Annotated in this window: 55 protein-coding genes (1 of these 55 only partly in view); 39 read left to right on the top strand and 16 right to left on the bottom strand. The window is 66.6% G+C overall.

Going from position 1 to position 55,898, the window contains the following annotated elements; translation table 11 throughout:
- Nucleotides 1–171: 171 nt before the first annotated feature.
- The 4 genes from G0D83_RS30375 to G0D83_RS30360 all read left to right on the top strand — a co-directional run bounded on the left by G0D83_RS30375 (nt 172) and on the right by G0D83_RS30360 (nt 4,508).
- Complete coding sequence (locus G0D83_RS30375; RefSeq protein WP_164198395.1) at nt 172–1,569, top strand: M20/M25/M40 family metallo-hydrolase; 1,398 nt, start codon at nt 172–174, stop codon at nt 1,567–1,569.
- Between the two features lie 315 nt (nt 1,570–1,884).
- Nucleotides 1,885–2,424 (top strand): hypothetical protein, encoded by a 540-nt coding sequence (locus G0D83_RS30370; protein ID WP_164198393.1) that lies wholly within the window; start codon nt 1,885–1,887, stop codon nt 2,422–2,424.
- A gap of 499 nt (nt 2,425–2,923) precedes the next feature.
- Nucleotides 2,924–3,208, top strand: a complete 285-nt coding sequence (locus G0D83_RS32420) for a hypothetical protein (protein WP_235940424.1) — start codon at nt 2,924–2,926, stop codon at nt 3,206–3,208.
- A 109-nt stretch (nt 3,209–3,317) separates the two neighbouring features.
- The gene (locus tag G0D83_RS30360) at nt 3,318–4,508 is read left to right on the top strand and encodes a cytochrome b/b6 domain-containing protein (RefSeq protein ID WP_164198390.1); all 1,191 of its coding nucleotides are present in this window, start codon (nt 3,318–3,320) and stop codon (nt 4,506–4,508) included.
- A 99-nt stretch (nt 4,509–4,607) separates the two neighbouring features.
- On the opposite strand, the gene G0D83_RS30355 is transcribed toward G0D83_RS30360, so the two are convergent.
- On the bottom strand, nt 4,608–5,687 hold the full coding sequence (locus G0D83_RS30355) for a PLP-dependent cysteine synthase family protein (protein ID WP_164198387.1): 1,080 nt from the start codon (nt 5,685–5,687) through the stop codon (nt 4,608–4,610).
- Nucleotides 5,688–5,900: 213 nt separating this feature from the next.
- Between G0D83_RS30355 and pyrC the strand changes: the two genes are divergently transcribed.
- The 3 genes from pyrC to G0D83_RS30340 all read left to right on the top strand — a co-directional run bounded on the left by pyrC (nt 5,901) and on the right by G0D83_RS30340 (nt 9,546).
- Nucleotides 5,901–6,938: a dihydroorotase gene (gene pyrC, locus G0D83_RS30350; RefSeq protein WP_108969359.1), complete on the top strand. Its 1,038-nt coding sequence runs from the start codon at nt 5,901–5,903 to the stop codon at nt 6,936–6,938.
- Nucleotides 6,939–7,077: 139 nt separating this feature from the next.
- Entirely contained in the window at nt 7,078–7,755 is a 678-nt protein-coding gene (locus tag G0D83_RS30345; RefSeq protein ID WP_164198384.1) for an orotate phosphoribosyltransferase, read from the top strand.
- A gap of 303 nt (nt 7,756–8,058) precedes the next feature.
- Nucleotides 8,059–9,546: a replicative DNA helicase gene (locus G0D83_RS30340; protein WP_092428583.1), complete on the top strand. Its 1,488-nt coding sequence runs from the start codon at nt 8,059–8,061 to the stop codon at nt 9,544–9,546.
- 200 nt (nt 9,547–9,746) lie between these two features.
- On the opposite strand, the gene G0D83_RS30335 is transcribed toward G0D83_RS30340, so the two are convergent.
- On the bottom strand, nt 9,747–10,385 hold the full coding sequence (locus tag G0D83_RS30335) for a hypothetical protein (protein ID WP_164198382.1): 639 nt from the start codon (nt 10,383–10,385) through the stop codon (nt 9,747–9,749).
- Nucleotides 10,386–10,501: 116 nt separating this feature from the next.
- On the opposite strand from G0D83_RS30335, the gene alr reads away from it, so the two are divergent.
- The 11 genes from alr to G0D83_RS30280 all read left to right on the top strand — a co-directional run bounded on the left by alr (nt 10,502) and on the right by G0D83_RS30280 (nt 19,946).
- The gene (gene alr, locus G0D83_RS30330; RefSeq protein ID WP_164198379.1) at nt 10,502–11,539 is read left to right on the top strand and encodes an alanine racemase; all 1,038 of its coding nucleotides are present in this window, start codon (nt 10,502–10,504) and stop codon (nt 11,537–11,539) included.
- Nucleotides 11,536–12,342 (top strand): ABC transporter permease, encoded by an 807-nt coding sequence (locus G0D83_RS30325; protein ID WP_164198377.1) that lies wholly within the window; start codon nt 11,536–11,538, stop codon nt 12,340–12,342. The genes alr and G0D83_RS30325 overlap by 4 nt, the downstream gene beginning before the upstream one ends.
- Complete coding sequence (locus G0D83_RS30320; RefSeq protein ID WP_164198375.1) at nt 12,339–13,085, top strand: ABC transporter ATP-binding protein; 747 nt, start codon at nt 12,339–12,341, stop codon at nt 13,083–13,085. Before G0D83_RS30325 ends, G0D83_RS30320 begins: the two co-directional genes overlap by 4 nt.
- Nucleotides 13,082–13,483 carry a hypothetical protein gene (locus G0D83_RS30315; protein WP_164198373.1) on the top strand — a complete coding sequence of 134 codons (402 nt, stop codon included), beginning with the start codon at nt 13,082–13,084 and terminating at the stop codon, nt 13,481–13,483. The genes G0D83_RS30320 and G0D83_RS30315 overlap by 4 nt, the downstream gene beginning before the upstream one ends.
- 91 nt (nt 13,484–13,574) lie before the next feature.
- Complete coding sequence (locus tag G0D83_RS30310) at nt 13,575–14,012, top strand: paraquat-inducible protein A (protein WP_164198371.1); 438 nt, start codon at nt 13,575–13,577, stop codon at nt 14,010–14,012.
- Between the two features lie 156 nt (nt 14,013–14,168).
- Nucleotides 14,169–14,966, top strand: coding sequence for a DNA repair protein (locus tag G0D83_RS30305; RefSeq protein WP_108969371.1), 798 nt, complete (start codon nt 14,169–14,171; stop codon nt 14,964–14,966).
- Between the two features lie 131 nt (nt 14,967–15,097).
- Entirely contained in the window at nt 15,098–16,465 is a 1,368-nt protein-coding gene (gene radA, locus G0D83_RS30300) for a DNA repair protein RadA (RefSeq protein ID WP_164198369.1), read from the top strand.
- Between the two features lie 44 nt (nt 16,466–16,509).
- The gene (locus G0D83_RS30295; protein ID WP_164198367.1) at nt 16,510–17,082 is read left to right on the top strand and encodes a CvpA family protein; all 573 of its coding nucleotides are present in this window, start codon (nt 16,510–16,512) and stop codon (nt 17,080–17,082) included.
- A 238-nt stretch (nt 17,083–17,320) separates the two neighbouring features.
- The gene (gene purF / locus G0D83_RS30290) at nt 17,321–18,796 is read left to right on the top strand and encodes an amidophosphoribosyltransferase (RefSeq protein ID WP_164198510.1); all 1,476 of its coding nucleotides are present in this window, start codon (nt 17,321–17,323) and stop codon (nt 18,794–18,796) included.
- Nucleotides 18,797–18,961: 165 nt separating this feature from the next.
- Entirely contained in the window at nt 18,962–19,210 is a 249-nt protein-coding gene (locus tag G0D83_RS30285; protein ID WP_164198366.1) for a pilus assembly protein PilP, read from the top strand.
- 88 nt (nt 19,211–19,298) lie between these two features.
- Nucleotides 19,299–19,946, top strand: coding sequence for an SDR family oxidoreductase (locus G0D83_RS30280; RefSeq protein WP_164198365.1), 648 nt, complete (start codon nt 19,299–19,301; stop codon nt 19,944–19,946).
- 21 nt (nt 19,947–19,967) lie between these two features.
- On the opposite strand, the gene G0D83_RS30275 is transcribed toward G0D83_RS30280, so the two are convergent.
- Nucleotides 19,968–20,663: a substrate-binding domain-containing protein gene (locus G0D83_RS30275; RefSeq protein WP_164198364.1), complete on the bottom strand. Its 696-nt coding sequence runs from the start codon at nt 20,661–20,663 to the stop codon at nt 19,968–19,970.
- Nucleotides 20,664–20,893: 230 nt separating this feature from the next.
- Between G0D83_RS30275 and surE the strand changes: the two genes are divergently transcribed.
- From surE to G0D83_RS30260, 3 genes are all read left to right on the top strand, one after another.
- Nucleotides 20,894–21,679, top strand: a complete 786-nt coding sequence (surE, locus tag G0D83_RS30270; RefSeq protein WP_164198363.1) for a 5'/3'-nucleotidase SurE — start codon at nt 20,894–20,896, stop codon at nt 21,677–21,679.
- On the top strand, nt 21,676–22,320 hold the full coding sequence (locus tag G0D83_RS30265; RefSeq protein ID WP_108969382.1) for a protein-L-isoaspartate(D-aspartate) O-methyltransferase: 645 nt from the start codon (nt 21,676–21,678) through the stop codon (nt 22,318–22,320). Before surE ends, G0D83_RS30265 begins: the two co-directional genes overlap by 4 nt.
- 63 nt (nt 22,321–22,383) lie before the next feature.
- Nucleotides 22,384–23,592, top strand: coding sequence for a peptidoglycan DD-metalloendopeptidase family protein (locus tag G0D83_RS30260; RefSeq protein ID WP_164198362.1), 1,209 nt, complete (start codon nt 22,384–22,386; stop codon nt 23,590–23,592).
- 76 nt (nt 23,593–23,668) lie between these two features.
- Here G0D83_RS30260 and G0D83_RS30255 read toward each other — a convergent pair whose 3' ends face one another.
- Nucleotides 23,669–24,415, bottom strand: a complete 747-nt coding sequence (locus G0D83_RS30255; RefSeq protein ID WP_164198361.1) for a hydratase — start codon at nt 24,413–24,415, stop codon at nt 23,669–23,671.
- 553 nt (nt 24,416–24,968) lie between these two features.
- On the opposite strand from G0D83_RS30255, the gene cyoA reads away from it, so the two are divergent.
- From cyoA to G0D83_RS30230, 5 genes are read left to right on the top strand one after another with little or no spacing between them, the layout of a single operon-like run.
- Nucleotides 24,969–26,051: a ubiquinol oxidase subunit II gene (gene cyoA / locus G0D83_RS30250; protein ID WP_235958219.1), complete on the top strand. Its 1,083-nt coding sequence runs from the start codon at nt 24,969–24,971 to the stop codon at nt 26,049–26,051.
- Nucleotides 26,041–28,038, top strand: coding sequence for a cytochrome o ubiquinol oxidase subunit I (cyoB, locus tag G0D83_RS30245; protein ID WP_164198509.1), 1,998 nt, complete (start codon nt 26,041–26,043; stop codon nt 28,036–28,038). Before cyoA ends, cyoB begins: the two co-directional genes overlap by 11 nt.
- On the top strand, nt 28,035–28,664 hold the full coding sequence (gene cyoC, locus G0D83_RS30240) for a cytochrome o ubiquinol oxidase subunit III (protein WP_370457356.1): 630 nt from the start codon (nt 28,035–28,037) through the stop codon (nt 28,662–28,664). The genes cyoB and cyoC overlap by 4 nt, the downstream gene beginning before the upstream one ends.
- On the top strand, nt 28,664–29,119 hold the full coding sequence (cyoD, locus tag G0D83_RS30235; RefSeq protein WP_164198359.1) for a cytochrome o ubiquinol oxidase subunit IV: 456 nt from the start codon (nt 28,664–28,666) through the stop codon (nt 29,117–29,119). The genes cyoC and cyoD overlap by 1 nt, the downstream gene beginning before the upstream one ends.
- Nucleotides 29,116–29,868, top strand: coding sequence for an SURF1 family protein (locus G0D83_RS30230; RefSeq protein WP_164198357.1), 753 nt, complete (start codon nt 29,116–29,118; stop codon nt 29,866–29,868). Before cyoD ends, G0D83_RS30230 begins: the two co-directional genes overlap by 4 nt.
- A gap of 3 nt (nt 29,869–29,871) precedes the next feature.
- On the opposite strand, the gene G0D83_RS30225 is transcribed toward G0D83_RS30230, so the two are convergent.
- The gene (locus G0D83_RS30225; protein WP_164198355.1) at nt 29,872–31,014 is read right to left on the bottom strand and encodes an MFS transporter; all 1,143 of its coding nucleotides are present in this window, start codon (nt 31,012–31,014) and stop codon (nt 29,872–29,874) included.
- A 186-nt stretch (nt 31,015–31,200) separates the two neighbouring features.
- Between G0D83_RS30225 and G0D83_RS30220 the strand changes: the two genes are divergently transcribed.
- On the top strand, nt 31,201–31,821 hold the full coding sequence (locus G0D83_RS30220; RefSeq protein WP_108969397.1) for a 50S ribosomal protein L25/general stress protein Ctc: 621 nt from the start codon (nt 31,201–31,203) through the stop codon (nt 31,819–31,821).
- 76 nt (nt 31,822–31,897) lie between these two features.
- Here the strand turns inward: G0D83_RS30220 and G0D83_RS30215 are convergent, their stop codons facing one another.
- Nucleotides 31,898–32,209 (bottom strand): antibiotic biosynthesis monooxygenase, encoded by a 312-nt coding sequence (locus G0D83_RS30215; protein WP_164198353.1) that lies wholly within the window; start codon nt 32,207–32,209, stop codon nt 31,898–31,900.
- A gap of 76 nt (nt 32,210–32,285) precedes the next feature.
- Between G0D83_RS30215 and pth the strand changes: the two genes are divergently transcribed.
- On the top strand, nt 32,286–32,972 hold the full coding sequence (gene pth, locus G0D83_RS30210; protein ID WP_164198351.1) for an aminoacyl-tRNA hydrolase: 687 nt from the start codon (nt 32,286–32,288) through the stop codon (nt 32,970–32,972).
- A 92-nt stretch (nt 32,973–33,064) separates the two neighbouring features.
- Nucleotides 33,065–33,436, top strand: a complete 372-nt coding sequence (locus G0D83_RS30205) for a DUF2237 family protein (RefSeq protein ID WP_164198349.1) — start codon at nt 33,065–33,067, stop codon at nt 33,434–33,436.
- A gap of 239 nt (nt 33,437–33,675) precedes the next feature.
- On the opposite strand, the gene speB is transcribed toward G0D83_RS30205, so the two are convergent.
- Nucleotides 33,676–34,623 carry an agmatinase gene (speB, locus tag G0D83_RS30200; protein WP_164198347.1) on the bottom strand — a complete coding sequence of 316 codons (948 nt, stop codon included), beginning with the start codon at nt 34,621–34,623 and terminating at the stop codon, nt 33,676–33,678.
- 317 nt (nt 34,624–34,940) lie between these two features.
- Here speB and G0D83_RS30195 point away from each other — a divergent pair, with 317 nt between their 5' ends.
- Both G0D83_RS30195 and G0D83_RS30190 read left to right on the top strand, forming a co-directional pair.
- Complete coding sequence (locus G0D83_RS30195; RefSeq protein WP_164198345.1) at nt 34,941–35,165, top strand: hypothetical protein; 225 nt, start codon at nt 34,941–34,943, stop codon at nt 35,163–35,165.
- A gap of 93 nt (nt 35,166–35,258) precedes the next feature.
- Nucleotides 35,259–36,200 (top strand): LysR family transcriptional regulator, encoded by a 942-nt coding sequence (locus G0D83_RS30190; protein WP_164198343.1) that lies wholly within the window; start codon nt 35,259–35,261, stop codon nt 36,198–36,200.
- Between the two features lie 3 nt (nt 36,201–36,203).
- Here G0D83_RS30190 and G0D83_RS30185 read toward each other — a convergent pair whose 3' ends face one another.
- Both G0D83_RS30185 and hutF read right to left on the bottom strand, forming a co-directional pair.
- Nucleotides 36,204–36,758, bottom strand: coding sequence for a HutD family protein (locus G0D83_RS30185; protein ID WP_164198341.1), 555 nt, complete (start codon nt 36,756–36,758; stop codon nt 36,204–36,206).
- A complete protein-coding gene (gene hutF, locus G0D83_RS30180) occupies nt 36,755–38,119 on the bottom strand; it encodes a formimidoylglutamate deiminase (protein ID WP_164198339.1) in 1,365 nt (454 codons plus the stop codon). The genes G0D83_RS30185 and hutF overlap by 4 nt, the downstream gene beginning before the upstream one ends.
- A gap of 353 nt (nt 38,120–38,472) precedes the next feature.
- On the opposite strand from hutF, the gene brnQ reads away from it, so the two are divergent.
- On the top strand, nt 38,473–39,840 hold the full coding sequence (gene brnQ / locus G0D83_RS30175) for a branched-chain amino acid transport system II carrier protein (RefSeq protein ID WP_164198337.1): 1,368 nt from the start codon (nt 38,473–38,475) through the stop codon (nt 39,838–39,840).
- Nucleotides 39,841–40,055: 215 nt separating this feature from the next.
- Complete coding sequence (locus tag G0D83_RS30170) at nt 40,056–42,017, top strand: HWE histidine kinase domain-containing protein (RefSeq protein WP_164198335.1); 1,962 nt, start codon at nt 40,056–40,058, stop codon at nt 42,015–42,017.
- A gap of 36 nt (nt 42,018–42,053) precedes the next feature.
- Here the strand turns inward: G0D83_RS30170 and mfd are convergent, their stop codons facing one another.
- Together mfd and G0D83_RS30160 are read right to left on the bottom strand one after the other, a co-directional pair.
- A complete protein-coding gene (mfd, locus tag G0D83_RS30165; protein WP_164198333.1) occupies nt 42,054–45,548 on the bottom strand; it encodes a transcription-repair coupling factor in 3,495 nt (1,164 codons plus the stop codon).
- 31 nt (nt 45,549–45,579) lie between these two features.
- On the bottom strand, nt 45,580–46,104 hold the full coding sequence (locus tag G0D83_RS30160; RefSeq protein WP_370457355.1) for a component of SufBCD complex: 525 nt from the start codon (nt 46,102–46,104) through the stop codon (nt 45,580–45,582).
- Between the two features lie 181 nt (nt 46,105–46,285).
- Between G0D83_RS30160 and hemB the strand changes: the two genes are divergently transcribed.
- Nucleotides 46,286–47,296, top strand: a complete 1,011-nt coding sequence (gene hemB, locus G0D83_RS30155) for a porphobilinogen synthase (protein ID WP_108969417.1) — start codon at nt 46,286–46,288, stop codon at nt 47,294–47,296.
- Nucleotides 47,297–47,437: 141 nt separating this feature from the next.
- On the top strand, nt 47,438–48,001 hold the full coding sequence (locus tag G0D83_RS30150; RefSeq protein WP_108969418.1) for a YSC84-related protein: 564 nt from the start codon (nt 47,438–47,440) through the stop codon (nt 47,999–48,001).
- Between the two features lie 132 nt (nt 48,002–48,133).
- Here G0D83_RS30150 and G0D83_RS30145 read toward each other — a convergent pair whose 3' ends face one another.
- Nucleotides 48,134–48,403 carry an usg protein gene (locus G0D83_RS30145; RefSeq protein ID WP_164198331.1) on the bottom strand — a complete coding sequence of 90 codons (270 nt, stop codon included), beginning with the start codon at nt 48,401–48,403 and terminating at the stop codon, nt 48,134–48,136.
- 191 nt (nt 48,404–48,594) lie between these two features.
- On the opposite strand from G0D83_RS30145, the gene gyrA reads away from it, so the two are divergent.
- Both gyrA and G0D83_RS30135 read left to right on the top strand, forming a co-directional pair.
- A complete protein-coding gene (gene gyrA, locus G0D83_RS30140; RefSeq protein WP_164198329.1) occupies nt 48,595–51,375 on the top strand; it encodes a DNA gyrase subunit A in 2,781 nt (926 codons plus the stop codon).
- A 162-nt stretch (nt 51,376–51,537) separates the two neighbouring features.
- Nucleotides 51,538–52,230, top strand: a complete 693-nt coding sequence (locus tag G0D83_RS30135; protein WP_164198327.1) for a M48 family metalloprotease — start codon at nt 51,538–51,540, stop codon at nt 52,228–52,230.
- Between the two features lie 6 nt (nt 52,231–52,236).
- Here the strand turns inward: G0D83_RS30135 and G0D83_RS30130 are convergent, their stop codons facing one another.
- The 4 genes from G0D83_RS30130 to G0D83_RS30115 form a co-directional block, all read right to left on the bottom strand.
- Nucleotides 52,237–52,806 carry a DoxX family membrane protein gene (locus tag G0D83_RS30130; protein WP_164198325.1) on the bottom strand — a complete coding sequence of 190 codons (570 nt, stop codon included), beginning with the start codon at nt 52,804–52,806 and terminating at the stop codon, nt 52,237–52,239.
- A complete protein-coding gene (locus G0D83_RS30125) occupies nt 52,803–53,537 on the bottom strand; it encodes a DUF2063 domain-containing protein (RefSeq protein WP_164198323.1) in 735 nt (244 codons plus the stop codon). The genes G0D83_RS30130 and G0D83_RS30125 overlap by 4 nt, the downstream gene beginning before the upstream one ends.
- Nucleotides 53,534–54,376, bottom strand: a complete 843-nt coding sequence (locus G0D83_RS30120) for a DUF692 family multinuclear iron-containing protein (protein WP_164198321.1) — start codon at nt 54,374–54,376, stop codon at nt 53,534–53,536. The genes G0D83_RS30125 and G0D83_RS30120 overlap by 4 nt, the downstream gene beginning before the upstream one ends.
- 80 nt (nt 54,377–54,456) lie before the next feature.
- Nucleotides 54,457–54,762: a DUF2282 domain-containing protein gene (locus G0D83_RS30115; RefSeq protein WP_108969430.1), complete on the bottom strand. Its 306-nt coding sequence runs from the start codon at nt 54,760–54,762 to the stop codon at nt 54,457–54,459.
- Between the two features lie 201 nt (nt 54,763–54,963).
- On the opposite strand from G0D83_RS30115, the gene G0D83_RS30110 reads away from it, so the two are divergent.
- Nucleotides 54,964–55,518 (top strand): sigma factor, encoded by a 555-nt coding sequence (locus tag G0D83_RS30110; RefSeq protein WP_164198319.1) that lies wholly within the window; start codon nt 54,964–54,966, stop codon nt 55,516–55,518.
- Nucleotides 55,500–55,898: the 5' portion of an NrsF family protein gene (locus tag G0D83_RS30105; RefSeq protein WP_164198317.1), read on the top strand. It continues 204 nt past the right edge of the window; the window shows 399 of its 603 coding nt (coding positions 1–399); it begins with the start codon at nt 55,500–55,502; its stop codon lies off the right edge, out of view. Before G0D83_RS30110 ends, G0D83_RS30105 begins: the two co-directional genes overlap by 19 nt.

Below are 55,898 nucleotides of genomic sequence, written 5' to 3'. Positions count from 1 at the left end.
CGCCAGGCAAGGCACGCAACTGGCCTCCGGCGCAGACATTTCGCGCCCCAACCCCTGATTTTCAGGGGCGCTGAGGCGGCTTGCTGCCGGGCTGTCCTCCGAGCTCTTGCGGTCTGGACAGCGGCGGGCCCGGTGATACGCTCCGCGCAACTCGCAAGAAGGAACACCCAAATGGCTCAAGAAAACGTGTCCCTCGACACCGTCCTCACAAAGATCGATGCCGATCTTCCAGTCGCGCTCGACCGACTGCTCGAGCTTCTGCGAATCCCTTCGATCTCGACCGATCCCGCCTACAAGGAGGCCTGCGACAAGGCCGCGGACTGGCTCGTGGCGGATCTCGCCAGCATCGGCGTCGAGGCCAGCAAGCGCCCCACTCCGGGCCATCCGATGGTCGTCGGGCACGTCGACGGGCCGGGCCCGCACGTGCTGTTCTACGGGCACTATGATGTGCAGCCAGTAGACCCGCTCAACCTGTGGAACCGCGACCCGTTCGATCCGGCGATCGAGGACACGGCCAAGGGCAAGGTGATCCGCGGCCGCGGCTCCTCGGACGACAAGGGTCAGCTGATGACCTTCATCGAGGCCTGCCGCGCCTGGAAGGCCGTGCATGGCACCCTGCCCTGCAAGATCACCTTCTTCTTCGAGGGCGAAGAGGAAAGCGGCTCGCCGTCCCTCATCCCCTTCATGAAAGAGAACGCCGAGGAGCTGAAACAGGCCGAGATCGCGCTGATCTGCGACACCGGCCTCTTCCAGTCGAAGACCCCGGCGATCATCACCCGACTGCGCGGGCTCCTGGGCGAGGAGCTGACCATCAAGGCGGCTGACAAGGATTTGCATTCCGGCATGTACGGCGGCGTCGCGATGAACCCGATCCGCGTACTCACCAAGATCCTCGGCGGGCTCTTCGACGAGAACGGCGTTATTCAGGTGCCCGAGATCTACGAAGGCGTGCCCGAGCTGCCCCCGGAAATCCTCGAGCAGTGGAAGGCATTGAACTTCGACGACGCGGCCTTCCTTGGCAGCGTCGGCCTGTCGCAGCCTGCAGGCGAGAAGGACCACCTTCCGATCGAGATGATCTGGTCGCGCCCCACCGCCGAGATCAACGGCATCTGGGGCGGCTACACCGGCGCGGGCTTCAAGACCGTGCTGCCCGCCGAGGCCTCTGCCAAGATCAGCTTCCGCCTTGTCGGCACGCAGGACCCGGCGGCCATCCGAAAGAACTTCCGCGCCTGGGTCGAGGCGCAGGTGCCCTCGGACTGCTCGGTCGAATGGAAGGACCACAGCTGTTCGCCGGCCTCCGAGATGCAGACCACCCACCCCGGCTTCGAGGCGGCCCGCAAGGCGCTCGGCGACGAATGGGACGATCCGGCGGCCTATGCAGGTTGCGGCGGCTCGATCCCCATTGCCGGCTACTTCCAGAACATCCTCGGCATGGATGCCATGCTGGTGGGCTGGGGCAAAGATGACGACCAGCTGCATTCGCCGAACGAGAAGTACGACCTCGAATCCTTCCACAAGGGGATTCGCAGCTGGGCGCGAATCCTCGACGCCATGGCCAGCGCTGCCTGATTCCTGAGCCGTTCTCTGGCGGGGCGGCTATTTTTCGCCCCGCCAACCATCTGCGTTTACGATAAATTCATAAATGCCTGTCAAATGGACGACATTTCTCAAACCCCTTTTTTTTAGGGCTTCGCGGCCCACCAATCCGAACGGATAGGTGGGCGGCCCGAACGGATGCCAGACTTCGCCAAGAAGATATCCGGTCCAAGCCACATTCGCCGCCACATTTCGCCACAATCCATTCCTAGCGTCGATTCCAACGAGAGCTTGCACAGCCCTCTGCTGGCAGAAGGCCGGCGGCATCTGGCAGAAGGAGCTAGGATCATGAGAGCCTACGCAGTCCGGAAAATGACGCACGCAGATTTCGAAGCCCGCATCCGGCGCATCGATCCTGAGTTCGCCCGGTATGGCGCAAGCGACGCAAGCAAGGTCGCACGCACCTCCAAGCGCCCGATCGTCTCGGGCATCGTCGGCTTCCTCTGGGCTGGCGTGGTCATCGCGGTGGCCCGCAACCAGCAAACCATAGAGGCAAGCCTGCTCCAAGGCAGCCTCCCGCGCGAATACCACGTCTATGTCTTCGGCGCCCTCGCCGCGCTGCTCGCGGTCTCCGGCGTCATGGTGATGATGCACCTGCTGCGCATGGTCAGCCGCCGCGGCTCGGCCCGCAGCAATTCGGCCGGCATCCTTGTCGGCATCGGCGCCGCCACGGTGATGAGCATGATCCCTTCGCAGACCTATGTGGCTGGCCTCGGCCTGCTCGACGAGAATTCGCGCAACGTGATCGCCTCGGCCGGCACCTCGGTGCGCGCCACTGCCGGCCTCGACATCCGCGCCACCACTTTCGTCTCCTCACTCGGCAACTGAGCCTAGGGGCTTGCCCCGGGCCACAGGATGAGGGACCCAGCCGGATCACGGCCCACCGCATGAGGCCTTGGCTCAGAAGAGCCCGTGGACTCTTTCCGGCAAGACGTATTGCCGATCCGGCTCGGACCGCTCGAACTGCCAATATCCGGTTTCACCGCGCGGCGACCAGCTGCGGTGCATCCTCCGACGCGGCCGCGTGAAATCGAACGCCCCGCCCCCGGCATCATCCGCTACCAAGTGTTCGGCGAGCGCGGCTCGGGCACCAATTTCGTCAAGCGGCTGATCGGGCGCAACATGCCGCTCTTGCCGACCGAGGAGCTCGGCTGGAAACACGGCTTTCCGCAGATGACCGCGGTGCCGCCGGACACGCTGGTCGTCTGCGTCACCCGCAACGCCGTTGACTGGGCGCGGTCCATGCATGCCAAGCCTTGGCATTGCCTGCCCGAGATGCAGCGGCGGGCCTTTTCCCGATCTCTTTACCCGGCGGAGCGTGCAGCTCATGGGGCTCACCAGCTTCTTCCACCGCGGCTGCGCCCTGCTTTTCTGCCCGCTCGAGGCGGTGCAGGCGCGCCCGAAGGACTTCCTCGCCGACCTCCGCGCCGGTTTCAACCTGCCCGAATCTGGCCCCTATCGCCCGGTGCATAAGCGCCTCGGCAGCCGGTTCGAACCCGCGGTGAACGCGCCGCGCCCCGAGCCGCCCGGGCAACTCTCCGCTGAGGACATGGGTTTCCTGCGCAGCCGTCTCGAGTCCGGCCTCGAAGCGTCGCTCGGGTACGATTACTGAGCCTCGGCGGGCTGCCGCGCGCACGGGGTCTGTGCATCCGCGCAAATTGCGCTGCGGCGCGGCATCGCCGATCTTCGGCAAAACCTTATCCCGAGCCCGGAGACCTCCGATGTCCCTCGCCAACACCAAGACCGCCTATGGTGCCGTCACCCGCAGCTTGCACTGGCTGACCGCGCTCGGCATTTTGATCATGATCCCGCTCGGTTGGATCGCCCATCTTTCGCCCTGGGCCACCGAGGCCGAGCTCGCCACCAAGGCGCAGCTCTTCTCGGTGCACAAGACCATCGGCGTGACGCTTTTCTTCCTCGCCTTGGTCCGCATTCTCTGGGCGCTGAGCCAGCCGAAACCCGCGCCGCTGCACCCAGAGCGCAGGGCCGAGAACTTTGCCGCCGAAACGGTGCATTGGCTGCTCTACTCGACGCTGGTGATCGTGCCGCTCTCGGGCTGGATCGAGCACGCTGCCACCGAGGGCTTCGCGCCGATCCTCTGGCCCTTCGGGCAGGACCTGCCCTTCGTGCCGAATTCCGACCGACTGGCAGAGACCGCTGCCTCGGTGCACTTCCTGTCGCAATGGTTGCTGGTCGCCGCGCTGGCGCTGCACGTCGCCGGGGCCCTGAAACACGTCATCATCGACCGCGACGGCACGCTGGCGCGCATGCTGAAGGGCGCCTCCGCCGGCATGCCCTCTGCCGGGCACCGCGTCGTCCGCCCGCTGCTTCTGGCCGTCGCCGCCTGGGCCGCCCTCCTCGGTGGCGGGGCTGCCGCGGGTCTCTTCGCCAGCGAGGACGCCCCGGAGACCCCGAAGCTCGAGGCCGCACAATCCGACTGGCAGGTGACCGAGGGCACACTCGGCATCAGCCTCGTGCAGATGGGCAAAGAGATCGAGGGCAGCTTCGCCGACTGGACCGCCGAGATCGCCTTCGAGCCGCGCGAGACCCCCGGCAAGGCCGGCGACGTCACCGTGCAGATCGCCATCCCGACGCTGACCCTCGGCTCGGTGAGCAAGCAGGCCCTGGGCGCGGATTTCTTTGCCGCCGAGGACTACCCCACCGCCACTTTCCAGGCCGAGATCCTGCGCGGCGAAACCGGCTACGAAGCACAGGGCGCGCTCACGCTGAAGGGCGCCGAGGTGCCGGTCACCCTGCCCTTCGAGCTGACCCTCGAGGGCGAGACGGCCACCATGCAGGGCAGCACCACGCTCGACCGTCGCAACTACGCCATTGGCGAGAGCATGGCCGATCCGGAGCAGCTCAGCTTCGACGTGCAGGTGAACGTGGCGCTGACCGCCACGCGGCACTGACGGGCGGCGCGTCCGCGGGCCGCTACTGCAAGTAGCGGTCGGAGGCGCGGATTTGAAAAGAGGAGAAGGGCGCGGGTGTCTCGCGCCTTTCTGTCCAACTCAAGCCATCTGGCTTGACGGGGTGGAGAGGGACAGCGCCTTTTCCTCCTCGTCCATGTCCTCGACGATGCCCTCGAAGAGCGGCGTGGACATGTAGCGCTCGCCGGTGTCTGGCAGCATGGCGAGGATCACAGTACCGGGCTCGGCCTTCTCGGCCAGTTGCATGGCGATGGCGAAGGTCGAGCCGCCGGAGACACCCGTGAAAATGCCCTCCTTCATCGCCAGCTTCTTTGCCCATGCGATGCCGTCGGTCCCCGCGACCGGGATCAGCTCGTCGTAGCAGCCCGCGTCGAGCCCCTCCTGCAGCACGGCAGGTATGAAGTCGGGCGTCCAGCCCTGGATCGGATGCGGCTCGAAGGCGCTGTGGCTTTCCGAGGGTGCCCCGTCGGCGGTCCGGCCCTGCGCGATGCCGCTGCCGACGAGCTGCGCGTTTGCGGGCTCCGACAGCACGATCCTGGTCTCGGGCCGCTCCTTGCGCAGCACGCGCGCAACGCCGGTGACCGTGCCGCCGGTGCCATAGCCGGTGACAAAATAGTCGAGCCGCGTGCCGGCGAAGTCATTGACGATCTCGCGCCCGGTGGTCGCCTCATGCACCGCCGCATTGGCCTCGGTCTCGAACTGGCGGGCGAGGAACCAGCCGTTCGCCTCCGCCAGTTCCGCCGCCTTTCGGTACATGCCGAAGCCCTTCTCGGCGCGCGGCGTCAGAACCACCTTGGCGCCCAGCATCCGCATCAGCTTGCGCCGTTCGATCGAGAAGCTGTCGGCCATGGTCACCACCAGCGGGTAGCCCTTGGCGGCGCAGACCATGGCAAGCCCGATGCCGGTGTTGCCGGAGGTCGCCTCGACCACGGTCTGGCCAGGCTTCAGCGTGCCGTTTTTCTCGGCGGTCTCGATGATGCTCATTGCCAGCCGGTCCTTGACCGAGGCGGCAGGGTTGAAGAACTCGGCCTTCACGTAGATCTCGACCCCCTCGGGCGCGAGGTGGCTGATCCGCACGGCGGGCGTGTTGCCCACGGTGTCGACGATACTGTCGTAGAGCCGGCCGCGGCCGATGGTTTCTGCGGGTGTCGATGCGTCCATGGTCTCTCCCTCCCTGTGGCGTTCCCCTCGGGTCATCTTACCCCAAAGCGCCCAGAGTCGGATTGCAAAGGTTTCAGCGGCGACGCGGTTGGTTTCCGCAAAGTCTCGGCGGCATGCCCCACGGGCGCGGCAGGAGCCTGGACACCGGCTTTCGCACCCAGCCTTGCGCATGCCATCTGGCCCGGCGCGCGCGCGCGTGCTAACGCGCGGGGCATGACCCAGATCACGCTCCGCCGCCCCGACGACTGGCACCTGCACCTCCGCGATGGCGAGATGCTGGCCGGCATCGCCCCCGAATCCGCCCGCCACTTCGGCCGGGCGATCATCATGCCCAACCTCGTGCCCCCCGTGGTGACCGGCGATCAGGCCGCCGCCTACAGGGGCCGCATCCTCAAGGCCCTGCCCGAGGGCAGCCGCTTCACCCCGCTGATGACCCTCTACCTGACCGAGACAACCGATCCCGCGGATGTCGCCGCGGCCTATGACGCGGGGATCATCACCGCGCTGAAGCTCTACCCGGCGGGTGCGACGACCAACTCCGCCTCGGGCGTGCGCGACTTCGACAAGGTGCGCCCGGTGCTCGAGCTGATGGCCGAGAAGGGCATCCCGCTCTGCGTACACGGCGAAGTGGTGGACAGCGACGTCGACATCTTCGACCGCGAGGCCGTGTTCATTGATCGCGTGCTCGACCCGATCCGCCGCGCCACCCCGGGCCTGCGCGTGGTCATGGAGCACATCACCACCAAGCAGGGCGTCGACTATGCCCGGTCCGGCGGCGACGATCTCGGTGCGACGATCACCACGCACCACCTGGTGATCAACCGCAACCACATCCTCGTCGGCGGCATCAAGCCGCACTATTACTGCCTGCCCGTTGCCAAGCGGGAGGAGCACCGGCTGGCGCTGCGCGAGGCCGCGACCTCGGGCGATGCCAGCTTCTTCCTCGGCACCGACAGCGCGCCACACGCAGATCCGGCCAAGGAAAGCGCCTGCGGCTGTGCCGGCTGCTTCACTGCGACCAACACGCTGTCGATCCTTGCCGAGGTCTTCGAGCAGGACGGCGCACTGGACCGGCTCGAGGCCTTCGCGTCGCGCAACGGGCCGGCCTTCTACCGCCTGCCCGTGAGCGAGGAGACGGTGACACTGACCAAGGGTGAGCCCGTCGCCTATCCCGCCAAGATCGACACCGGCGCCGGACCGGTGACCGTCTTTGACCCCGGCATGCCGCTGCACTGGCGGGTCGAGGCCTGAGCTTTCCGCAGGGGGCGCTCTGCCCCCTGCCCCCATCCGTTTCGGGAAAGGCCGAAAGAGCGCGGTGCCGTGCCATGCGCCCTTCCCGAACCCGCGCTTTCGCGCTAAGGCGGGCGCGGTTTTTCAAAGGAGCTGCCCCATGATCCCCTCGTCCTATCCCTCGCAAGAAGAAATGGCCCGGCTGACGGCCCGGATGCTCTGGGAAATCGGCGCGGTGCATTTCATGGGCGACGAGCCCTTCAAGCTCGCCTCCGGCCTGCCCTCGCCGGTCTACATCGACTGCCGCACGCCGATCTCGCATCCGCGCATCCGCTCGACGCTGATGGATTTCCTGACCGTCACTGTCATGCGCAATGCCGGCTTCGAGGCCTTCGACAACATCGCCGGCGGCGAGACCGCGGGCATCCCCTTTGCGGCACTGGTGGCCGAGCGCATGGCGCTGCCGATGACCTATGTGCGCAAGAAGCCCAAGGGCTACGGCCGCAATGCCCGCATCGAGGGCAAGATGACCGAGGGCCAGCGGGTGCTTCTGGTCGAGGATCTGACCACCGACGGCGGCTCCAAGCTTAGCTTCGTCGACGCCATCCGCGAGACCGGCGCCACCTGCGCGCATACCGCGGTGATCTTCTACTATGGCATCTTCCCCGAGACGACGAAGACCCTCGGCGATCATGGCGTAGAGCTGTACTATCTGTGCACGTGGCACGACGTTCTGGCCGAGGCCAAGGCGCGCGGCGGCTTCGAGCCGGCGACGTTGGCAGCGGTCGAGGCCTTCCTCGAAGACCCGCGCAAATGGCAGGCGGAAAACGGCGCATAAGCAGATTTCGCCCGGGCGGGGCCTTGGCGCTCCGCTCGCGCGCTTCCACCAAATGTTGCGAAAATTCCCGGCTCTGCTACGATATCTTCAAGAGCAGCACGGGGCGCCGGACGCATTTCCGGTTATCCCGAAATAGTCCACAGAGATTTCCAGATTGGTCCGCCTCCCGCGGCGCGTTAAGACGCTCGCACCTGCGGGACTCGGGGGAGCCGGTGGGGAGATCACAGGGACAGAAAACAACGTCGGGCCCATGGCAAACGGCCGCAACGACGGGGCCGTAGGGTCAGGGCCAAGGGGACAGGCATGAACGATCAGAGCGTATTCAACGCGACCGGTGTCGAGGTCGAGCAGGCCGACACGATGCCGCATTCGATCGAGGCCGAGCAGCAGCTGCTTGGTGCGATCCTGACCAACAACGACGTCTACGACAGGGTCGCGGCCATTCTCGGGCCGCAGCATTTCTACGACCCCGTCCACCGCCGTATCTTCGAGATCGCTGCCGCGCGCATCGCCAAGAACAACCTTGCGTCGCCGGTGACGCTGAAGGCGTTCATGGAGGATGACGAGGGCCTCAAGGAGCTGGGCGGGCCAGCCTATCTCGCCCGCCTTGCGGGCGCCGCGGTCTCGAGCTTCGCCGTGCGCGACTACGCGCAGATGATCTACGATCTGGCCGTGCGCCGCGACCTCATCCGGCTCGGCCGCGACATCTCGGACCGGGCCACCAAGGTCGACGTGAAATCCGAGCCGCGCGAGCAGATCGTGCAGGCCGAGCAGGCGCTCTACAAGCTGGCCGAGCAGGGCCAGACCGAGGGCGGCTTCCAGTCCTTCCTGCGCGCCGTGACCGATGCGGTGAACGTGGCCAACGCCGCCTACCAGCGCGAAGGCGGCCTGGCCGGGGTCTCCACCGGGCTCATCGACATGGACAAGAAGCTGGGCGGGCTGCACCCCTCGGACCTTCTGATCCTCGCCGGGCGCCCGTCGATGGGGAAAACCTCGCTCGCCACCAACATCGCCTTCAATATCGCCAAGGCCTACAAGAAGGGCACCCGCCACGATGGCACCGAGGGTGCGATCGAAGGCGGCGTCGTGGGCTTCTACTCGCTCGAAATGAGTGCCGAGCAGCTGGCCGCACGTATCCTGTCGGAAGCCGCCGAGGTGCCTTCGGAGCAGATCCGCCGCGGTGACATGACCGAGGCCGAGTTCCGTCGCTTCGTCGACGCCGCCAAGAGCCTCGAGGCCTGCCCGCTCTTCATCGATGACACACCGGCCATCCCGATCGCCCAGCTCGCCGCCCGGGCGAGACGCCTGAAGCGGACGCATGGGCTCGATGTGCTGATGGTCGACTACCTGCAGCTGGTGCGCGGCACCGCCGAAAACCGGGTGAACGAGATCGCCGAGATCTCCATGGGCCTTAAGGCCATCGCCAAGGAGCTCAACATCCCGGTGATCGCCCTGTCGCAGCTCTCGCGCCAGGTGGAAAGCCGCGAGGACAAGCGCCCGCAGCTTTCGGACCTGCGGGAATCGGGCTCGATCGAACAGGACGCCGACGTGGTGATGTTCGTGTTCCGCGAGGAATATTACGTGGAGCGCGAGAAGCCCTCGGACGACCGGCTCGACGAGATGGCCGCCTGGCAGGAACGCATGGAGCGCCTGCACGGCAAGGCCGAAGTGATCATCGGCAAGCAGCGTCACGGCCCGATCGGCACCGTGGAGCTCAGTTTCGAGGGCCGCTTCACCCGCTTCGGCAACCTGGTGCGCCCCTGGCAGAACGGCGAAGGCGACAACTTCTGAGCCGTGAACAAACGCACCGAGGGCGCGCGGCACGGGAGATCCTTGATTTTCGCCGCTGCCCCCCCTAGATTTCTTAGGCAACGAAGAAGGAAAGTCTCATGACCGGACCGGATCCCATCATTATCTGACCTTCACTCGGCGGCGCGCGCAACCATCATCAGCGCGGCGCTGCCGTTTTCGCGTCTCTGCTGGAAAATCGCCTAGCTCGGCTGCCTTCCGCGCTTTAGCGCGTCTATCTTGCCTTCAAGCGCGATCCTCTGCGCCGAAAGCTCCGCCAGAGACCGGCTGTCGTCAAAGCGGAACCTTTCGAGACCGAGCGACCGATGGTCATGCGCGAGGCTGCCGAGCAGCTCCTGGCCGCAGGCCGCCGCATCGCTGGCGCTCTCGATGATGAGCGCGATCACCTTGACCCGCGATTCCGGCGACAGCGTCAGGTAGCTGGCCTGTTGAACCCCCTCGATCTGCACCCGGATCTTCTCGAGCAGCCCATAGAAATTCACCGTCTGGTGGAGCGCACCATCCGCGATGTTATGCACCTCGCTGATCCGGGTGCGATAGATCTCCGTGTGCCGCGCGTCGGTGATATGGGGGATCAGCGCCCGATCCTCTCGGAAGCGCTTCAGCAGGTCCGCTTCCGAGGGTGAGCGTTTCAGAAAGCGTTCCATGTCCCGGGTGTTGAAGTCGATCTCGGCAAACAGCGCCCGCACGAGGCTGTCCTGCTGCTTCTTGCGCCGCCGCTCTTCGCGCTCGTCGTCGATGAGCCGCTTCACGAACCAGACGAGGAAGCCGAGGGTCGGCGCGAGAAAGGCCAGGAAAAACCTGATATCCACATCGTCCATACTGGAAAACCCCGCCCTGCCCGCCGATTGTCGAAGCCGCAGGATGAAGAACTTCGCCTCCGAGATCCAACGCTTTCCCTCTTGACGCCCCGCCCGGGCCCGGCAATCAACGCGCCATGGCACAGGCACAGCTTACCGTCGATCTCGACGCGATCCGCGCCAACTGGCGCGCCCTCGACGCCCTCTCCGACTGCGAGACCGGCGCCGTCGTCAAGGCAAACTCCTACGGTCTCGGCGCCGATCGCGTCGCGCCGATGCTGGCGCGCGAGGGCGCGCGCCGCTTCTTCACCGCCACGGTGGAAGAAGGCGCGGCGGTGCGCAAGGCGCTGGGGGACGGCGCCGAGATCAACGTCTTCGGCGGCCACATGGCCGGGGACGCCGCGTTGATCAAGTCAGCCGGGCTGACGCCGATGTTGAACTCCATCGACCAGATGTTGCGCCACGTCGAGGCGCTGCCCGGCCATCCCTTCGGCATCCAGCTCGACAGCGGCATGAACCGGCTCGGCATGGAGGCCGAAGAATGGTCCGCCCTGCGCGAGCTGGCGATGAAGCAAAAGCCGCGGCTGATCATGTCGCACCTTGCCTGCGCCGACGAGCCGAACCATGGGATGAACGCCCACCAGCTGCGCAATTTCCGCGAGATGACCGACGGGCTCGACGCGCCGCGCTCGCTTGCGGCCACGGGCGGCATCCTGCTGGGCAAAAACTACCATTTCGATGTTACCCGCCCCGGCATCGGTCTTTACGGCGCGATGCCCTTCCGCGACGCCCGGCGCGTGGTCTCTCTGCATCTTCCGGTGATCCAGACCCGCGAGGTCAAGACCGGCGAGTCGGTGGGCTACGGCAACAACTTCGTTGCCCGCTCGCCGATGAAGGTCGCGACGGTCTCGGCGGGCTACGCCGACGGGCTGCAGCGCGCGCTCGCCCCCAAGACCTATCTCTGGGCCGGCGAGACCCGCTGCAAGCTGCTTGGCCGCATCTCGATGGACCTCATCACCGTCGACGTCACCGCGGTCGACAACGTTCCCGATGCGCTCGAGTTGCTCGGCCCGCACCAGAGCGTCGACCAGCTGGCCAACCACATCGATACGATCGGCTACGAGATCCTCACCTCGCTCGGGGGCCGCTACGCGCGGAGCTACGCAGGCGAATGAGCCTGACGCGAACCCTCGTCGCGGCGCCCGCAGCGGCGCTGGGAACGCTCGGCGCCGCGGTGATCCGTGCGCTGGGGGCGGCCGGGCGGCTGACGCTCTTCGCCCTCGCCGCGCTGAGCCACATCGTCCGCGCGCCGCTTTACCCGCGTGAATTCGGCATGGCGCTGCTGCACGTTGGCTGGCTGTCGCTGCCTGTGGTGGGCATGACGGCGATTTTCACGGGCGGCGCGCTGGCTCTGCAGATCTACTCCGGCGGCGCGCGGTTCAATGCCGAGGCGGTGGTGCCGCAGATCGTCGCCATCGGCATGGTGCGCGAGTTGGGGCCGGTGCTGGTCGGGTTGATGATCGCCGCGCGGGTCACGTCCTCGATCGCCGCCGAGATCGCCACGATGAAGGTCACCGAGCAGATCGACGCACTGGTCACCCTCTCGACCGACCCGATGAAATACCTCGTCGCGCCGCGCCTGCTGGCCGCGCTCATCACCGTGCCGCTGCTGGTGGCGGTGGGCGACGTGATCGGCATCGCCGGCGGCTACGCCGTGGCCACCAGCGCGCTCGGCTTCAACCCGGTGAGCTATCTTGCAAACACGCTGAACTTCCTCGAGCCGCTCGACGTGCTTTCCTCGCTCGCCAAGGGCTGCGCCTTCGGCGGCATCGCCGCACTCATGGGCTGCTATTACGGCATGCACTCGGGCCGCGGAGCGCAGGGCGTTGGCCGCGCCACCAAGTCCTCGGTCGAGGCAGCCGCAATCCTCATCCTTGCCGCCAACTTCCTGCTCACGGGGGTGTTCTTTTCGGCATGATCACTCTTAGCGAGGTGCACAAGAGTTTTGACGGCGCCCCCGTGCTGCGCGGTGCCAGCCTGCATGTGCCCAAGGGCAGCTCGATGGTGATCATCGGCGGCTCGGGCACGGGCAAGTCGGTGCTGCTGAAGTGCATCCTCGGGCTCGTCACCCCCGACAGCGGCAGCATCACCATCGACGGGCACGACGCGACGCGCGGCGAGCGCGAGGCGCTGCTCTCGCGCTTCGGCATGCTGTTTCAGGGAGCGGCCCTCTTTGACTCGCTCCCGGTCTGGCAGAACGTCGCCTTCCGCCTGCTGCGCGGCCCACTCAAGCGTCCCCGCGGCGAGGCCCGCGAGATCGCCATCGAGAAGCTGCGCCGCGTTGGCCTCGGCCCCGAGGTTGCTGACCGCCTGCCCGCCGAGCTTTCGGGCGGCATGCAAAAGCGCGTGGGGCTTGCGCGCGCCATCGCCGCCGAGCCCGAGATCATCTTTTTCGACGAGCCGACCACCGGGCTCGACCCGATCATGGCCGGGGTGATCAACGCACTGATCCGCGAGATCGTCACCGAGATGGGCGCCACCGCGCTGACCATCACCCACGACATGAGCTCGGTCCGCGCCATCGCCGATCGCGTCGCGATGCTGCATGCGGGCAAGATTCGCTGGGAAGGTCCAGTCGGAGAAATGGACGCCACAGCAGACCCTTACGTCCAACAGTTCATCCATGGGCACGCGACTGGCCCGATCGAGGCGCTGAGATGAGTTTCTTCGAGCCGAGCCCGCTGCTCGTGGCGTTCATCCTCTTCAAGAGCTTCGTCTACCTTGAGGTATTGGCTCTGCTGGCGCTTGTCCGAGGTCTTTTCGCCCGCGGCCCATCGCGTCATGCCGCGCTGCTGTCGCTGGGCCTTGCGGGCGTCGGCATCTACGCGAGCTTCGCGCCGACGCTGGCCGCCAGTCAGGGGCTACCCGCCCTGCCGCTGCTGCCCACGATCTCCCGTCTGCTCACCTGGCAGCAAGGCCTGCCGGCCCTGCTGCTCGCCTCCGTCCCATTGGCGCTCAGCGCGGGGCTGCCCGGCAGACGCTTCCGCGCGATCGACATCCTGCATATGTTGCTCAGCGCGGCGCTCGTCGGCTTGGGGCTGGCGGCACGCTTCGTCTGAACTCGGCCCTTTTACTCTTTCCAAACACGCCGGGGTGAAGGCGCCGCCTGGTGACGAGGGGCGACGCCCCTTCCCCGGCACGAGGCTGCCCATGCTGAAATACGTCAACCTCGCGCTCTTGCTGCTCTACCCGCTCGCTTGGGGGGCACCGTTGATGCATGCGGGGCTGCTGCCGCTCTTCGGCCTGTCGGACATCAGCGTCCTTTCGGGGATCGCCACGCTCTGGCACAGCGACATCTTCCTTGCGCTGGTGGTGGCTCTCTTTGCGCTGGTGGCGCCGCTGGCGAAGATCGGGGGGCTGGCGCTAGTCCAGTTCGGGCGGATGCCCCGCCGCGCGCTACCGCTGGTCAACACCCTGGGCAAACTCGCGATGGCCGACATCTTTCTTGTTGCGGTTTACGTCACCCTGATCAAGGGCATGGGCGTCGGCCGGATAGAGATCGGCTGGGGGCTCTACCTCTTCACCTTTTGCGTCCTGGCGTCGCTGGCCATAGGTTTGCTCGAAAGCCAAAAAGAGGCGACTAAATAACTCGGGTTTCCCGCAAAAATTGCAATTCTGCCACTGCGATTGTTCACACGAACTGAGCGCCGGTCATTAAAGTTAACATTTCCCTCTCCTTTCGGTACACTCGCCCTATTCTATTTCTTTACTGTTCTTTCTTTGGCTTTTTCTTGGGAGTCCCCCATGGTGTCCCAACTTCGTGACGCAGGTCTGGCCCTGCACTATATCCTCCAGAAGCTGGCATTCATTGTCGTGGCCACCGTCGGGGTGGCGCTGTTGATCTGGACCGCCGCTGCGGCTGCCGGGCTTGCGCCCTGGCTCGAACTTGACCTCAGCCTTGGTGGGCAACCGATTGAGAATGCCGGTCTTTGGGTGCAATGCACCTTGGCCGGACTTGCCCTGATACTTGTGTCTTTCCTGCCGAACGCCGTGCATGTGATGGCGTTGGAACGGTCGCACCGGTCGTTCCACATCGGAATGCGCGATATTGCCCGCGCCTATACGATGTCGCACCGCGCCGACCGCGAGGGGGTTTTCAAGCTGCAATCCGAGTTCGATTCGGTGCGTGAGAGGCTCGCCTACCTGCGTGACCATCCCGACCTCGCCGAACTCGAGCCCTCGGTGCTCGAGGTGGCGGCGCAGATGAGCCACGTGTCCCGCGATCTCGCCCGCACCTATTCCGATCGCAACGTGCAGCGAGCGCAGGATTTCCTGGTCGCCCGACAGCAAGAGGTCGAGGATTTCAACATTCGCATCGAAAAGGCCAAGGCGGCCGCGGTGGAGATCCGGCGCTGGCACGAACGGCTCGAGCTCGACGAGGCGATCGCGCAGGCGCAGCTTGCCCGGCTGGTGGATGAACTCGAGGATATCCTGCCCGAGATCCTGCCCGAGACCACGGTCACCCTGGACGCACCCGCCCCCGAGTTCACCGAGGCGCCGCGTCAGGAACGCGTCGTGCCTCTGCCGCGCGCGGCCGAATGAGCGCCGTGGGCTGATCGCGGCGGAGGGGGCACTGCCTCCTCTGCGGCTTTGCCGCCGTCCCCCTCGGGATATTTGCGCGTGGCAGAACTGGCCAGCTTGCACAGCGCTCCGCGAGCAGGCAGAACCCGCGCATGGCCAAAGCTTCCGCGAATTTCGTCTGTCAGTCTTGCGGCAACGCCACCTCGAAATGGTCGGGGCGCTGCGATGCCTGCGGGGAATGGAACTCCATCACCGAAGAGGTGCCGCTCTCGCAGGGGCCTGGCGGCAAGACGCTTGGCGCCACGCGCGGGCGCAAAGTGGCGCTGTCGGATCTCGCCACGACCGAAGCCGCGCCGCCGCGCACCGCCTCGAAGATCGAGGAACTCGATCGCGTGCTTGGCGGCGGGCTGGTGCCCGGGTCGGCCATCCTGGTGGGCGGCGATCCCGGCATCGGCAAGTCGACTCTGCTGCTGCAGGCGGCTGCGGCCTTTGCCCGCGCCGGGCAAAAGGTGATCTACGCCTCGGGCGAGGAGGCACGCGCGCAGGTGCGCATGCGCGCCCAGCGTCTGGGGCTCGGCGAGGCCGCGGTGCAGCTCGCCGCCGAGACCAACCTGCGCGACATCCTCACCACGCTCGAGGCCGAGAAGCCGGGGCTGGTGATCGTCGACTCGATCCAGACCATGTGGGTCGACAACGTCGCAAGCGCCCCGGGGTCGGTGGCGCAAGTGCGCGCCGCGGCGCATGAGCTGACCACCTTTGCCAAGCGCCACGGCACCTCGGTGATCATGGTCGGCCATGTCACCAAGGACGGGCAGATCGCCGGGCCGCGGGTGGTCGAGCACATGGTCGACACGGTGCTCTATTTCGAGGGCGAGCGCGGCCACCAGTTCCGCATCCTGCGCTCGGTCAAGAACCGTTTCGGCCCGGCCGACGAGATCGGCGTTTTCGAGATGACCGGCGGCGGGCTTGCCGAGGTGCTCAACCCCTCGGCGCTGTTCCTGTCGGAGCGGGGCACCCCCGCGCCCGGGTCGGTGGTCTTTTCCGGAATCGAGGGCACCCGCCCGGTGCTGGTCGAGTTCCAGGCGCTCGTCGCCCCCACGCCGCAGTCGCAACCGCGGCGCTCGGTCGTTGGCTGGGACGGCGGACGCCTTGCGATGATCCTCGCCGTACTCGAGGCGCGATGCGGCATCCCCTTTGCGGGACTCGATGTCTACCTCAACGTCGCGGGCGGCATGAAAATCAACGAACCCGCGGCGGATCTGGCCGTGGCGGCTGCGCTGCTTTCCGCCCGCGAGGATATTGCCGTACCCCCGGAAACAGTTGTTTTCGGCGAAATCAGCCTCTCCGGCGCCCTCAGACCGGTCGGCCAGACCGAAAACAGGTTGAAAGAGGCGCAAAAACTTGGTTTTTCCAACGCGATCCTGCCAAGGGGCGGAAAGGCCACGGGCAAAAGCGGCATGTCGCTCAGCCAGATGCCCGACCTGGTCACTCTGGTGGGAGAGATGTTCGGCGCCGGCTAAGGCCCGGCATCGATCAATCGGATCAGACGAGGGGCGCGAAGCGCATGGACGGATTCACTATCATCGACGGGGTCGTCGCGCTCGTCATCGTGCTGTCGGCACTGCTCGCCTATTCGCGCGGGCTGGTGCGCGAATCGCTGGCCATCCTGGGCTGGATCGTCGCGGCGATCCTTGCCTTTATCTTCGCGCCGCAGGTGCAGCCGCTGGTCAAGGAAATCCCGGTGCTCGGCGACTTCCTCGCCGACAGCTGCGAGCTGTCGATCATCGCCGCCTTCGCCGCGGTCTTTGCGCTGGCGCTGGTCGTCGTCTCGCTCTTCACCCCGGTCTTTTCCAGCCTGGTGCAGCGCTCGGCGCTCGGTGGGCTCGACCAGGGGCTCGGCTTCCTCTTCGGCGTGGCGCGCGGCGTGCTGCTCGTGGCGATCGCCTTCTTCGTCTACGAGACGGTGATCACCGCGCAGGATATCCCCATGGTCAACGATTCGCGCTCGGCGGCGGTCTTCGCCCAGTTCACCAGCAAAATCGAGGCGCAGAATCCAGAGGCCGCGCTCGGCTGGATCACCGCGCAATACGAGCAGCTGGTGGGCGTCTGCGAAGCGCCGGGCGCCAGCGACGCCTGAGCCGCAGGACCATCGACCGGACATCGAGCCGCGCTTTCGGGCGCGGCTCTTTAGTTGCCAGCCTGCCGCAGGCACCCGCACAAAGATCACGAAATCCCGCAGACGTGTTAGCGCATGCCTTGCCACGCCGCGCCGCGGCGTCCATATGCGAAGCTTCCGTGACACGCGCCCCTCATGCCAGTATGAGGGGGCTGTCCCCAGCCCTATGGATTCGGAGCCGCCCTTGTCCGATCGCCAGATGCCCCCCGCCCATCCCTTTGATTTCGACTCCGTCGATGCCGACAAGCTGCACGAAGAGTGCGGCGTGTTCGGGGTCAACGGGGTGACCGACGCGGCGAATTTCGTCGCCCTCGGCCTGCACGCGCTGCAGCACCGGGGACAGGAAGCCGGCGGGATCGTCTCCTACCACCCCGAGTACGGGTTCAACTCGGCCCGCCGCTTCGGCTACGTGCGCGACAACTTCACCCGCGCCTCGCTCATGGAAACCCTGCCCGGCGAGCTTGCCATCGGCCATGTGCGCTACTCGACCGCCGGCTCGAAAGGCGCGGCGATCCGCGACGTGCAGCCGTTCTTTGGCGAGTTCTCGATGGGCGGTGCCGCCATCGCACACAACGGCAACATCACCAATGCCGACGCGCTGCGCCGCGAGTTGATCGAGCGCGGATCGATCTTCCAGAGCTCCTCGGACAGCGAGTGCATCATCCACCTGATGGCCCGCTCGCTGCAGCGGGACATCCCGGCCCGCATGGAAGATGCGCTGCGCCGGGTCGAGGGTGCCTTCTCGGTGGTCGCCATGACCCGCACCAAGCTGATCGGCGTGCGCGACCCGCTGGGCGTGCGCCCGCTGGTGCTCGGCAAGCTGGCCGACGACGGCTACGTGCTGAGCTCGGAAACCTGCGCGCTCGACATCATCGGCGCAGAGTTCGTGCGCGAGATCGAGCCCGGCGAGATGGTCGTCATCTCGGGGGGCAAGGTCGAGAGCCGCCGTCCGTTCCGCGCCCAGGCCTCGAAGTTCTGCATCTTCGAGCACGTCTACTTCTCGCGTCCCGACTCGATCATCGGCGGCCGCTCGGTCTACGAGACCCGCCGGCAGATCGGCGTCGAGCTGGCCCGAGAGGCGCCGGTCGAGGCCGACCTCGTCTGCCCGGTGCCCGACAGCGGCACCCCCGCGGCGATCGGTTATGCCCATGAAAGCGGCATTCCCTATGGCATGGGGATCATCCGCAACCAATACATGGGCCGGACCTTCATCGAGCCGACCGAGCAGATCCGCAACATGGGCGTGCGCCTCAAGCTCAACGTCAACCGCGCGCTGATCCGTGGCAAGCGGGTTATCTTGGTGGACGACTCGGTGGTACGCGGCACCACCTCGCGCAAGATCAAGGAGATGATCCTTGATGCCGGCGCCGCCGAGGTGCACTTCCGCATCGCCTCGCCGCCCACCGCCTGGCCGTGCTTCTACGGAGTCGACACGCCGCAGCGCGAAAAGCTGCTGGCCGCGACGATGTCCGAGGACGAGATGCGCGAGCACCTCGGTGTCGACAGCCTCAAGTTCATCTCCCTCGACGGTCTTTACCGCGCCGTCGGGGCGAGCGAAGAGGGCCGCAACAACAAGTGCCCGCAGTATTGCGACGCCTGCTTCTCGGGCGAGTACCCGGTCGAGCCGGCGGACATGATCGAGAAGGGCTTCAAGCTCAAGACTGCGGCAGAGTAACGCATCGGCTGCGCGCCTCCTCGCCGAGGCGCGCGCCGCTTTCCGCCGCTTCCAATGTTCCGTTGCGGCGCGCACGGGGACGTGACCACGCGTCCCCCTTTTTATGCCCACGCCCCTTCTTTATCTGGCTGCAATCCGCCGCAACCAGACCAAGGAGAGCAGGCCATGGCAAATTCCACCCCCCCGAAGGTTGCCGCCAGCGCCACCACGCAGGCGCCTTTGCCGCGCGGCATCGCCTTGCTGGGCGTGCGCGGCTCGAACCGCGATCCCCGCGCTCTGGTGCGGCTTCCCGATGGCCGGGTGATGACCGTCGGCGTCGGCACGCAGATCGGCCGCCAGAAGATCGTTGCCATCGACGAGGACCGCGTTGCCCTGTCCAAGGGTGGCTCCGCCGAGTGGATCAAGCTGCCCTGACACCCGCAGGACACGGCGGGCGGCAGGCGCGGCCTGCGGCATTTCGGGCGAATTGACATTCGTCCGTGTCCGGGCGAGAGGGCGTGCCATGAGTGAAAAGATCGCCCTTGTCACCGGAGCCTCGCGCGGGCTGGGCTTTGCCCTCGCCGAAGCGCTCGCACCGGAATACCACATCGTTGCCGTCGGCCGCACCGTCGGCGGGCTCGAGGATCTCGACGACCGCATCAAGGCCAAGGGCGGGGCGGCGACGCTCGCCCCCATGGACATCACCAAGCCCGAGGCCATGGCGCAGCTGTGCCGCTCGGTCTGGGACCGCTGGGGCGGAATTGCGCTCTGGCTGCACACCGCTGTACATGCGGCGCCGCTGGCCCCGGCCAACCACCTGGACCAGAAGGACTGGGCGAAGTCGATCGCGACCAACCTGACCGCGACAGGCGTGCTGATCCCCTACATCACCCCGCTGCTCGGCGCTGAGGGCCGTGCCGTCTTCTTCGAGGATGACCACTCGGGTCAGAAGTTCTACGGCCATTACGGCACCACCAAGGGCGCGCAGATTGCGCTCGCGCGGAGCTGGCAGGCAGAGACAGGCAAGACCGGTCCGAAGGTCGACATCGTCAGCCCCAGGCCGATGCACACCACCACCCGCGTGGTCTTCCACCCCGGCGAGGACAAGACCGTGCTCGCCTCGCCCTACGCCGAGGCGTCGCGGCTTCTGGCTGATCTCGACCTTATCTGACCGCTCGGCGTCGGACTGGCCTCAGCCCAGCTCGAAGCGGGACACCCCGTTGGCCGCCAGCTGCGCGTCGAGCTCCGGCGAGGTCAGGAAGTCAAGCACAGCCATCGCCTCGGGCGCCGCTGTCCGCGTGACAAAGACAGACATGTCGATATGCGTCTCGAGCTCGTCGGGAAAGATCGCTGCGGGCTCGACACCCGGACTGCCGAGGATCGTCGTCAGCGGCGCCACCGCGAACTCGATCTCTCCTGCGGCCACGGCGAGGACCGGCGCGCCGCCCCCCATGGGCCGGCAGCGCGGCCCCACGGTCGCCACGAGCCCGAGCCGCCCCAAGACGCCCAGGAAGGTCCGCCCGCTGGTGCCCGCTCCGGTGTAGCCGATGCTCTGCGCCGACGTGAGCAGATCGACGATCTCTTTGGTTCCGGTCACCACCGGCCCGCCGGCTCCGTGCTGGCGCGCCACCGCGAGCCGCACCCTGCCGAAGGCCCGATGCGCGGCACGATCCACATAGCCCGCGTCGGTGAGCTGCCGGACGTATTGCGGATTGCTCAGCCCGATGTCGCCACGGCGGCCCGAGAAGACACGCTCGGCAATCGCCGGATTGAGATCATGTACCGGGCGCAGCGAGACGCCCGCCGCCTGTTCGATGCACCCGCGCAGCGAGCCGATCACCGACTTGATCGCCAGCGGCACGAGTATGACAAGTTCCTGCGACGGCATCGGGTTCGCCTCATAATGCGATGTCGGCGGACGATAGCATGTTCCGGCCCCCTGCGAAGCCTCTGCCGCGGATCGTGATCACACGGCTGTGTCGCGGCAGCTGCGACACCCTCCGCAACTTCTGAGTCACACCTCGACCCCTGAACGCACCGGAGGCGCCCTGCTGCCCTGCTGCGCCTTGCTCCACAGCGGGCCATTGCCTATGGAAGGTCCATAACAGGGATCCCATCATGCGCATTCTCATCACCAATGACGACGGCATCAACGCCCCGGGGCTGGCGGTGCTGCAGGCCATCGCCGAAGAGCTCGCCGGACCCGAGGGCGAGGTCTGGACAGTGGCGCCCGCCTTCGAGCAATCGGGGGTGGCCCATTGCATCAGCTACACCCACCCAATGATGATCGCCGAGATGGGACCACGCCGCTGGGCCGCCGAGGGCAGCCCCGCCGACTGCGTTCTGGCCGGCCTGCATGACGTGATGAAGGACTGCCCGCCCGACCTCGTGCTCTCCGGCGTGAACCGGGGCAACAACTCGGCCGAGAACGCGCTCTATTCCGGCACACTCGGCGGCGCCATGGAAGGCGCGCTGCAGGGGCTGCCGTCGATTGCCCTGTCGCAGTACCTCGGGCCGCGCACCCGCGACCTGACGAACCCCTTCGAGACCGCCGCCGCCCATGGCGCCGAGGTGATCCGTCGCATCCTCGCAGCGGGCACCGAGAGCGATGGCGACTATCGGCTGTTCTGGAACGTGAACTTCCCGCCCTGCCCCGCAAAGGAGGTCAAGGGCACCCGCGTCGTGCCGCAGGGCCGCCGGGCCGAGACCAACTACTCGGTCGAGCCGCACCTCTCGCCCTCGGGCCGGCGCTTCCTGTGGATCCGGGGCGGCGACCAGCGACGGCCCGCGCCCGCGGGCACCGATGCGGCGGCGAACCTCGAGAGCTACATCTCGGTTACCCCGATGCGCGCCGACCTGACCGACCATGCCGCGCTGGCCGCCCTCGAAAAGGCCTTCACATGAGTTTCGACGCCGACGCCAAGATGCAGCTCCTTTTCGCCTTGCGCTCGCGCGGGGTGACCGACAGCCTCGTGCTCGAGGCGATGGAGAAGATCGACCGCGGGCTCTTCGTGAAAGGCTATTTCACCGACCGCGCCTACGAGGACATGCCCCTGCCGATCCCCTGCGGGCAGACCATCTCGCAGCCCTCGGTGGTCGGGCTGATGACCCAGGCGCTGAACGTGTCGAACCGCGACAAGGTGCTCGAGGTGGGCACGGGCTCGGGCTATCAGGCGGCGATCCTCAGCCAGCTGGCACGGCGGGTCTATACGGTGGACCGTCACCGCCGTCTCGTGGTCGAGGCCCGCAAGGTGTTTGACACCCTCGATCTTTCGAATATCACCGCCTTCACTGCCGATGGCAGCTTTGGCCTTCCCGACCAGGCGCCCTTTGATCGCATTCTGGTGACCGCCGCGGCAGAAGACCCGCCCGGCCCGCTCTTGGCCCAGCTGCGGATTGGCGGTATCATGGTTCTGCCCGTGGGGCAGTCCGACACCGTGCAGCACCTCATCCGGGTGACCCGCACGGAACAGGGCTTCGACTATGACGAGCTGCGCCCCGTGCGCTTCGTGCCGCTTGTGGAAGGTCTGGCCAAGGAAAGCTGACCCCCGCAGGCGGCAATTGACATGACGTCCCGGGACAAGGGGCGCAGGTGAGGATCGAGACAGATGGACGACGCATTCCGCACATCCGCCACCCGCATCGCCGGGCCGCTGGCCGCGGCCGCCCTGCTGGCGGCCTGTGCCGGCCCGATCGACTACGACATGCGCGGCCGCATGGGCGGCTCGCTCGACACATCTCAGGCCGCGCTCTCGGCCAGCACCGCCGACCGGCCCGTGCCCGATGCGCGCGGCGTGCTGTCCTACCCAACTTACCAAGTGGCCGTCGCCCGAACCGGCGACACCGTGGCGGACGTGGCGAACCGCGTCGGCCTGCCCGCCGGAGAGGTCGCTCGCTACAACGGCATGCAGCCAAACGATCCGCTTCGGCCGGACGAGATCATCGCGCTGCCGAGCCGCGTCGGCGTGGCAGTGCCGACCGGCGCCGTGGACATCACCACGCTCGCCGGCAATGCGATCAACAACGCCCCGGCCACCGCGCGCCCCTCGGAAGTGACCACCACCACGCTCGCCCCGGCCCAGACCAGCGGTCAGAGCCGCGCGCCCAGTGCCGCCGCGCAGACCGGCGGCGTCGAGCCGATCCGCCACAAGGTGCAGCGCGGCGAGACCGCCTATACCGTGGCGCGGCTCTACGGCGTGACGCCGAAGTCGCTGGCCGAATGGAACGGGCTCGATGCCAATTTCACCCTGCGTGAAGGCCAGTACCTGCTGATCCCCGTGGTCGAGCAGCGCGCCACCCGCGCCGAGGCGGTGACCGTGGCGCCCGGCACCGGCTCGCCGACCCCGCAGCCGCCCTCCGCGGCGCAACCGCTGCCCCAGGATGAGCCGTCACGAACCGCGCAGGCCTCCGCCGCCAAGACCACCGCCGCCACCAAGCCGGTGGCCGACATCGGTCAGGCCACGTCGAACGCGCTCATGGCCATGCCGGTGAACGGCTCGATCGTGCGCGAATACTCCAAGGGCAAGAACGAGGGGATCGACATCTCGGCCCCTGCGGGCAGCGCCGTGAAGGCCGCCGCCAGCGGCACGGTTGCGGCGATCACCCGCAACACCGACAACGTGCAGATCGTGGTCATCCGCCACCCTGACGAGCTGTTGTCGATCTACACTCATCTTGACGGCCTGCAGGTCAAGAAGGGCGACGCAGTGAGCCGCGGCCAGACCATCGGCTCGGTGCGCGCCGCCGACCCGGCCTTCCTGCACTTCGAGGTCCGCAAGGGCTTCGACAGCGTTGACCCGATGAGCTACCTGCGCTGAGCGCGGCTGGTCCCCAAATGATGAACCCCGCGCCAACCGGCGCGGGGTTTTTCTTTTTGTTCAGCGCGTTGCCGTGTCAGATCAGCGAGACCGCAACGGTGCCGAGCCCCGCGATCTCGCCCGAGACCTCGGTGCCGGCGGGGAAGTAGGGCAGCCCGCAGAGCGAGCCGGTGATCACCACCTGGCCCGGCTGCAGCCCGCCGCAATGATCCCCCAGCACCTCGCAAAGAAGTCGGAGGTTCGCCAGAGCAGAACCACCGGGCACGCATGCCGCGCCATCCAGAACCATCGTCCCTCCGGCGACAAGCCGAGCCTCGACGGCACCAAAATCGCTGCCATCCCAGCTCTCGAGCGCGGTGCCGGACACCAGCCCCGCGTTGATCTGCATGTCGGCAAGTTTCAGCAACGGCGTGTCGGCGCCCTCGCCCTCGAGCCGCGTGTCGACCAGTTCGATCACCGGGCGCGGCTTGAAATACTCGGCCACGGGCTCGGGCAGGCCCGGGCCGGGCAGCGGCTTGAGAAGCTCGAAGCCAATCTCCAGCTCGATGCCAAGGAGGTCCGTCACCGCGATGCTGCCGCCCTTCGCCACCACATCGGCCGCGGCGATGGGCGCGACCACGGGCGCTACCTGGCCCGCCCCCGCGGCCACCTTGAACCCGGCCACGGCGCCGCGTGCCCCGGCGATGGCCGCCTGCACGGCAAGACACTCGTCCCGGTTTGCGGGCACTGTCATGCCGCGTGCTGTGGGCGCGAAACGTACCCCGGTCTCATGCGCGCGCTGCGCTGCAGCGACAAAATCGGACAGATGGGTCGGGATGGACATGGGAACTCTCCGGCAGGGAACTGGGTCCGGCTAGCCGCCGGCGGCGCGCAAAGGCTTAGACCATCGCCGGGTGCCCGCCAAGCGGCGGCGAATCTGCACACAAGAGCGCGGCGGCAATTGCGGCTTCCCGCAACGGCAGCCTGCACGACTTCTGAACAAAGCACCGCAAGCCTCGGAGGAAAATGTTCAACTTTTTGTGTGAAGTGTTCAAGCTCCCGCAGCGAGCAGCCTCGTCCCCGCTTGAACCGCGCCGGACCTCGAGCGCGCGGCCGCGCAAAATGATGCGGGTTTCCGCATGATTTCCCTAGAATCTCCAGAGGTCCCCGGTCTATTTCCGGCCCGCGCGGCGAGCGAGTCGCAGCGCCGCACGTTCCGTCACGCAAAGCTGATCAGCAAAGATGTGCGACGGAATGACCTATTCGGTTCGCGCCCGCAGCATTTTACGCGCGGACCACCTGTAACGGACGCGCCCGTGCTGAGCGTGCCCGATAATGTTCTCCCGGAGCGGCCTCCTCCTCTCACCCGCCGATCCGGAAAGACCTGCGAGGCTGACTTGAGACTATCGTTCAAAATTCCGATCCTGCTGGGAGCGGTCGCGAGCCTATCGGCGTGCCAGTACGACGTGCTAGCGCCGTCGGGCTGGGTGGCCGCCGAGCAGCGTGACCTGCTGGTCATCTCGACCCTGCTCATGCTGATCGTGATCATCCCGGTCATCTTCATGGCCGTCTGGTTCCCGCTGCGCTACCGCGCCGATCGCTCCGACCTTTCCGATTACGCCCCGACCTGGGCGCACTCGACCCGGCTCGAATACGTGCTCTGGGGTGTGCCGATTGTCATCGTCGCGATCCTCGGCGTCTACACCTACATCTACACCTATCGGCTCGACCCGTACCGGCAGCTGGATGCCGCAGAGATCGGCAGGGAGATCGGCGAGCCGATCGAGGTGGACGTGGTCTCGCTGGACTGGAAATGGCTGTTCATCTACCCCAAGCAGGGCGTGGCCTCGGTCAACGAGCTGGCAGTGCCGGCGAACCGTCCGATCAACCTGCGCCTGACCTCCTCGACCGTGATGACCACCTTCTCGGTCCCGGCGCTCGGCGGCATGATCTACACCATGGCGGGCATGGAGACGAAGCTGCACCTCATCGCCGATGAGGAAGGCACCTACTTCGGCCAGGCGGCGCACTACTCGGGCCCCGGATTCTCGGAGATGCACTTCCAAACGCTGGCGATGAACGACGCCGATTTCGACCAATGGGTCGAAAAGGCCCGCGCGTCGAACGACGAGCTGTCGCGCGAAGCCTACCTCGAGCTTGAGGTGCCGACGATGGCCAACGATGTGCAGTACTACAGCGGCGTCGACGCCACCCTCTTCGACCGCATCCGCGGCCTCTGCGTCGACGAAGGCAAGGTCTGCATGGATCAGATGATGATGCAGGACGAAATGGGCGGCGGCGGCCTCGAAGGGATCGCCGACAAGCACAAGTACCAGTACGACGAACAGCGCGCGATCGACGGCTTCGGCAATCCGATCGGCGTGCCGGCAACCCCGTCCGCTCCAGCCCATGGCGGCCACGCGGAGGGCGACACCCTTTCCATGAACTCGCATGAGGGAGCAGCGCACGATGGCCTCTGAAGCCCATGTCCAAGCCCCCGAGACCTGGTCGCCGCTTTTCGGCCGACTGACCCTCGATTGGATTCCCTACCACGAGCCGATCCTCGTGGGCACCTTCTCGGCCATCGTGCTGGGCGGCATCGCCGCGCTGGTCCTGATGACCTATTTCAAGCTCTGGGGTCCGCTCTGGCGTGACTGGATCACCAGCGTCGACCACAAGAAGATCGGGATCATGTACATGATCCTCGGCTTCATCATGTTCATCCGCGGCTTTGCCGACGCGCTGATGATGCGTGCCCAGCAAGCCCTGGCCGCAGGCGGCGCCGAGGGCTACCTGCCCCCGCACCACTACGACCAGGTCTTCACCGCCCACGGCGTGATCATGATCTTCTTCGTCGCGATGGCGTTCGTCACCGGCATTATGAACTTCGTCATGCCGACGCAGATCGGTGCCCGCGACGTGGCCTTCCCCTTCCTGAACAACTTCTCGTTCTGGATGACGGTGGCCGGCGCGCTGCTGGTGAACATCTCGCTCTTTGTCGGCGAGTTCGCCCGTGTCGGCTGGTTGGCCTTCCCGCCCTTGTCGGGATCGTCCTTCTCGCATGGGCCCGGCGTGGACTACTACCTGTGGTCGCTGCAGATCGCCGGTGTGGGGACAACGCTGTCCGGCGTGAACCTGCTCGCGACGATCTTCAAGATGCGCGCCAAGGGCATGAAGATGTTCGACATGCCGGTCTTCACCTGGACCACGCTCTGCACCAACGTGCTGATCGTCGCGGCCTTCCCTGTGCTGACCGCAACGCTGACCATGCTGACGCTTGATCGTTACCTCGGCTTCAACTTCTTCACCAACGATCTCGGCGGCAATTCCATGCTGTACGTGAACCTGATCTGGATCTGGGGTCACCCCGAGGTCTACATCCTGATCCTGCCGATCTTCGGCGTGTTCTCGGAGATCGTGCAGACTTTCTCGGGCAAGCCGCTCTTTGGCTATAAGACGATGGTCTGGGCGACCGCCTGTATCATGGTCCTGTCCTTCATCGTGTGGCTGCACCACTTCTTCACCATGGGCTCGGGCGCCGACGTGAACGCCTTCTTCGGCATTACCACGATGATCATTGCAGTCCCCACCGGGGTGAAGGTCTTCAACTGGCTCTTCACCATGTACCGGGGTCGCGTGCGCTTCGAAGTGCCGATGCTCTGGACCACCGGGTTCATCGTGACCTTCGCCATCGGCGGCATGACCGGCGTTCTGCTGGCGGTTCCGCCGGTTGATTTCCAGCTGCACAACACGCTCTTCCTGGTCGCCCACTTCCACAACGTCATCATCGGCGGCGTGGTGTTCGGGGTCTATGCCGCCGTCACCTTCTGGTGGCCCAAGGCCTTCGGCTTCAAGCTGGACGACAAATGGGGGCGCCGCACCTTCTGGTTCTGGTTCGTCGGTTTCTACTTCGCCTTCATGCCGCTCTACGCGCTCGGCCTGATGGGCGTGACGCGCCGCCTGCAGAGCTACATGGACCAGGCGTGGCAGATCTACTTCATCATCGCCGCCTTCGGCGCGGTGCTGATCGCCTGTGGCATTGCCTGCGGCTTCATCAACTTCGCCGTCTCGATCCTGCGCCGCAAGGAACTCGCCGTCGGCAACGACCCCTGGGATGCGCGGACCCTCGACTGGGCAACCCAGTCGCCGCCCGCCCACTACAACTTCCCGCAGGACATCGTGGTCTCCGGCCGTGACTACTTCTGGAAGATGAAGCAGGACGGCTTCAAGTGGTCGACCAACTACCAGGACATCCACATGCCCAACAACACGGCCACCGGCGTCATCGTCGCTGCCATGGCCCTGGTCTTCGGCTTCGCGATGATCTGGTACATCTGGTGGCTCGCCGCGGTCTCGTTCATCGCGATGATCGCGACGGTGATCGCGCATACCTTCAACTACAACCAGGATCACTGGATCCCGGCGGCAAAGGTCGCTGAAATGGAAGCGAAGGGAGACGTCGCATGACCATGCTCGACACTCCGCTGACCGGACGCGTGGCGGGGCCTGACGGCCCCGACCACCACCCCGATCATCACCACGAGAGCCCCACCCCCATCGGGTTCTGGATCTACCTGATGAGCGACTGCATCATCTTTGCATCGCTCTTCGCCGCCTACGCCGTGCTCGGCAACAACTTCGCCGGCGGGCCGGGTCCGAAGGACCTCTTCGAACCGGGCTTCGTGCTCATCGAGACCGCCCTGCTGCTGATCTCCTCGGTCACCTTCGGCATCGCCATGCTGAAAGCCGACAAGCACGACATGGACGGCACCACGCTGTGGCTGGTCGTCACCGGTCTCTTCGGCGCGGGCTTCATCGGGATGGAACTCTACGAGTTCAACCACCTGATCCACATCGGCGCGGGTCCTGACCGTTCGGCCTTCCTGTCGGCCTTCTTCCTGCTGGTTGGCACCCACGGTCTGCACGTGACCGCTGGCCTGATCTGGCTCTGCGTGATGATCGCGCAGATCCGCATGAAGGGCATGATCCCGGCGAACATGCAGCGTCTCGCGACGCTGAGCATGTTCTGGCACTTCCTCGATCTGGTCTGGATCGGGGTGTTCTCCTTCGTCTACCTCGTGAGGCTGATCTGATGAGCGCACATTCCGACACGTCGCACGGCACCATGGGCCAGCTGATGATCGGTTTCGCCCTCGCGGCGATCCTGAGCATCATCCCCTTCGCGTTGGTCATGATGGACACCGGGCTCGCGCCCGGAACCATCGTCGCGATCATCATGGGTCTGGGCGCCGTCCAGATCGTGGTGCACCTCGTGTACTTCCTGCACCTCAAGAGCAGCACCGAAGAGGGCTGGACCCTCGCGGCGACCATCCTCGCGGTGGTCATCGTGGCGATCGTCCTCGCAGGCTCGCTCTGGGTCATGTACAACATGAACACCAACATGATGCCGATGAGCGAGGGCAACATGACCATGGATTCCGAGGCCACGCCCGGAGCCTCCATGCAGGGCATGACCCACGGTGGTGCCGAAGGCAGCCACGCCGGCCATGGCGAAATGGACCATAGCCAGATGGACCACGGCAAATGAGCGGCGCGGCGGCGCGTAAGACCGGCGAGCAGCGCCGCCGCTGGCCACTCATCGTGGTGGTCACGCTCATCGCCCTTGCCGGTCTGATCGGCTTCACCTCGCTGGCGATCTGGCAGGTGAACCGGTTGCACTGGAAAGTGGCCCTGATCGAAAGGGTCGAGGCGCGTGTCCATGCCGCGCCCGTCCCCGCTCCCGGCCCGGATGACTGGGCCGGGATCACCGCCGAGAGCGCCGAGTACCGGCATGTCACTCTCCGCGGCACCTTCCTCAACGACGAGGAAGTGCAGATTTACACCCCCGCCGATTTCGGCCCTGCCTACTGGGTCCTGACCCCGTTGCGCCGCAACGACGGCACGGTGGTGTTCGTCAACCGCGGGCTGGTTCCGGAAAACCTCAGGGATCCCGCCACCCGCTCGGCACCCGAGGGACCGCAGACCGTGACCGGCCTGCTGCGCCTGTCGGAGGACCGCGGCTGGCTCTTCTCGCGCGACAACGATCCAGAGAACGGGCAATGGTACCGCCGCGACATCGGCTCGATCACCGCCGCCAAGGGACTCGAAAATGCCGCGCCGTATTTCGTTGATCAGGAGATGGGCACTGATCCCAGGGCCTGGCCGCGTGGCGGTCAGACCGTGGTCAGTTTCCGCAACGCCCACCTAAGCTACGCGCTCACCTGGGCCGGCCTCGCGCTGATGGTGGTGGCCGCCTGGGGCCTGTTCCTCTGGACGGAACTGCGCCGGGGCCGCTGAGCCTCAGCGCCGCGCCATGAGCGGCAGCAGCACCAGCGGAACGAGCAGCAGCAGCAGCGCCACCGCCCCGAAAGAGGCGCGCAGCCCGAACAGCTCCGACAGCCCGCCCATCATCGGCGGTCCCATGAAAAAGCCGGTATAGCCAATCACCGTCGCCCGGCTGATCGCCCGTGCCCGCGCCTGCGGTGTCAGCCGCGCGCCAAGCCAGGCATAGGCCATGGGTGCCAGGACCGACACGCCGAACCCAAGCACCGCGAAGCCGATCCAGCCGATCAGCGCCGTTGGCGCCAGCGCCGCGATCACCGATCCCAACGCCGCGAGCCCGGCGCCCGCGCCGAGCACGCCCGCGCCGTTGATGCGCCGGATCAGCCCCTGCCCCGAAAGGCGCCCCGCGCCCATGGTGAGGCCGAGCAGCGTCGGCGCAAGCGCGCCGCCCACGGCCCCCGCGCCGAGGTTGCGCTCGAGATGCAGCGCCGACCACGCCTCTGTCGCCTGCTCGGCCATGAAGCCGATGCAGATGACCACCCCCGCCAGAGCGATGATCCCCCAAGGCAGCGGCGCGCGGCTTCCGCTCCTTGCCTCCTCTTGGGGCACCACGACCTCGCCGCCGCGCGCCACAAGTGCCGCGACCAACGTCACGCCGGTGGCACCGAGGAAAATGCCCCAGATCGGCACGTCGGCGCCCCGCGCGATGCCCGCCGCCAGCGCGGCACAGGCGTAGACCAGCGAGTAGCCGCCGTGCGCGAGGTTCATCAGCGGCCGCCCCGAGCGCGCCTCGAGTTGCGACAGCTGCGCATTCATCGCCACATCCACCGTGCCCGCAGCCGCGGCGCAGAGCAGCATCGCCCCGGCGAATTGACCCCAGTCCCCCGCGAGACCGGGCAACAGGAAACCCAAGCCGAGCAGCGCGGTGAAGAGCGGCATGGCCAGCGCCCGCAAACGCTCTTCGGCCCAGGGCGCCAGCCACATGGCGAGGATCGCGCCGCAGGTCGAGACCAGCATGGCCGCACCGAAGGCCCCGTCCGAGAGCCCCACCTGCGCCTTGATCGCCGGCACGCAGCCTGCGAAAACGCCCCAGCAAATGCCGATGGCAGCAAAGCCCGCGAGCGGGCGGCGGATCAGGCGGATATCGGACAGGATGCTCATGCCGCAAGCCGTGACACGGGCCGCGCGGAACGTCCAGATAGGTAAAAACCGCGCCCGCGGCGCGCCTGCCCCGGGCGTGTGGCGATTCAGCCCTTGCCGAAAAGCGCGATCCGGTCTATGGGGCTGCGTTCATCGCGGGGTGACAGCCTTGGAGGCACCCTGCCCTAGATACATTGGAGATACATTATGGCTGGTGAGATTCCTGATCTCGTAGCCCTGGAACGGTCGGGGACGGGCAAGGGCGCCGCTCGGCAAGCTCGTCGCGACGGCATGGTTCCGGGGATCGTCTTTGGTGGTGAAGCAGAGCCGCTTCCGATCCAGATCCCGTTCAACTCGCTGCTGAAGACCCTGAAGGCCGGTCGCTTCAAGTCGACCCTCTTCAACCTCAAGGTCGATGGCCACGAGGATGTGCGCGTGATCTGCCGTGACGTCCAGCGCGACGTCGTGAAGGACCTTCCGACGCACTTCGACCTGATGCGCCTGCGCCGCACCTCGCGGATCAACCTGTTCATCCACGTTGATTTCATCAACGACGAGCAGGCACCGGGCCTCAAGCGCGGCGGCGTTCTGACCATCGTGCGTCAGGAAGTCGAGCTGAACGTTCTGGCCGGCGACATCCCGGACCACATCACCGTGGACCTGGCCGGCAAGCAGATCGGCGACGTGATCCACATCAGCGACGTTGTCCTGCCGGAAGGCGTGAAGCCGACCATCGACCGCAACTTTGTGATCGCCAACATCTCGGCGCCGCGCGGTCTGGTTGCCGACGATGCCGAAGAAGCTGAAGAGGCCGCCGCAGAGGAGTGATCCTCGCGCCCTCCGACGGATTGACGGCCCCGCCAGATCGGCGGGGCCGTTTGCGTTTCAGTGCCGCGCGCGCCCTTCAGTCCAGCTCGATCACCGACTCGAAGATCTCCAGCTCCGGCCCGCCGCGGTACATCTCGGCCCGACCTTTTGCGCCCTTGTGGGCGATGCGGAAGGCCTCGCTCTTGGTCCAGCCGATGAAGCTCTCCTCGTCCTCCCAGATGGTGTGCGAGGCGTAGAGGATGTGATCCTCGCGCTCCGGACCCTTCAGCAGGGCAAAGCTGCGGAAGCCCGGTACGGACTTCAGCTGGCTGTCGCGCTGCGCCCAGACCTCCTCGAACTCCGCCGCCTTTTCCGGCATCACCTTGAAGCGGTTCATCGTGAGATACATGGTCTCTCCTTCCTGTCTGTGCTATCGCCGTCCCCGCCCTATCTAGGGCCGAAAGGAAGCAATTCGGAGAGACGCGGTGCAGATTTTCGTGGGTCTGGGCAATCCCGGCGGCAAATACGCGAAGACGCGGCACAATATCGGCTTCATGGCGGTCGACCGGATCGCCGAGGATCACGGCTTCACCCCCTGGCGCGCGCGCTTCCAGGGCGAGGTCGCCGAGGGCCGTCTGGGCAGCGAGAAAGTGCTGCTGCTGAAACCGCAGACCTTCATGAACCTCTCGGGCCAGTCGGTCGGCGAGGCGATGCGCTTCTTCAAGCTCGAGCCGGGCGACGTGACGGTCTTTCACGATGAGCTCGATCTCGCGCCGGGCAAGTGCCGGGTGAAGACCGGCGGCGGCCATGCCGGGCACAACGGTCTGCGTTCGATCCACCAGCACATCGGCGAGGCCTACCACCGCATCCGCCTCGGCATCGGCCACCCCGGGCGCAAGGAGGCGGTGTCGGGCTACGTGCTGCATGACTTCGCCAAGGCCGAGGAAGGCTGGTTGGACGATCTGATGCGCGGCATCTCCGACGGCGCCAAGGCTCTGGCCGAGGGCGACAAGCCCGGCTTCCAGAACGCCGTCGCCCTGCGCGTGGCACCGCCACGCTCGTCGAAATCACCTCCCAAGGCCGAGGCGAAGGGCGATGCGAAACCCGCCGACGAAGCCGAGACCGAGGACAACCGCAGCCCGCTGCAGAAGCTCGCCGACAAGTTCCGCTGACGGAGCCCGCCCTCGCAGCTCGGCACCTTGCCCGAGGCGCGGCGTCTCTCTAGGCTGGTCCTAGGGCGAAACCACAGACAGCGGAGGACGCGATGCAGAAGGATCGGGCGGTCAACGTATTGGGCGGTCAGCTTCACCCCTGTTCGGTCGACCCAGTGACGGGCTATTTCCGCGACGGCCATTGCAACACCTGCGCCGAGGATGCGGGCAGACACACGGTCTGCGCGGTGATGACCGCCGAGTTCCTTGCCTATTCCAAATACGTCGGCAACGACCTTTCGACCCCGCGCCCCGGGCTGCGCTTTCCGGGACTGAAGCCGGGCGATCAATGGTGCCTTTGCGCGCTGCGCTTCCTTCAGGCGCATGACGAGGGCTGCGCGCCGAAGGTGCAGCTTGAGTCGACCCACGCCCGGGCGCTCGAGGTGGTCGCGCGGGACATCCTCGAGCAGCACAGGGCCGAGTAGAGACTTCAGCAGGTCGGCGGCGCACGGACGGAGAAGAGTACGCAGCGCTCCGCTCCCACCTGCCGGAAACGATGCGGCACGCGGCTGTCGAGGCAATCGGCATCCCCTGGCCCGAGGATCGCGCGCAGCGTCCCGCCCGAGCTGAGCCGGGTTGGGAGCAACCCAAAAGGGGGCCAGGAGGCCCCCTGCCTTCTTTTCGGGAAACTTTGAGAAGGACCACTTCTGGCCCCCGCCCGACCTCAGCCGCGCGCCACGCCCGGCAAAGCGCAGAGCATCTCGAAGAGGTAGTTCGCCGCGATGACAGCCGTGTTGCCGGCGGGATCATAGGGCGGCGAGACTTCCACGAGATCGCAGCCGACGAGGTTCAGCCCGGCGCAGCCGCGGATGATCTCGAGGCCCTGGATGGTCGTCAGACCGCCCACCTCGACGGTTCCAGTGCCCGGCGCAAAGGCCGGGTCGAGGCTGTCGATGTCATAGCTGAGGTAGACCGGCGCATCGCCGATCTGGGCGCGGATTTCGTCCATCAAGGGCGCCAGCGACTTGTGCCAGCACTCTTCGGCGGGAATGACCGTCCACCCCTTTTCGCGGCCCCAGTCGAAATCCTCGGGCGCGTAGCCCGAGCCGCGCAGGCCAATCTGGAACACCTTGTCATTGAGCAGCAGCCCGTCCTCATGGGCGCGCCGAAAAGGGCAGCCGTGGGCGATGGTCTCGCCGAACATCTCTTCGTTGGTGTCGGAATGCGCGTCCACGTGGATCAGCGCCACCGGCCCATGCTTTGCGGCGATGGCGCGCAGCACCGGCCAGGTCAGCGTGTGATCGCCGCCCAAGGTCAGCGGCACAACGTCATGCGACAAGATCCCAGTGTAGTGCTCGGTGATGATGTCGACCGATTTCTTCAGGTCATAGAGATTGATCGGCACATCGCCGATGTCCGCCACCTGCAGGCTGTCGAAGGGCGCCGCGCGGGTCGCCATGTTGTAGGGGCGGATCATCCGGCTTTCGTCGCGAATCTGCCGCGGACCGAGACGGGTCCCCGGACGGTTCGAGGTGCCGATATCCATCGGGATTCCGACGAAGCAGGCATCAAGCCCTTCTGCCGTTGGCTGTGTCGGCAGCCGCATCATCGTCCCCGGGCCGCCGGTGCGCGGCATGACGTTTCCACCAAGTGGTTGATTGAATTCTGACATCAGAGCCTCGAAGTTCCTATCCCCGCCAGTCTTCCGCGCTCGCGCGCTTCGAAGAAATAAGCAAATTCCGAAAATCACTTCGGATTCTCCCGAAGTTTTGCACCTCGGCCTCGCAAGACATTCCGTGCAGTAGCGACCGTTTGCGCCGACAATGCCACATCCCTTCTAGCATATCTTCAAGAGGTCAAGATAAGCACTTATTCTAACGTTGTTTTCGCCCTTCCAAGCGAGGTCCGATCCTCGCTCGCTGCACCATTCGGCATGGCCTGAAGTGACTTGCGTTTTTTTAGCGCTCTGTTGCGAAGAACGCCGCGCAGGTGTTCTTCAAGGACATCGAGATGCTGGCCGGGTCCGAGCACGAAGGACGCGGCCGGGTGCCGGCGCGCCTATGCGGGACGGCGAATGCGCATCAATGGAATTGCGCTGATCCACTCGCACGACTGGCCGGTCTCGTCTGTCATTCCATGGTCGTGGATCCATGCGGCGCTGCCCCGAAAACCCTGCAGCCCGACAAGAGCCAGACGCTGGACAGGGCGCTCTGATCAAGGTCGTGGACCGCCGCCGCCAGCCCTTGACCGCTTGGCCTTTCCCGGTGAAAGCGTCACAATCTCCCCACACAGTCCAAGGCCGGAGCCATGGTGAAACGCGAGACCCCGAATGCCGCGCTCGGGCGGCGCGTCAACTTCTCCGTCGAGAGCATCGACATCCGGCTGATCCGGATCTTCATGACCGTGGTCGAGGCCGGCGGCGTGACCGCGGCGCAGGGCGAGCTGAACCTGGCGCTCTCAACCGTCTCCGAGAAAATCTCCTCGCTGGAAAAGCGTTTCGGGGTGCGTCTCTGCCGCCGGGGCCGTAGCGGCTTTGCGCTCACGGAGGCGGGCGAGCAGTTCTACCAGGAATGCGAGAAACTGGTCGCGGCGCTCGACCAGTTCGGGCAACGCACCATGGCGCTCGGCTCGCGCATGCCGCGCAATTTCACGCTCGGGCTGGTGGACAACATGATCTCTTACCCGAACAACGGCGTCTCGGGCGCCATCGCCGATTTCGCCGACTGCGCGCCCGGGGTGCACCTCAAGCTGGTCACGCTCAACCCCTCGGAGCTGCTGAGCGAGGTGCTCGCGCGCCGCGTCGACATGGTGGTGGGCAGCTTCCCGAAGGTGGCGCTGGGGCTCGATTACATCGACCTCTTCGACGAGCAGCACAACTTCTACTGCGCCGAAGGGCATCCGCTTTTCGACGTGCCCGACGCCGAGATCGGCATCGAGACCATCCGCGATCACCGCATCATCGCACGCGGCTACTGGGGCTCGCGCGACACCCGCATCTTCGCGATCAGCGCGCCGCATGCCACAGTGGTCGACATGGAGGCCGAGGGGCATCTGATCCTCTCGGCGCGCTACCTCGGCTATTTGCCCGACCACATGGCGCAGACCCTGTCGCACATGGTGCGCTTGCGCGCGATCCGGCCCGACCTCTTTTCCTACAACGCGCGGTTCCAGATTGCCCTGCGCCCAAACTGGGAGCGCCACCCGGCGACCAAGCTGATGGTGGAGAGCCTGCGACGCAGGCTCTCCTGACCTTCAAGCCGCGCTGATCTCGACGGTGATGAGCTGCGCGGCATGGGGAGCCAGCGCGGCAACCTCCTCCGCCTCGGACAGCACCGCGAGGTCATGGCGATCGAGGCCGATGCCGGGCAGCTCCGAGAGGGCGAAAACGAGGCAGGTCAGCGCGCCAGTGCTCGGCCTGCGCGGCGCCCCCCGGAAGACTTCAGCCCGATAGGGCACGCGCACCATGACGTTGAGGTCCAGAAGCTCCGGCCCCAGCAGATCGCAGCCGCAGCCGATCTCACCGCTGAAGGCAAAGGGCTCGGCTTGCGCCCCCAGCTCCTGAACAGTGCCATCCGGGAAGCTCAGGCGCATCGGCCCGCCGTCGATCACTGTCAGGTTCCGATGCACGCCGGGAAAGCTCGAGAATGGCCCGGACTGCGCGACCTTGGCCGTGCTGATGCGCCAGTGAAATGCATCAAAACCGGCGCCCTGCGGCACGCAAAGGATCTCTGCCGTTTCGCCGCCGCCGTTCTTCCAGGGGGCGAAGGCGCGCCCGGCGCCGCGGTAAATCCGAGCAAAGAGGCTCATGCCTGAATCTTCCGAAGCACCTCGGCGAAGCGCGGCGCGATCTCGTCGTCGAGCGCATGGCGCCGGTTGTCGATGACCTTCTTGCCGCGCACGGTGACATCGCGGATCGCCTGATCGCCCAGGGCGAAGATCCAGCGATCGATCAGCGCATCGCCGCCCGCGGTGGCAAGGAACGGATGCGCGTGATCCAGCGCCAGCCAGCTTGCCGGGGCCCCGACCTGCAGACCCGACTTGGCGATCCCCGCCGCCTGGTGGCCCCCGGCCAGCGCGCCATCGAACAGGCGGCGCCCGGTCGAGCTGCCCTCCCCCGCCGCGAGGCAGTTGCGGGCACGGTCGCGCAGGCGCTGGCTGTATTCCAGCAGCCGCAGTTCCTCGGCGACTGAGGTCGCCACGTGGCTGTCGGTGCCGACGCCGAAGCGCCCACCCTGCGCGAGGAAATCACGCGCCTCGAAGATGCCGTCGCCGAGGTTGGCTTCGGTCGCGGGGCAAAGGCCCGCCACGGCGCCGCTTTGGGCCATCCGGGTGACCTCGGTCTCGGTCAGATGGGTCGCGTGGATCAGGCACCAGCGCGCATCGACCGGCATCTCGTCCAGCAGCCATTCGACCGGGCGACGACCGGACCAGCCAATGGAGGCCTCGACCTCGCGCAGTTGCTCGGCGACATGGATGTGGATGGGCGCCTCTTGGGGCAGCGCGGCGAGGATCGTGCGCATCTGCTCGGGCGTCGCTGCGCGCAGCGAGTGGATGGCGCAGCCGGCAAGTTGGCCATCCTCGGCAGCGCGGGCGCGGACGGTTTCCATCAGCCGCAGGTAGCCGTCGACGTCGTGCAAGAAGGGGCGCTGCCCTTCGACCGGCGGCACGCCGCCGAAGTCGGATTGCGCATAGAACACCGGCAGCAGGGTGAGGCCGATGCCGCTCTGCCGCGCCGCCTCGAACTGGCGCAGCGAGGTCTCGGCAGGGGTGGCATAGGGCGCGCCGGTGCCATCGTGGTGCTGATAGTGAAACTCGACGAGATGCCCGAAGCCGCCCTTCAGAAGCTCGATCTGCAGGTAGAGCGCAACCGTCTCGATATCGTCCGGGGTCATGCTGGCCACGCAGCGGTACATGCGGTCGCGCCAGGTCCAGAAGCTGTCGGCGCTGGGGCCGGCAACCTCGGCAAGACCCGCCATGGCGCGCTGGAACGCATGCGAGTGCAGATTGCTCAGCGCCGGAACCAGGATCTCGGCGCGCTCCATGCCGGGCGCATGCTCGGCACCGGCCTCAACCCGCGTGATCGTGCCCGCCGCATCGTAGCCGATCACAACATCCTGCACCCAACCCTCCGGCAGCAGCGCCTGCCCGGCGAAAACCTGTGTAGCCATGATCCCTCGCGCTATTTGTATAGACTTAATAATACCGTCATCCGGCCCCCTCTGGCAAGCCTGCTTGGCGCGCCCGCGTTGCAACGGCCTCGACCGCTGGCGAACCGCAGCCTGCCCTCTGGCACAGGGGACGTTAGGTCGCACATGTGGGCGCGCCGCCGGGGTTCCCTTCCGCCGCCCCCATCTCTATAGCGGCGCCCACGCAGCGCGTTCCCGGCAGTGCCGAGGACCCGCCGACCGGCCGAGCGTCTAGGACAGCCAGATCGCGGGGCGCAGTCTTTTCCAGTTCAGGTGCCGCCGTTCGGGCCGCGCCGGGTGCCCCTTCAGAACGCAAGCTCAATGGAAGAAGTCGAATGGCGCAGACCGGACAACAGCGGGTGATACGGGATTCCGTGATCGTGGGGCTGGCGATGTTCGCCGTCTTCTTCGGTGCGGGGAACCTGATCTTCCCACCTCAGATCGGCTTTCTCGCAGGCGACGGCTGGAGCGCGGCGCTGGTCGGCCTGTTGATCACCGGCATGGTGCTGCCGGTGCTTTCGGTGGTGGCGCTCGGATTGCGGGGCGGCACTGTGGAGCGGCTCTGCGCCCCGATCGCGCCCTGGTTCGGCGCCGCGCTGCTCTTTGTCACCATGCTCGGGCTCGCCTGGCTGATCGCCGTACCACGCACCGCAAGCGTCGCCTTCGAGACCGGCTTCCGCACGCTCGCCCCGGCGCTCGACCCCAAGATCGGCATCTGGGCTTTCGTGCCGCTCTTCTTCCTGGTCTCGACCTATTTCGCCCTCGACCGCTCGCGGGTGATCGACCGTATCGGCCGGGTGCTGACTCCGCTGCTGCTGGGGCTTCTGGGGCTCATCGTGGTCTGGTCGGTGCTCTCGCCGCTCGGCCTGCCCGCCGAGACCGGCGAGGCCGCGCCCTTCCGGCTCGGCTTGCTGACCGGCTACCAGACCGGCGACGTCTTCGGCGGCATCATGTTCGGCATCATCTTCATCGAGGCCTTCCGGGATCGTGGCTATACCCCCGGCCCGCGCTACACCGCGGCGCTCTGGGGTATGGCGCTGGTGACCTTCCTCGGGCTTTTCTTCGTTTACGGTGGGCTGGAATACCTCGGCGCCACCGGCAGTGGCGTGCTTGCCCCGGACGTGCCGCAGGCGGGGCTGCTGACCGCGCTGGTCGGGCAGCTGGCCGGCAAGATCGGCGCCAACATGCTGGCCGTCGCCGTGCTGCTTGCCTGTCTGACCACGGCAGTCGGGGCGACGGCGGTGCTGGGAGAGTACATCCAGAAGTGGACGCGCGGCCGGGTCGGCTACAAGGCCGGGGTGCTCGCGGTCTCGCTCACCTCGCTGGTGCAGGCCTTTGGCGGTGTCGACTACATCGTCGCGCTGGCCGAGCCGATCTTCCTTCTGCTCTACCCGGTGGGCATCGCGATCGTGATCCTCGGGCTGCTGCCGCGTGCCTGGCTCAACGACGGCGTCTGGAAGGGCGCGACGATCCTGGCGATCCTGATGGGGGTCTATGACCTTGTCGCCAGCCTCGCCCAGAAGATGGGCGGCGCGATGCCGGCCGCGCTTCAACACATGCACGAGGTGATCCCGCTCTCCACCTCGGGCTTCGCCTGGCTGCTGCCGGCCCTGGTGGGCGGGCTTGTCGGTGGGGGGCTTTGGAAGCTCTCGGGGCGGTCCGATGCGGGTGCTGCCGACGCGGAGCGGCTGCCTGCCGAGTAAGTCCGCTCCTTCGACCGCCGAATTTTCCCCCCGGCGGTGCTGCGGGATCTCTTCGCGTCAAGGCACCCCTACGGAACCCGGCCTCGCCATGGGCGCAGCCGCCCGAAGGCAAAAGTGCAAACAACCTAAGATATTTTTAAAACTACACTTTCGCCTAGTCGCCACGGCGACATTAGATGCTATCCTTGTGCTTCATCCTTATCTGGAAGGCGCGCATGCTTCGTCAACAGAGCCCGGCTTTCGGGCCCATGGATTTTCTTGCCGGGGACGGCGAGATGGCCAGCCTGATCCGCGAGACGGATTGGAGCGAGCATCCTTTCGGCCCCTCAGAGGAGTGGCCCCAATCGCTGCGCTCGGCCTTGGCGATCTGCCTGAACTCCGCTTTCCCGACGGCAATCTACTGGGGCTCCGACCTGCGCCTGCTCTACAACGATGCCTGGGCGCCCATCCCCGGCCCGCGCCACCCGGCGGCGCTCGGCGCTCCGGCCAAGGAGGTCTGGAGCGACATCTGGCCGATCATCGAGCCGCAGTTCTCCGAGGTGATCCGCTCCGGCAAGGGGGTCTTTCTCCAGGACAACATGCTTCCGATGCAGCGCTACGGCTTCGAGGAGGAGACCTACTGGAGCTACAGCTTCACCCCGCTGCGCGGTGAACAGGGCAATATCGTCGGGGTGTGGAACACCGGCAGCGAGACGACCGACAATGTCATCCAGCGGCGCAACGCCGAATTTCTGGTCAAGCTCAACGAGGCGCTGCGCGGCGCAAACTCGGCGCAGGAAGGTCTGCGGATAGCGATCGAGCGACTTGGCCTGCATCTCTCGGCTGTGGGAGTCCGGCTTACCGTTCCCGGCGGCGCGGGCGAGAGCTTCGAGATTGCCCAATCCTGGACCGCCCCGCAGGCTGGCCTGCACGCCGACACGAACCTGCCATGGATCAGCTCTGCCGCAGAAGCGGAGCTGCGCGGCGGCAGGACGCTGTTCCTGACCCGACGAGACCCGGACCTCGACCCGCAAGGCCGCGCCTACCTGGATGCCCGGCGGATCTCCAACGCGATCTTCGTGCCCTGGATCGTCGGCGGCCGGCTGGAGCAGGCGATGGTCCTGCACTGGACCCGGCTCCGGGCCTACAGCGTGCTCGACGTATCGCTGGTCGAGCGGGTGATGGATCTTGTCATGGGCTGGGTCGCCCGCGAGAAGACCCTCGCGCGCGAAGCGGTCATGGCGCAGGAGATCGACCACCGCGCCAGGAATATGCTGGCAATCCTGCGGTCCACCGCCCGGCTGATCAAGGCCGGGACGGTCGCCGAGTTCCGCGAGAAGCTGGACGAGCGGATCACCTCTCTGTCCCGCACCCACGGGCTGTTGTCGCGCAAGAAATGGGAGGACGTGCGGCTGCGCGAGGTGGTCGAGGAAGAGTTCTCTCCCTATGGCTCCGAGATCCACCAGCGGGTCACCCTCGAGGGCCCCTGCGTGCCGCTCGATCCCAACGACGCACAGATGGTCGCCATGCTCATTCACGAGCTGACCACCAACGCGGTGAAACACGGGGCGCTTCGCACGACCGAAGGGACATTGCGCCTGCGCTGGACCCTCGCGACCGACGGGGTCCTGTCGCTGCATTGGGACGAGAACTTCCCGGGGGATGGCGCCCCCGAGGTGGCCTCTCAGGGCGGCGGTTTCGGCACGCAGTTGCTAACCCGCATCGCGCAGGACCATTTCGGCGGGCGCATCGCGAGGACGATCGGCTCCGGCCACCTGCGCTACGAGATCACCCTGCCCAGAGGCGCCTGGTCCGCGCAGGCCGACGCACCGCAGACGGAGGTAGGCGATGCCGGCCCCGCCAGCTCTCCACGCCGCGCGGTGATGATCGTCGAGGACGAGCCGATCATCGCGATGGACCTGGTGGGCATGATGGAACATGCGGGCTACGCGATCTTTGGCCAGTTCGCGTCGGTAGCCGCCGGGCTCGCCGGAACCGCCGAGAGCCTGCCCGATCTCGTGCTGCTCGACGAGAACCTCGGTGGCCAGAAATCCACGCCGCTTCTTGACCACCTGCTCGCCAGGGGCGTGCCGGTGGTGATCATCTCGGGCTACGACGGCGAAGTACGCACAGGTGTGCCGCGGCTCTCGAAGCCCATCTCGGAATCCGAGCTTCTGTCGACCATCGAGAATCTCTGAGCCGGGACAGAGGGGCGCCCCTCTGTCCGACCGGTGTCAGCCCTTGTCCTTGCGGACCTTGATCGCCCCGGCCTTCTCGGCGAGGTCGCGGGCGATGGCGAAGGCGCCCTTGATCTTGTCGGCGTCGCTCTTCCAGTCGCGGCGCACGACAATCTTGTTGTCCTTGATCTTTGCCAGCCCGTTCTGCGCCTGGATGAACTCCACCAGCCCCTCGGGCTTGGCGAATTTGTCATTGTGGAATTGCACCGTCGCGCCCTTGGGCCCGCCGTCGAGCTTGGAAATCCCGGCGTGCTTGCACATCGCCTTGATCCGCACCACGAGCATCAGCGTGTTGACCTCCTTCGGCAACTTGCCGAAACGGTCGATGAGCTCCGCCGCAAAGCCCTCGAGCTCGACCTTGGTGGTCAGCTCCGACAGACGCCGGTAGAGCCCGAGACGGACGTCGAGATCGGGCACGTAGTCTTCGGGGATCAGCACCGGAACGCCGAGGTTGATCTGCGGCGCCCATTGGCCATCGTCGTCAGTGAGCCCTTCGAGCTCGCCCGACTTGATCTTGGCGATCGCCTCCTCGAGCATCGATTGGTAAAGCTCGTAGCCCACGTCGCGCATCTGGCCGGACTGCTCCTCGCCGAGCAGGTTTCCGGCGCCGCGAATGTCGAGATCCTGAGAGGCCAGCGTGAAGCCCGCCCCCAAAGTGTCGAGTGAGCCGAGCACCCGCAGCCGCTTCTCTGCAGTGTCGGTGAGCTTGGTGCGCGGCTTGGTCGTCAGGTAGGCATAGGCGCGGGTCTTCGAGCGCCCGACCCGGCCGCGGATCTGGTAGAGTTGGGCAAGGCCGAACATGTCGGCGCGGTGCACGATCATGGTGTTGGCGGTGGGGATGTCGAGGCCGGACTCGACGATGGTCGTTGCCAGCAACACATCGTACTTGCCGTCGTAGAACGCATTCATCCGGTCGTCGAGTTCCCCCGCTGCCATCTGGCCATGCGCCACCACGAACGAGACCTCGGGCACCTGTTCGCGCAGGAACTGCTCTATTTCGGGAAGGTCCGAAAGGCGTGGCACGACGTAGAAACTCTGCCCGCCGCGATAGTGCTCGCGCAGCAGCGCCTCGCGCACGGTGATCGCGTCGAATTCCGAGACATAGGTGCGGATCGACAGGCGATCCACCGGGGGCGTGCCAATGATCGACAGGTCGCGCACACCCGACAGCGACAACTGCAGCGTCCTCGGGATCGGTGTCGCGGTCAGTGTCAGCACGTGGATGTCCGAGCGCAATTGCTTCAGCCGCTCTTTGTGCGAGACGCCGAAGTGCTGTTCCTCGTCGATGATCAAGAGGCCAAGGTTGTTGAACCGGATGCCCTTGGCCAATAGCGCGTGAGTGCCGACGGCAATGTCGACCGAGCCCTTCGAGATACCGTCACGGGTCTTGGCGGCGTCCCCGGCAGAGACAAAGCGCGACAGCGGCGCGACGTTGATCGGGAAGCCGCGGAAGCGCTCGGCAAAGCTCTTGTAATGCTGGCGGGCGAGCAGCGTGGTGGGGGCGATCACCGCCACCTGCACGCCGGACATGGCGGCGACAAAGGCGGCGCGCATCGCGACCTCGGTCTTGCCGAAGCCGACGTCGCCGCAGATCAGCCGGTCCATCGGTTGGCCGCTGGTCATGTCGCCGAGCACGTCCTCGATGGCGCCCATCTGGTCGTCGGTCTCGGTATAGGGAAAACGCGCGCAGAAACTCTCCCAGGCGCCGGGCGGCGGGTCGATGATCGGCGCCTTGCGCAGGGCGCGCTCCGCCGCCACCCGAATGAGCTTGTCCGCCATCTCGCGGATACGCTCCTTGAGGCGCGCCTTCTTGGCCTGCCACGCGCCCCCGCCGAGCTTGTCGAGCAGCCCCTCGTCATGACCATAGCGCGACAAGAGCTCGATATTCTCGACCGGCAGGTAGAGCCGTGCGCTTTCGGCGTATTCCAGCAGCAGGCACTCGTGGGCGGCGCCGGCGGCAGTGATGACCTCGAGCCCCTGGTAACGGCCGATGCCGAAATCGACGTGCACCACCAGATCGCCCGGCGAGAGCGACTGGGCCTCGGTGAGGAAGTTCTCGGCCTTGCGGCGCTTCTTGGGCGCGCGGATCAGCCGATCGCCCAGCACGTCCTGCTCGGAGATCACGGTGAGCTTCAGGCCGCTTTTGGGATCGCCCCATGGCGCGACAAAGCCCTGCTCCAACCCCCAGACCGCCAGGTGCAACCCCCGCTTGCCGATGCGCGTGCCGTCGATCACCGGGATCGCCTCGGCCAGCCCCTCGTCCTCGATGAGACCGGTCAGGCGCTCGCGCGCGCCCTCGGACCACGAGGCGATGAGCACCGGCCCCTCGGCCATCTGCTTCTTCACATGGTCGGCGAGCGCGGCAAAGAGGCTGATGCTCTCCTGCTGGCGCTCGGGGGCGAAGCTGCGCCCGATGCGCCCGCCCGCGTCCACCACTCCCGGCCCGCTGGCCTGTGGCAGCGGCGAGAATTGCACCACCCGGCGGTCCGCGACGGCGGCGTCCCAATGCGCCTCGTCGAGGTACAGAAGCTGAGGCGGAACCGGCTTGTAGACCGAGTCGAGCCTGCCCTTCTGGGTCATCGCGTGGCGGCGGGTCTGGGACTGGTCCTCGATGCTCTCCCAGCGGGCAAGCCGCGCCGGGGTGATCTGGTCGTCCATCAGCACCGGCGCACCGGGCAGGTAGTCGAAAAGCGTCTCGAGCTTTTCATGGAAGAACGGCAGCCAGTGCTCCATCCCCTGCGTCTTGCGCCCCGCGCTCACCGCCTCGTAGAGAGGATCATCCGAGCCGGCGGTGCCGAATTCGATGCGGTAGTTCTGCCGGAAGCGTGTGATCGCCGCGTCATCGAGGATGACCTCCGAGACTGGCGCCAGCTCGACCACGTCGAGCTTTTCCGTGGTGCGCTGGCTGACCGGATCAAAACGCCGTGCGCCGTCCAGCACGTCGCCGAAGAGATCGAGCCGCACCGGCCCTCCCTCGCCCGGCGGGAAGATGTCGATGATGCCGCCGCGAACCGCGTAATCGCCCGGCTCGTGCACCGTGGGCGCGTTGGAAAAGCCCATGCGCACGAGGAAATTGCGCAACGCGGCCTCGTCCACCCGGTCGCCGACCCGCGCGGCAAAGGCCGCCTCGCGCAGCACCTCGCGCGCGGGGATGCGCTGCATGGCGGCCGAAAGCGTGGTGAGCAGCACGAAGCGCTCCGGCATGCCGTGCACCAGCCCGGCAAGGGTCGACATGCGCGTGGCAGAGATGTCGGGATTGGGCGAGACCCGGTCGTAGGGCAGGCAGTCCCAGCCCGGAAAGGTGACCACCGGCATGCCGGGATCGAAAAACGCCAACGCCTCGCGCAGCGCCGCGAGGCGCTTGTCGTCGCGGGCAATGTGCAGCACCGGCCCGCCGGTCTGTTCGACCTCGGCAAGAAGGAGCCTGGCGTCGAACCCCTCGGGTGCGCCGCCCTTGGTGATACGGGCCGATCTGGTAAGCGACTGGGACATACCGCTCAAATGACCCGCCGCCGGGCCTTCGTCAACCGAGAACGCCGTGCGCGAGGTTCTGGTACATGCCCCACATTGCGGTGACGAAGATCGCGATCATGCCGATCACCTGCACCCAGAAGCGCAGCACCGCCAGCTTGTGGCACAGCGCCTCGCCGGTCAAATTCTGGCCCCGGATGCGCGCGGCGGCGGCGATGCTCAGGCCACCGACGAGCGCCATGGGAAAGCCCAGCAAAAAGAGCGCCTGCGCCAGTTCGATGTCGTACCAGAAGCCAAGGCTCGCCAGCATCGCCAAGAGCGCCGAGACGATGGCGACCAGCCAGAGCCCCGCCTGCTCGGCGATGAAGAGGCGCCGGTTCACCTGGATGCGCACCATGTCCTCGAGGTCCTGCGCCGCCTGTCCGCCCTGCCTGCGGGCGCGGCCGACCATGTCGAAGGGCACGCCGAGCACCCAGTGGCTGTTGCTCGACCAGAACACCGCAAGCGCGATCCAAAACCAGAGGTTGGAAAACGACCGCATGTCGATGGTTTCGAAAACGAGCCCGGTCCAGTCCACGGCGTCCCCACTCTTTCCTTCGGGGCGGCTGGGCCCCTCTCACTTGCCGCCCGTCCCGGCGCTTGGTCCATCCGGCCCCGCACCGAGCGCAAGGCAGGCACCCCGGCGGGAGCCCTTGTGACAGGCGTCTTTCCATGCCACCCAAGGGTAACCTTGACAAGGGATACGAAGGACACGCCCGATGAAACCCGTGATTTCCGCCTTTCCTGCCACACGCCTGCGCCGACTGCGCAGCTCCCCCGCGATCCGGGCGCTGACCCAGCAGACGCTGCTGACGCCGGGCGATTTCATCTGGCCGGTCTTCGTGCGCGACGGCGAGGGGATCGTCGAGCCCATCGCCTCGATGCCCGGGGTGAACCGGCTGTCGGTGGACAAGGTGGTCGAGGCGGCGCGCGAGGCGCATGCGCTCGGCATCCCGGCGATCTGCCTCTTCCCCTATACCGACGCTTCGCTGAAGACCGAGGATTGTGCCGAGGCCTGGAACCCCGAGAACCTCAGCAACCGCGCCACCCGCGCCATCAAAGAGGCGGTGCCCGAGATCGCGGTGATGACCGACGTCGCGCTCGATCCCTACAACATCACCGGCCATGACGGCTTCATCGAGAACGGCCAGATCGTCAACGACCGCACGGTTGACGCTCTGGTCAAGCAGGCGCTGAGCCAGGCCCGCGCCGGGGCGGACATCATCGGCCCGTCGGACATGATGGACGGGCGTATCGGCGCGATCCGCACGGCGCTGGAGGCCGAGGGCTTCCACAACGTGCTGTTGCTGAGCTACGCGGCAAAATACGCCTCGGGCTTCTATGGCCCGTTCCGCGATGCGGTGGGCGCGGCGGGCGCGCTCAAGGGCGCGATGGGCGGCGACAAGCAGACCTACCAGATGCAGCCCGGCAATTCCGACGAGGCAATGCGGCTGATCGAACGCGACCTGCAAGAAGGCGCCGACATGATCATGGTCAAGCCCGGCATGCCCTATCTCGATATCTGCCGCCGCGCCAAGGAGATGTTCGGCGCGCCCACCTTCGCCTACCAGGTGTCCGGGGAATACGCGATGCTGGCGGGGGCTTTCGAGAACGGCTGGCTCGATCGCGACAAGGTCATGCTCGAAAGCCTCACCGCCTTCAAGCGCGCCGGTTGCGACGGGGTGCTGACCTATTTCGCCCCGGCCGCAGCGCGGCTCCTCAACGGCTAGCGGGCGCCTTTGCGACGGCCCGCATGATCTAGTGACAGGCCGGGCCGGGCTGCCTATACTAGGAAGGGACAACCGGCGGGACAGCCGGACAAGAGGCTTGGGCCGGTCCAAACGACCGGACATCAACGAGGATTGAGCAGAATGACCTTTAATCGACGGGGACTCCTCCTGACTCTCGGCGCGCTTGGCGCGACCGGCGCGCTGGCCGCCTGTGGCAACGGCGTGGGTGGCAGCGGCGCACAGACCATCGACGCGCGGGTGAACGCCACTGTGAACCAGATGTACGCGCAATATCCGGGCACCCGCGATCTCGCGGCGAAATCCGCCGGCATGTTGGTCATGCCGCTGATCACGGAGGCCGGACTCGGCCTCGGCGGCGCCTATGGACGCGGGGCGCTGAAGGTGAACAACGCCACGGTGGACTACTATTCGGTGGTCAAGGGCTCGGGCGGACTGCAGATCGGCGCGCAGCAATACGCGCATGTGCTGTTCTTCATGACCCAAGACGCGCTCTCCAACTTCCGCCGCTCGCCGGGCTGGGCCGCGGGCGCCAACATCGAATACGCCATCCCCGAGGGCGGCGAGACGCTGGCGGCCGAGACCACCACTTCGCTCGCGCCGATCATCGCGGTGATCTTCGGCAAGTCGGGCCTGCACATGGGCGCTACTCTGGAAGGCGTGAAATACACGCGGATCATTCCCTGATCCGCCGCAGGGGGGCGCCGCCCCCCTGCCTCGCCCTAGAATGTTTCTGCCGAAAAGACGGCGGCCTCTCGAGGCCCTTTGGCTTCTTCCCTTTGCAAATGCGCACGCACCGGCGGCACCGTCCGCGAGGCGTCAGTGGTAGCGGAACTCCCCCACCACCTGCCGCCATTCCCCCGCCGAGATCATCTTTCTATGGGTGAAGCGCACCGAGTGCAGCGGGCCTTCGATCTCCTCCTGCCAGAACTCGATGAACCGAAACAGCCGCGGATGGTCGGGCGCCAGGTCGTACTCCTGCCAGACGAAGGTGTTCAGCACGTTCTGGTAGTCGGGCATCCGGTAAAAGAGTTCCGCCGTGGTCAGCCCGTAGCCCTTGAGCATGAGTTCTGTGGGAGTCTCGTCCATCGCTTTACCTCGCATGACATCCGTGTAACAAGCGTGCCCAATGCGCGGTTAGTTTTCAAATAAAACAGCATGTTAGCCAGGTGGCGAGTTGGCTGCCAGAATAAGCAACCCGCCGGCATTGCGCCCCACACCTAGCCTCTGATATAGGTAGTCCCAACTACATATAGAGACAGCACGGACAGGCGAGCAACGTGACCGACACGCCGGAAACCCCCGAAAACGAAGAAGAAACTCCGCGCCCCGAGCGGAGCGGTCATGGTGGCCCGGTGATCTCGATCATCGACGAGATGAAGTCGAGCTACCTCGACTACGCCATGAGCGTCATCGTCAGCCGCGCGATTCCCGATCTGCGCGACGGCCTAAAACCTGTGCATCGACGCATTCTCTACACGCTGTGGGAGAACGGACAGACCAAGTCCAAGAACTACCGCAAGTGCGCCACCGCCGTCGGTGACGTCATGGGCCGCTATCACCCGCATGGCGACTCGGCGGTCTATGACGCGCTGGTGCGCATGGCGCAGGACTTTTCTATGTCGCTGCCGCTGATCGACGGTCAGGGCAACTTCGGCTCGATGGACGGCGATCCGCCCGCCGCCTACCGTTACACCGAGGCGCGTCTCGACCGCACCGCCGAGGCGCTGCTCGAGGACATCGAGAAGGGCACGGTCGATTTCGTGCCCAACTACGCCAACGAGCGCAACGAGCCCGTCGTGCTGCCGGCGCGCTATCCCAACGTGCTGGTCAACGGCGCCGAGGGCATCGCCGTCGGCATGGCGACCCGCATCCCGCCGCACAACCTCGGCGAGGTGATCGACGCGACGCTGGCGCTGATCGAGAACCCCGACCTCTCGTCCGAGCAGCTGATCGACTACATCCCCGCCCCCGACTTCCCGACGGGCGGCGTGATCCTTGGCCGCTCCGGGGCACGCAAGGCTTATCTCGAGGGCCGCGGCTCGGTCATCATCCGCGCCAAGACCCGGATCGAGGAGCTGCGCCGCGACCGCTTCGCCATCGTAATCGACGAGATTCCCTACCAGGTGAACAAGGCGACGATGATCGAGCGCATCGCCGAATGCGTGCGCGAGAAGAAGATCGAGGGCATTGCCCACGTACAGGACGAGAGCGACCGCTCGGGCGTGCGCGTGGTGATCGAGCTCAAGCGCGATGCCACCGCCGAGGTGGTGCTGAACCAGCTCTACCGCTTCACGCCGATGCAGGTCAGCTTCGGTTGCAACATGCTGGCGCTCAACGGCGGCAAGCCCGAGCAGCTGACCCTGCGCACCTTCCTGACCGCCTTCCTCGACTTCCGCGAGGACGTGATCGCGCGTCGCACCGCCTTCCTGCTCAACAAGGCGCGCGAGCGCAGCCACGTGCTCTGCGGCCTTGCCGTGGCGGTGGCCAATGTCGATGAGGTGGTGGCGACGATCCGCAGCTCGGCCGATGCTTCCGAGGCGCGCGAGAAGCTGATGACCCGGCGCTGGCCGGCAGAGGAGATCGCGCCCTTTATTCGGCTGATCGACGATCCGACCCACAAGATGAATGACGACGGGACCTACAACCTGTCGGAAACGCAGGCCCGCGCCATCCTCGAGCTGCGCCTGCAGCGCCTGACCCAGCTCGGCGTGAAGGAAGTCACCGACGAGCTCGAAGAGCTCGCGGGCAAGATCAAGGAATACCTCGAAATCCTGGGCTCGCGCGAGCGCATCCTCGAGATCATCTCGAACGAGATGATCGCTGTGCGGGACCAGTTCGCCGTGCCGCGCCGCACCGAGATCGTCGACTGGGCCGGCGACATGGACGACGAGGATCTGATCGAGCGCGAGGACATGGTGGTCACGGTCACCCAATCCGGCTGGATCAAACGCACCCCGCTCGCCGATTTCCGCGCCCAGAAGCGCGGCGGCAAGGGGCTGTCCGGCGGCGGCCTGAAAGAGGACGATGTGGTCACCCAGCTTTTCGTGGCCAACACTCACACGCAGCTGCTATTCTTCACCACCGACGGCATGGCCTACAAGCTCAAGTGCTGGCGCCTGCCGCAGGGCGGCCGCACCTCCAAGGGCAAGGCCATCGTCAACATCCTGCCGATCCCGGCGGGCGTGTCGGTGGCAGCGATCATGCCCGTGGACCGGGACGAGAGCGACTGGGACGATCTGCAGATCGTCTTCGCCACCTCCAAGGGATCGGTGCGCCGCAACCGGCTGTCGGATTTCACCAACGTCATGCGCAACGGCAAGATCGCGATGAAGTTCGAGGGCGAGGACGAGAACACCCGCCTGATCAACGCCCGCATCTGCTCTGAAGACGACGATGTGATGCTGGTCACCGACTCTGGCCGCGCCATCCGCTTCCCGGTGCCGGACGTGCGGGTGTTCAACTCGCGCAACTCCACCGGCGTGCGCGGCATCAAGTTGAGCAACGGCGACGAGGTCGTGTCGATGTCGGTGATCCGCCACTTCGAGGCGGATTCGGACGAGCGCGCCTCCTACCTCAAGATGCGCCGGGCCATGGCCGGGATCGCCGATGACGCCGAAGCCTCGGACGAGGAAGAGGGCAACGCCGACAGCCTGCTGCCGGCCGAGCGCTACGCCGAGATGTCGGCGGTCGAGAACCTGATCCTGACGGTGACGGCGCGCGGCCTCGGCAAGCTCTCGTCGAGCCACGACTACCCGATCCGCGGACGCGGCGGCATGGGGGTCACCGCCTGGGAGAAATCCATGCGCGGCGGCGAGATCGTGGCGTCCTTCCCGGTCGAGATGGGTGATCAGATCATGCTGGCCACCTCCACGGGCCAGTCGATCCGTGTGCCGGTCGAGGGCATCTCCTTCCGCTCGCGCAGCGCCGGCGGGGTGAAAGTGTTCAACACCCGCGAAGGCGAGACCGTGGTCTCGGTCGCCTGGATCGCCGATCAGGACGACGAAGAAAGCGTAGACGGCGCCGAGGGGAACGCGGGCGAAGGCCCGGCCGAAGTGTGATCCCGACCTCGATCTGAATGTGACGCCCGTCCCCTCTGGGGCGGGCGTTCTTCTTTGCGTGTTTGAAAAGAGAAGAAGGCCGGGGCAGTTCTTTTGCCGCAGCGGTGCCCCGGTGGCGCGCGGGGCCTTGGCAGGCTCAGCGCGCGGCCCCATATTCCGCCCATGCTCAAGCTCACCCCGATCCTACTTGCCATCGCCTATGCCCTCGTCGCCTACCGCTTCTCGGCGTGGCGTACCGCGCGCGAGCTGGACTCGCGCTCGACCGAGCTGGCCGATCCCAGGCTCAAGGCGCTGACCGACCGCATGGCGGCCGCATTGGACCTGCCGCGCATCCGGGTGAACATCTACGAGATCGCGCCGGTCAACGGGCTGGCCGCGCCGGATGGGCGCATCTTCATCACCCGCGGCTTCTACGACCGCTACAAATCCGGTGAAGTCAGCGCCGAGGAACTCTCCTCGGTGATCGCCCATGAACTGGGGCATGTGGCGCTGGGGCACTCGCGGCGGCGGATGATCGACTTCTCCGGCCAGAACGCGATCCGCACCGTGTTGGTCATGGTGCTGGCGCGGCTGGTGCCGGGGCTGGGGCCGCTGATCGCCAACGCGCTGACCTCGCTGCTGGCGGCGCGGCTGTCGCGCGGCGACGAGTACGAGGCCGATGCCTATGCCGCGGCGCTGCTGCACAAGGCGGGGATCGGCGTCGCGCCGCAGAAATCGCTCTTTGCCAAGCTCGAGGCGCTGAGCGGTGGCGGCGGGCGCGGAATGCCTGCCTGGCTGCTGTCGCACCCCAAGACCTCGGAGCGCATCGCGGCGCTGGAGCGGCTTGAGGCGCGTTGGACCGCGGTACAGGGCTGATGCGGCTCAGCTGCGCGGCAGACGGCGGCGCAGCCAGCGGTCGAGCGAGACCGCCCCGCCACCGGTGAACACCAGCACCAGCATCAAGAACCCCCAGAGCAGCCGCTGGTCGAGGATCGGCGCATCCGGCTGGCGGTCGAAGAGCGCACCGATGGCCGTGGCGTCGACCCCATGGCCGAAGATGTCGGTCAGGCTTACAACCAGCAGGACGCCGATCATGCCAAGCGCCGCGAGCCGGGTGAAGAGCCCGAGGATCAGCAAGAGCGGCAATATGAATTCGGCGGCGGTGCCCGCAGCGACCACCAGATGTGCGAAAAATCCAAGCTGGCTGGCATCGTAGCCAGCAGCCTCCATGGCGCGGGGATAGATCTGCGCATAGGCATTCAGCGACAGGCCGAACCCGTCAATCTTGGTCAGTGCCGAGGACCAGAAGAAGCCGGCGAGCGTGGCGGCGAAGACGGCGCGGCCGGTGAGGCCGAGCACGGCGGGCGCGCTCCGCGTCACAGTGCCCACGGCACGGTCGAACTGCGCGAGCAGGGACGGGAGCCCGGCGGCGGGAGGGGCAAGTTCGGTCATGGCTGGGGGTCTCCTTCGGAGATGAGGGCGCCCGCGTTGAAGAGGCAGGCAAAGATCGCGGAATGGTCTGCCCCCGCTGGCAGAGCGGCACCGAGAGGCACGCGTCGGGCCAGCGCCTCCAGCGTCGCCGCGGAGCCGGCCGGGGCGGCGCAGGTCTGCACCGCGAGCCTCGGACGGGTGACCAGAACCTCGCCCGGCGGGCTCTGCGCCAGATCCGGACGCTCCGCGTTGCGCCCCCAGATGGCGAGCGCCGGGTGGCGCGTCCGCAGAATCCGTGCGGCGGGATGCGGGCGTGGGGCGCTTGCGGCCAGCGCGTCCGGCGCGAGCCCGGCCAGAACGCGGGGATCCAGGGGGACGGCATCGGCAGACAGGCTGGCTTCGCGCCGGGCCTGCTCGATCCGGGCAACTTCTGGCAGGTAGGGCAGCGCGGTGAGCGGCGGAAAGCGCTGGATCCAGTCCGGCAACTCGGCACCGTAAAGCGCCATGACCGGGCTGCGCGGCGGGTGCTCACGCGCGAAATCTCGGGCCATGGCAGCGAAATAGGTTTCTCCCACCAGCCGCTGCACCACCGGGAAGGCGGCGGCCAGCGCCTCGGTCAGGGCGACAGCGACGTTGTTGCGGTAGACGTCGAAGCGGCGCGTGGCGGCAGAGCCCGTCGGATCGCGCAGCTCCATGGGTCGCGGCGCCTCTGGGGCGAGCAGCGCCCCCGCGAACACGCCCTGCCCGCTCATGCCGCCCTCCGCCGCGCCATAACCCGTGCGGCGCGCGCGGCCTCGGCTTCGAGGGTGCGGAAATCGGGCACATCGTTGTCCCACTCGATCATGGTCGGGCGCGGACCTGTGCGGGCGATGACCTCGGCGTAGAGCGCCCAGACCGGGTCGGCCACCGGCGCGCCATGGGTGTCGATGAGCAGCGGGCCGCCCTGCCCGTCGTCTTCTTCGGCGTAGCCCGCAAGGTGGATTTCCCCGACCAGCTCGACCGGGTACTCGGCAAGGTAGCCCTGCGCCGAGGTGCCGAGATTGCTGGCAGAGATGAAGACGTTGTTGATGTCGAGCAGCAGCCCGCAGCCGGTGCGGCGGGCGATCTCGGCAAGGAAAGCGGTCTCCGAGAGCGTGCTCTCCTCAAAGACCAGATAGCTCGACGGGTTCTCCAAGAGCATGCGCAGGCCAAGCCGCTGCTGCACCTCGTCGACATGGGCGGCGACGCGCTCGAGCGTGGCCGCCGTGTAGGGCAGCGGCAGCAGGTCGCTGAAATATGTGCCCTCGTGGGTGGACCAGGCGAGGTGCTCGGAGAATTGCGCCGGGCGCACATGGTCGATGAGCCGCCTCAGGCGCGCCAGATGCGCAGGATCGAGCGGTCCCTCGCCACCGATCGACAAGCCGACCCCATGCACGGAGACGGGAAACCGCGCGCGCAGATCGTCGAGCATGGCCAGACGCGGCCCCCCCTCGACCATGTAGGTCTCGGCGTGGACTTCCAGCCAGCTGACGGCGCCGGGGTTGGTGAGCTCGGCAAAATGTGCCGACTTGAAGCCGACTCCGGCGGTGTTCGGGAGCGTGCTGCTCTGCATGGGATGCCTCCCTGGGCTTGGGCGGGATGGGGCGCGCGCGGCAACCGGCAGGCCGCCGCGCGCGGGGTCAGCCGCGAGCCTCAGCCCTTGGGCAGATCGCGCATCAGCGGCTCGAGCGAGCCCATGCGCGGGGTGCCGTCGGCCATGGCCGGAAGCTCGATCTCGGCGCAGGTGCCGGCGGGCACCAGCGTCCAGGAGTTGCCCTGGTAATCGACCGAGGCGGTACCGGCGCAGGTGGTGCCAGGGCCAGCGGCGCAGCCATTCTGGCCCGCCATGGCGACGCCGAAGCATTTCTCCTGCTCCTGGGCTTGGGCGGCCCCGGCGAATTGCGCAAGACCGGCGGCAACGGCTCCGGCGAGGGCGAGGTGTTTGCTATGAAGGGTCATGTCCGTCTCTCCAGTGTGACAGGCAGATCATCGCGTCTGCACCGGGGTATTCGGACCGGGGGGTGTCTTTGTTACGCGGCTCGCGCTTGTGTGATAGAGATGAAATATTCGCGCGCTGTTGTAACGGGAGGTCCCGCGCGCCCGTATGCGCAGGTACCTCCCCTAGAGGTGGACTTGAGCCGACCCCATGGGCGACCCCAGATGACCGGACGCGATGACGAGATAGAGGCGCTGATGCGCAAGGCGCTGGACGGCGACCGGCGGGCCTATGCCGGTTGCCTGCAGCGCTTGGTACCACGCTTGCGTGCCATGGCCACGCATGACCTGCCCGCGCAGCACGGGCATCTGGCCGAGGACGTGGTGCAGGAGGCGCTGCTGTCGATCCATCTCAAGCGGGGCAGTTGGGACCGGGACCGGCCGCTGCTGCCTTGGGTGCGGGTGATCGTGAAACACAAGGCAATCGACGCCCTGCGCAAGACCCCGAGCGCGCCGCACGACCCGGTCGAGGACCACCCGGGGCTCGGTGCTCCGGCGGTCGACCCGCTGGCGGGGCTTCACCTCGAGCAGGCGCTGTCGCGGCTCTCGCCACGGGATGCCGCGCTGGTGCGGGAACATGCGATCGGCGGCGCCGACCCCGAGACGCTTTCGAAGGATTTCGATCTCAGCCCGGGCGCCCTGCGCGTCGCCCTGCACCGGGCACTGAGACGTCTGGCCGATGCTGCCAGGAAGGAGGAAGAATGGACACCGATGAGCTGATCGCTGCGCTCGCCGCCGATGACGTGCCCGCCAAGCGCCCGCACCTGTTGTGGCGCGTTGCCTTCGGCCTTGCGGTGTCGCTGGTGCTGTTGCTGGTGTTCTGGGGCATGCGCCCGGGCTGGCCCGGCATGCTGATGATGGCACCGCTGCTGGTCAAGCAGAGCCTGCCGATCCTCGTGGCACTGGCGGCCTGGCCGCTGCTGCGCCGGAGCGATCCCGAGGCGCAGGCGCCGCTCTGGCCACTCTGGCTGCTGGCAGGGGTCAGCGCCGCCGGCTGGGGGCTCTCGGTGCTCGGCGGCGGCGACATTCTGGGCCAGACGCTCTGGGCCTGCCTGCTGTCGATCCCGGCGCTCGCCCTGCCCATTGCCCTTGCGCTCTTC

It is taken from the genome of Salipiger sp. PrR003 (genome assembly GCF_010500785.1).
Taxonomy (GTDB): Bacteria; Pseudomonadota; Alphaproteobacteria; order Rhodobacterales; family Rhodobacteraceae; genus Salipiger; species Salipiger pacificus_A.
The sequence above is the reverse complement of the archived record's forward strand: the minus strand, read 5'-3'. Positions and strand labels throughout refer to the sequence as shown.

Coding starts and splice junctions, on each gene's coding strand:
- G0D83_RS30375 (WP_164198395.1), top strand. CDS start 172: ATGGCTCAAGAAAACGTGTCCCTCGACACCGTCCTCACAAAGATCGAT.
- G0D83_RS30370 (WP_164198393.1), top strand. CDS start 1,885: ATGAGAGCCTACGCAGTCCGGAAAATGACGCACGCAGATTTCGAAGCC.
- G0D83_RS32420 (WP_235940424.1), top strand. CDS start 2,924: ATGGGGCTCACCAGCTTCTTCCACCGCGGCTGCGCCCTGCTTTTCTGC.
- G0D83_RS30360 (WP_164198390.1), top strand. CDS start 3,318: ATGTCCCTCGCCAACACCAAGACCGCCTATGGTGCCGTCACCCGCAGC.
- G0D83_RS30355 (WP_164198387.1), bottom strand. CDS start 5,687: ATGGACGCATCGACACCCGCAGAAACCATCGGCCGCGGCCGGCTCTAC.
- pyrC (WP_108969359.1), top strand. CDS start 5,901: ATGACCCAGATCACGCTCCGCCGCCCCGACGACTGGCACCTGCACCTC.
- G0D83_RS30345 (WP_164198384.1), top strand. CDS start 7,078: ATGATCCCCTCGTCCTATCCCTCGCAAGAAGAAATGGCCCGGCTGACG.
- G0D83_RS30340 (WP_092428583.1), top strand. CDS start 8,059: ATGAACGATCAGAGCGTATTCAACGCGACCGGTGTCGAGGTCGAGCAG.
- G0D83_RS30335 (WP_164198382.1), bottom strand. CDS start 10,385: ATGGACGATGTGGATATCAGGTTTTTCCTGGCCTTTCTCGCGCCGACC.
- alr (WP_164198379.1), top strand. CDS start 10,502: ATGGCACAGGCACAGCTTACCGTCGATCTCGACGCGATCCGCGCCAAC.
- G0D83_RS30325 (WP_164198377.1), top strand. CDS start 11,536: ATGAGCCTGACGCGAACCCTCGTCGCGGCGCCCGCAGCGGCGCTGGGA.
- G0D83_RS30320 (WP_164198375.1), top strand. CDS start 12,339: ATGATCACTCTTAGCGAGGTGCACAAGAGTTTTGACGGCGCCCCCGTG.
- G0D83_RS30315 (WP_164198373.1), top strand. CDS start 13,082: ATGAGTTTCTTCGAGCCGAGCCCGCTGCTCGTGGCGTTCATCCTCTTC.
- G0D83_RS30310 (WP_164198371.1), top strand. CDS start 13,575: ATGCTGAAATACGTCAACCTCGCGCTCTTGCTGCTCTACCCGCTCGCT.
- G0D83_RS30305 (WP_108969371.1), top strand. CDS start 14,169: ATGGTGTCCCAACTTCGTGACGCAGGTCTGGCCCTGCACTATATCCTC.
- radA (WP_164198369.1), top strand. CDS start 15,098: ATGGCCAAAGCTTCCGCGAATTTCGTCTGTCAGTCTTGCGGCAACGCC.
- G0D83_RS30295 (WP_164198367.1), top strand. CDS start 16,510: ATGGACGGATTCACTATCATCGACGGGGTCGTCGCGCTCGTCATCGTG.
- purF (WP_164198510.1), top strand. CDS start 17,321: ATGCCCCCCGCCCATCCCTTTGATTTCGACTCCGTCGATGCCGACAAG.
- G0D83_RS30285 (WP_164198366.1), top strand. CDS start 18,962: ATGGCAAATTCCACCCCCCCGAAGGTTGCCGCCAGCGCCACCACGCAG.
- G0D83_RS30280 (WP_164198365.1), top strand. CDS start 19,299: ATGAGTGAAAAGATCGCCCTTGTCACCGGAGCCTCGCGCGGGCTGGGC.
- G0D83_RS30275 (WP_164198364.1), bottom strand. CDS start 20,663: ATGCCGTCGCAGGAACTTGTCATACTCGTGCCGCTGGCGATCAAGTCG.
- surE (WP_164198363.1), top strand. CDS start 20,894: ATGCGCATTCTCATCACCAATGACGACGGCATCAACGCCCCGGGGCTG.
- G0D83_RS30265 (WP_108969382.1), top strand. CDS start 21,676: ATGAGTTTCGACGCCGACGCCAAGATGCAGCTCCTTTTCGCCTTGCGC.
- G0D83_RS30260 (WP_164198362.1), top strand. CDS start 22,384: ATGGACGACGCATTCCGCACATCCGCCACCCGCATCGCCGGGCCGCTG.
- G0D83_RS30255 (WP_164198361.1), bottom strand. CDS start 24,415: ATGTCCATCCCGACCCATCTGTCCGATTTTGTCGCTGCAGCGCAGCGC.
- cyoB (WP_164198509.1), top strand. CDS start 26,041: ATGGCCTCTGAAGCCCATGTCCAAGCCCCCGAGACCTGGTCGCCGCTT.
- cyoC (WP_370457356.1), top strand. CDS start 28,035: ATGACCATGCTCGACACTCCGCTGACCGGACGCGTGGCGGGGCCTGAC.
- cyoD (WP_164198359.1), top strand. CDS start 28,664: ATGAGCGCACATTCCGACACGTCGCACGGCACCATGGGCCAGCTGATG.
- G0D83_RS30230 (WP_164198357.1), top strand. CDS start 29,116: ATGAGCGGCGCGGCGGCGCGTAAGACCGGCGAGCAGCGCCGCCGCTGG.
- G0D83_RS30225 (WP_164198355.1), bottom strand. CDS start 31,014: ATGAGCATCCTGTCCGATATCCGCCTGATCCGCCGCCCGCTCGCGGGC.
- G0D83_RS30220 (WP_108969397.1), top strand. CDS start 31,201: ATGGCTGGTGAGATTCCTGATCTCGTAGCCCTGGAACGGTCGGGGACG.
- G0D83_RS30215 (WP_164198353.1), bottom strand. CDS start 32,209: ATGTATCTCACGATGAACCGCTTCAAGGTGATGCCGGAAAAGGCGGCG.
- G0D83_RS30205 (WP_164198349.1), top strand. CDS start 33,065: ATGCAGAAGGATCGGGCGGTCAACGTATTGGGCGGTCAGCTTCACCCC.
- speB (WP_164198347.1), bottom strand. CDS start 34,623: ATGTCAGAATTCAATCAACCACTTGGTGGAAACGTCATGCCGCGCACC.
- G0D83_RS30190 (WP_164198343.1), top strand. CDS start 35,259: ATGGTGAAACGCGAGACCCCGAATGCCGCGCTCGGGCGGCGCGTCAAC.
- G0D83_RS30185 (WP_164198341.1), bottom strand. CDS start 36,758: ATGAGCCTCTTTGCTCGGATTTACCGCGGCGCCGGGCGCGCCTTCGCC.
- hutF (WP_164198339.1), bottom strand. CDS start 38,119: ATGGCTACACAGGTTTTCGCCGGGCAGGCGCTGCTGCCGGAGGGTTGG.
- brnQ (WP_164198337.1), top strand. CDS start 38,473: ATGGCGCAGACCGGACAACAGCGGGTGATACGGGATTCCGTGATCGTG.
- G0D83_RS30170 (WP_164198335.1), top strand. CDS start 40,056: ATGCTTCGTCAACAGAGCCCGGCTTTCGGGCCCATGGATTTTCTTGCC.
- mfd (WP_164198333.1), bottom strand. CDS start 45,548: ATGTCCCAGTCGCTTACCAGATCGGCCCGTATCACCAAGGGCGGCGCA.
- hemB (WP_108969417.1), top strand. CDS start 46,286: ATGAAACCCGTGATTTCCGCCTTTCCTGCCACACGCCTGCGCCGACTG.
- G0D83_RS30150 (WP_108969418.1), top strand. CDS start 47,438: ATGACCTTTAATCGACGGGGACTCCTCCTGACTCTCGGCGCGCTTGGC.
- G0D83_RS30145 (WP_164198331.1), bottom strand. CDS start 48,403: ATGGACGAGACTCCCACAGAACTCATGCTCAAGGGCTACGGGCTGACC.
- G0D83_RS30135 (WP_164198327.1), top strand. CDS start 51,538: ATGCTCAAGCTCACCCCGATCCTACTTGCCATCGCCTATGCCCTCGTC.
- G0D83_RS30130 (WP_164198325.1), bottom strand. CDS start 52,806: ATGACCGAACTTGCCCCTCCCGCCGCCGGGCTCCCGTCCCTGCTCGCG.
- G0D83_RS30125 (WP_164198323.1), bottom strand. CDS start 53,537: ATGAGCGGGCAGGGCGTGTTCGCGGGGGCGCTGCTCGCCCCAGAGGCG.
- G0D83_RS30120 (WP_164198321.1), bottom strand. CDS start 54,376: ATGCAGAGCAGCACGCTCCCGAACACCGCCGGAGTCGGCTTCAAGTCG.
- G0D83_RS30115 (WP_108969430.1), bottom strand. CDS start 54,762: ATGACCCTTCATAGCAAACACCTCGCCCTCGCCGGAGCCGTTGCCGCC.
- G0D83_RS30110 (WP_164198319.1), top strand. CDS start 54,964: ATGACCGGACGCGATGACGAGATAGAGGCGCTGATGCGCAAGGCGCTG.